The organism is Pseudomonas sp. A-RE-19 (assembly GCF_019956555.1).
Taxonomy (GTDB): Bacteria; Pseudomonadota; Gammaproteobacteria; order Pseudomonadales; family Pseudomonadaceae; genus Aquipseudomonas.
Genome location: NZ_JAHBDQ010000044.1, coordinates 1 through 57202, shown reverse-complemented (window position 1 = coordinate 57202; position 57202 = coordinate 1). Strand labels below are relative to the sequence as shown.

The 57202-nt window shown below is 54.8% G+C and carries 54 protein-coding genes and 6 pseudogenes; 31 read left to right on the top strand and 29 right to left on the bottom strand.

Annotated elements, in window-relative coordinates; genetic code table 11:
* Positions 1–95 precede the first annotated feature (95 nt).
* Positions 96–989, top strand: a complete 894-nt coding sequence (locus KGB14_RS21965) for a LysR family transcriptional regulator (RefSeq protein ID WP_223488786.1) — start codon at positions 96–98, stop codon at positions 987–989.
* 80 nt (positions 990–1069) lie between these two features.
* On the opposite strand, the gene KGB14_RS21960 is transcribed toward KGB14_RS21965, so the two are convergent.
* Positions 1070–1252 (bottom strand): DUF1289 domain-containing protein, encoded by a 183-nt coding sequence (locus KGB14_RS21960; protein WP_223488785.1) that lies wholly within the window; start codon positions 1250–1252, stop codon positions 1070–1072.
* 3 nt (positions 1253–1255) lie between these two features.
* Positions 1256–1627 carry a hypothetical protein gene (locus tag KGB14_RS21955; RefSeq protein WP_223488784.1) on the bottom strand — a complete coding sequence of 124 codons (372 nt, stop codon included), beginning with the start codon at positions 1625–1627 and terminating at the stop codon, positions 1256–1258.
* Positions 1628–2165: 538 nt separating this feature from the next.
* On the opposite strand from KGB14_RS21955, the gene katG reads away from it, so the two are divergent.
* Positions 2166–4412, top strand: a complete 2247-nt coding sequence (gene katG / locus KGB14_RS21950; protein ID WP_223488783.1) for a catalase/peroxidase HPI — start codon at positions 2166–2168, stop codon at positions 4410–4412.
* Between the two features lie 102 nt (positions 4413–4514).
* On the opposite strand, the gene KGB14_RS21945 is transcribed toward katG, so the two are convergent.
* Together KGB14_RS21945 and KGB14_RS21940 are read right to left on the bottom strand one after the other, a co-directional pair.
* Complete coding sequence (locus KGB14_RS21945; protein WP_223488782.1) at positions 4515–5051, bottom strand: dihydrofolate reductase family protein; 537 nt, start codon at positions 5049–5051, stop codon at positions 4515–4517.
* Between the two features lie 65 nt (positions 5052–5116).
* A pseudogene (locus KGB14_RS21940) lies at positions 5117–5449 on the bottom strand (metallophosphoesterase family protein); the annotation flags it as partial.
* A gap of 262 nt (positions 5450–5711) precedes the next feature.
* Here KGB14_RS21940 and KGB14_RS21935 point away from each other — a divergent pair.
* Entirely contained in the window at positions 5712–6272 is a 561-nt protein-coding gene (locus KGB14_RS21935) for a YSC84-related protein (RefSeq protein WP_223488781.1), read from the top strand.
* A gap of 537 nt (positions 6273–6809) precedes the next feature.
* Here the strand turns inward: KGB14_RS21935 and KGB14_RS21930 are convergent.
* Complete coding sequence (locus KGB14_RS21930) at positions 6810–7184, bottom strand: tautomerase family protein (RefSeq protein ID WP_223488780.1); 375 nt, start codon at positions 7182–7184, stop codon at positions 6810–6812.
* Between the two features lie 109 nt (positions 7185–7293).
* On the opposite strand from KGB14_RS21930, the gene KGB14_RS21925 reads away from it, so the two are divergent.
* Positions 7294–8187, top strand: a complete 894-nt coding sequence (locus tag KGB14_RS21925) for a LysR substrate-binding domain-containing protein (RefSeq protein ID WP_223488779.1) — start codon at positions 7294–7296, stop codon at positions 8185–8187.
* Between the two features lie 6 nt (positions 8188–8193).
* Here the strand turns inward: KGB14_RS21925 and KGB14_RS21920 are convergent, their stop codons facing one another.
* Positions 8194–9087 (bottom strand): tyrosinase family protein, encoded by an 894-nt coding sequence (locus KGB14_RS21920; RefSeq protein ID WP_223488778.1) that lies wholly within the window; start codon positions 9085–9087, stop codon positions 8194–8196.
* Positions 9074–9532 (bottom strand): hypothetical protein, encoded by a 459-nt coding sequence (locus KGB14_RS21915; RefSeq protein ID WP_223488777.1) that lies wholly within the window; start codon positions 9530–9532, stop codon positions 9074–9076. The genes KGB14_RS21920 and KGB14_RS21915 overlap by 14 nt, the downstream gene beginning before the upstream one ends.
* A 363-nt stretch (positions 9533–9895) precedes the next feature.
* Between KGB14_RS21915 and KGB14_RS21910 the strand changes: the two genes are divergently transcribed.
* Together KGB14_RS21910 and KGB14_RS21905 are read left to right on the top strand one after the other, a co-directional pair.
* Positions 9896–10342 (top strand): c-type cytochrome, encoded by a 447-nt coding sequence (locus tag KGB14_RS21910; RefSeq protein ID WP_223488776.1) that lies wholly within the window; start codon positions 9896–9898, stop codon positions 10340–10342.
* A 203-nt stretch (positions 10343–10545) separates the two neighbouring features.
* Positions 10546–11019: a hypothetical protein gene (locus KGB14_RS21905; protein WP_223488775.1), complete on the top strand. Its 474-nt coding sequence runs from the start codon at positions 10546–10548 to the stop codon at positions 11017–11019.
* A gap of 335 nt (positions 11020–11354) precedes the next feature.
* Here the strand turns inward: KGB14_RS21905 and KGB14_RS21900 are convergent, their stop codons facing one another.
* Positions 11355–12089 (bottom strand): SDR family NAD(P)-dependent oxidoreductase, encoded by a 735-nt coding sequence (locus KGB14_RS21900; RefSeq protein WP_223488774.1) that lies wholly within the window; start codon positions 12087–12089, stop codon positions 11355–11357.
* Positions 12090–12246: 157 nt separating this feature from the next.
* Between KGB14_RS21900 and KGB14_RS21895 the strand changes: the two genes are divergently transcribed.
* The 5 genes from KGB14_RS21895 to KGB14_RS21875 all read left to right on the top strand — a co-directional run bounded on the left by KGB14_RS21895 (position 12247) and on the right by KGB14_RS21875 (position 16375).
* Positions 12247–12609, top strand: a complete 363-nt coding sequence (locus tag KGB14_RS21895; RefSeq protein ID WP_223488773.1) for a winged helix-turn-helix transcriptional regulator — start codon at positions 12247–12249, stop codon at positions 12607–12609.
* A 352-nt stretch (positions 12610–12961) separates the two neighbouring features.
* On the top strand, positions 12962–13234 hold the full coding sequence (locus tag KGB14_RS21890; RefSeq protein ID WP_223488772.1) for a hypothetical protein: 273 nt from the start codon (positions 12962–12964) through the stop codon (positions 13232–13234).
* Between the two features lie 321 nt (positions 13235–13555).
* Positions 13556–14074 (top strand): isochorismatase family protein, encoded by a 519-nt coding sequence (locus KGB14_RS21885; protein ID WP_223488771.1) that lies wholly within the window; start codon positions 13556–13558, stop codon positions 14072–14074.
* A 677-nt stretch (positions 14075–14751) separates the two neighbouring features.
* Entirely contained in the window at positions 14752–15675 is a 924-nt protein-coding gene (locus tag KGB14_RS21880; RefSeq protein ID WP_223488770.1) for a hypothetical protein, read from the top strand.
* Between the two features lie 49 nt (positions 15676–15724).
* On the top strand, positions 15725–16375 hold the full coding sequence (locus tag KGB14_RS21875; protein WP_223488769.1) for a LysE family translocator: 651 nt from the start codon (positions 15725–15727) through the stop codon (positions 16373–16375).
* Between the two features lie 543 nt (positions 16376–16918).
* Here KGB14_RS21875 and KGB14_RS21870 read toward each other — a convergent pair.
* A pseudogene (locus KGB14_RS21870) lies at positions 16919–17398 on the bottom strand (GNAT family N-acetyltransferase); the annotation flags it as partial.
* A gap of 268 nt (positions 17399–17666) precedes the next feature.
* Between KGB14_RS21870 and KGB14_RS21865 the strand changes: the two are divergent.
* The gene (locus KGB14_RS21865; RefSeq protein ID WP_223488768.1) at positions 17667–17960 is read left to right on the top strand and encodes a hypothetical protein; all 294 of its coding nucleotides are present in this window, start codon (positions 17667–17669) and stop codon (positions 17958–17960) included.
* Between the two features lie 123 nt (positions 17961–18083).
* On the opposite strand, the gene KGB14_RS21860 is transcribed toward KGB14_RS21865, so the two are convergent.
* Positions 18084–18518: an MAPEG family protein gene (locus KGB14_RS21860; protein ID WP_223488767.1), complete on the bottom strand. Its 435-nt coding sequence runs from the start codon at positions 18516–18518 to the stop codon at positions 18084–18086.
* 78 nt (positions 18519–18596) lie between these two features.
* On the bottom strand, positions 18597–19550 hold the full coding sequence (locus tag KGB14_RS21855) for a diiron oxygenase (RefSeq protein ID WP_223488766.1): 954 nt from the start codon (positions 19548–19550) through the stop codon (positions 18597–18599).
* Positions 19551–19750: 200 nt separating this feature from the next.
* Between KGB14_RS21855 and KGB14_RS21850 the strand changes: the two genes are divergently transcribed.
* Complete coding sequence (locus KGB14_RS21850) at positions 19751–20707, top strand: AraC family transcriptional regulator (RefSeq protein WP_223488765.1); 957 nt, start codon at positions 19751–19753, stop codon at positions 20705–20707.
* 549 nt (positions 20708–21256) lie between these two features.
* Here KGB14_RS21850 and KGB14_RS21845 read toward each other — a convergent pair.
* From KGB14_RS21845 to KGB14_RS21835, 3 genes and pseudogenes are all read right to left on the bottom strand, one after another.
* Positions 21257–21373 (bottom strand): annotated as a pseudogene (locus tag KGB14_RS21845) (transposase domain-containing protein); the annotation flags it as partial.
* Between the two features lie 6 nt (positions 21374–21379).
* Positions 21380–21862 (bottom strand): annotated as a pseudogene (locus tag KGB14_RS21840) (GNAT family N-acetyltransferase).
* A 380-nt stretch (positions 21863–22242) separates the two neighbouring features.
* Positions 22243–22545: a hypothetical protein gene (locus KGB14_RS21835; protein ID WP_223488764.1), complete on the bottom strand. Its 303-nt coding sequence runs from the start codon at positions 22543–22545 to the stop codon at positions 22243–22245.
* 603 nt (positions 22546–23148) lie between these two features.
* Between KGB14_RS21835 and KGB14_RS21830 the strand changes: the two genes are divergently transcribed.
* Entirely contained in the window at positions 23149–23577 is a 429-nt protein-coding gene (locus KGB14_RS21830) for an SPOR domain-containing protein (protein ID WP_223488763.1), read from the top strand.
* A 277-nt stretch (positions 23578–23854) separates the two neighbouring features.
* Positions 23855–24721, top strand: coding sequence for a DUF6216 family protein (locus tag KGB14_RS21825; protein WP_223488762.1), 867 nt, complete (start codon positions 23855–23857; stop codon positions 24719–24721).
* 333 nt (positions 24722–25054) lie between these two features.
* Here KGB14_RS21825 and KGB14_RS21820 read toward each other — a convergent pair whose 3' ends face one another.
* Positions 25055–25264 (bottom strand): hypothetical protein, encoded by a 210-nt coding sequence (locus KGB14_RS21820; protein ID WP_223488761.1) that lies wholly within the window; start codon positions 25262–25264, stop codon positions 25055–25057.
* A 373-nt stretch (positions 25265–25637) separates the two neighbouring features.
* Between KGB14_RS21820 and KGB14_RS21815 the strand changes: the two genes are divergently transcribed.
* Both KGB14_RS21815 and KGB14_RS21810 read left to right on the top strand, forming a co-directional pair.
* Complete coding sequence (locus tag KGB14_RS21815) at positions 25638–25910, top strand: ECs_2282 family putative zinc-binding protein (protein ID WP_223488760.1); 273 nt, start codon at positions 25638–25640, stop codon at positions 25908–25910.
* Positions 25907–26383, top strand: a complete 477-nt coding sequence (locus KGB14_RS21810) for a hypothetical protein (RefSeq protein WP_223488759.1) — start codon at positions 25907–25909, stop codon at positions 26381–26383. The genes KGB14_RS21815 and KGB14_RS21810 overlap by 4 nt, the downstream gene beginning before the upstream one ends.
* Before the next feature lie 107 nt (positions 26384–26490).
* Here the strand turns inward: KGB14_RS21810 and KGB14_RS21805 are convergent, their stop codons facing one another.
* Positions 26491–26883, bottom strand: a complete 393-nt coding sequence (locus KGB14_RS21805) for a hypothetical protein (protein ID WP_223488758.1) — start codon at positions 26881–26883, stop codon at positions 26491–26493.
* Positions 26864–27997, bottom strand: coding sequence for a polymorphic toxin type 44 domain-containing protein (locus tag KGB14_RS21800; RefSeq protein ID WP_223488757.1), 1134 nt, complete (start codon positions 27995–27997; stop codon positions 26864–26866). The genes KGB14_RS21805 and KGB14_RS21800 overlap by 20 nt, the downstream gene beginning before the upstream one ends.
* 814 nt (positions 27998–28811) lie before the next feature.
* Here KGB14_RS21800 and KGB14_RS21795 point away from each other — a divergent pair.
* The 3 genes from KGB14_RS21795 to KGB14_RS21785 all read left to right on the top strand — a co-directional run bounded on the left by KGB14_RS21795 (position 28812) and on the right by KGB14_RS21785 (position 32163).
* Positions 28812–29174, top strand: coding sequence for a DUF6463 family protein (locus KGB14_RS21795; RefSeq protein WP_223488756.1), 363 nt, complete (start codon positions 28812–28814; stop codon positions 29172–29174).
* Between the two features lie 392 nt (positions 29175–29566).
* Entirely contained in the window at positions 29567–31102 is a 1536-nt protein-coding gene (locus KGB14_RS21790) for a diguanylate cyclase (protein WP_223488755.1), read from the top strand.
* Between the two features lie 344 nt (positions 31103–31446).
* Entirely contained in the window at positions 31447–32163 is a 717-nt protein-coding gene (locus tag KGB14_RS21785; RefSeq protein WP_223488754.1) for a class I SAM-dependent methyltransferase, read from the top strand.
* A gap of 114 nt (positions 32164–32277) precedes the next feature.
* Here the strand turns inward: KGB14_RS21785 and KGB14_RS21780 are convergent.
* Positions 32278–33170, bottom strand: a pseudogene (locus KGB14_RS21780) (LysR family transcriptional regulator).
* Positions 33171–33262: 92 nt separating this feature from the next.
* On the opposite strand from KGB14_RS21780, the gene KGB14_RS21775 reads away from it, so the two are divergent.
* Positions 33263–34273 (top strand): aldo/keto reductase, encoded by a 1011-nt coding sequence (locus tag KGB14_RS21775; RefSeq protein ID WP_223488753.1) that lies wholly within the window; start codon positions 33263–33265, stop codon positions 34271–34273.
* Between the two features lie 56 nt (positions 34274–34329).
* On the opposite strand, the gene KGB14_RS21770 is transcribed toward KGB14_RS21775, so the two are convergent.
* The 4 genes from KGB14_RS21770 to KGB14_RS21755 all read right to left on the bottom strand — a co-directional run bounded on the left by KGB14_RS21770 (position 34330) and on the right by KGB14_RS21755 (position 38374).
* On the bottom strand, positions 34330–35925 hold the full coding sequence (locus KGB14_RS21770; RefSeq protein ID WP_223488752.1) for a DHA2 family efflux MFS transporter permease subunit: 1596 nt from the start codon (positions 35923–35925) through the stop codon (positions 34330–34332).
* Positions 35922–37019, bottom strand: coding sequence for an HlyD family secretion protein (locus KGB14_RS21765; RefSeq protein WP_223488751.1), 1098 nt, complete (start codon positions 37017–37019; stop codon positions 35922–35924). The genes KGB14_RS21770 and KGB14_RS21765 overlap by 4 nt, the downstream gene beginning before the upstream one ends.
* A gap of 97 nt (positions 37020–37116) precedes the next feature.
* Positions 37117–37530, bottom strand: coding sequence for a cupin domain-containing protein (locus tag KGB14_RS21760; protein WP_223488750.1), 414 nt, complete (start codon positions 37528–37530; stop codon positions 37117–37119).
* Positions 37531–37612: 82 nt separating this feature from the next.
* On the bottom strand, positions 37613–38374 hold the full coding sequence (locus KGB14_RS21755; protein WP_223488749.1) for an SDR family oxidoreductase: 762 nt from the start codon (positions 38372–38374) through the stop codon (positions 37613–37615).
* 255 nt (positions 38375–38629) lie between these two features.
* Between KGB14_RS21755 and KGB14_RS21750 the strand changes: the two genes are divergently transcribed.
* The gene (locus KGB14_RS21750; RefSeq protein WP_223488748.1) at positions 38630–40219 is read left to right on the top strand and encodes a winged helix-turn-helix domain-containing tetratricopeptide repeat protein; all 1590 of its coding nucleotides are present in this window, start codon (positions 38630–38632) and stop codon (positions 40217–40219) included.
* Between the two features lie 209 nt (positions 40220–40428).
* Here the strand turns inward: KGB14_RS21750 and KGB14_RS21745 are convergent, their stop codons facing one another.
* Complete coding sequence (locus tag KGB14_RS21745; RefSeq protein WP_223488747.1) at positions 40429–40998, bottom strand: DJ-1/PfpI family protein; 570 nt, start codon at positions 40996–40998, stop codon at positions 40429–40431.
* A gap of 260 nt (positions 40999–41258) precedes the next feature.
* Between KGB14_RS21745 and KGB14_RS21740 the strand changes: the two genes are divergently transcribed.
* The 7 genes from KGB14_RS21740 (at position 41259) to KGB14_RS21710 (ending at position 49331) form a co-directional block, all read left to right on the top strand.
* The gene (locus KGB14_RS21740; protein ID WP_223488746.1) at positions 41259–43667 is read left to right on the top strand and encodes an AAA family ATPase; all 2409 of its coding nucleotides are present in this window, start codon (positions 41259–41261) and stop codon (positions 43665–43667) included.
* A gap of 336 nt (positions 43668–44003) precedes the next feature.
* Positions 44004–44852, top strand: a complete 849-nt coding sequence (locus tag KGB14_RS21735) for a hypothetical protein (protein ID WP_223488745.1) — start codon at positions 44004–44006, stop codon at positions 44850–44852.
* 131 nt (positions 44853–44983) lie between these two features.
* Positions 44984–45967, top strand: a complete 984-nt coding sequence (locus KGB14_RS21730; protein ID WP_223488744.1) for a restriction endonuclease — start codon at positions 44984–44986, stop codon at positions 45965–45967.
* A 716-nt stretch (positions 45968–46683) separates the two neighbouring features.
* Positions 46684–47052, top strand: a complete 369-nt coding sequence (locus KGB14_RS21725) for a DUF6124 family protein (RefSeq protein WP_223488743.1) — start codon at positions 46684–46686, stop codon at positions 47050–47052.
* A gap of 226 nt (positions 47053–47278) precedes the next feature.
* On the top strand, positions 47279–47809 hold the full coding sequence (locus tag KGB14_RS21720) for a PAAR domain-containing protein (RefSeq protein WP_223488952.1): 531 nt from the start codon (positions 47279–47281) through the stop codon (positions 47807–47809).
* A complete protein-coding gene (locus KGB14_RS21715) occupies positions 47806–48699 on the top strand; it encodes a glycine zipper family protein (RefSeq protein ID WP_223488742.1) in 894 nt (297 codons plus the stop codon). The genes KGB14_RS21720 and KGB14_RS21715 overlap by 4 nt, the downstream gene beginning before the upstream one ends.
* 8 nt (positions 48700–48707) lie before the next feature.
* Entirely contained in the window at positions 48708–49331 is a 624-nt protein-coding gene (locus KGB14_RS21710; RefSeq protein WP_223488741.1) for a hypothetical protein, read from the top strand.
* Between the two features lie 165 nt (positions 49332–49496).
* Here KGB14_RS21710 and mqo read toward each other — a convergent pair whose 3' ends face one another.
* The 4 genes from mqo to KGB14_RS21690 form a co-directional block, all read right to left on the bottom strand.
* A complete protein-coding gene (gene mqo / locus KGB14_RS21705) occupies positions 49497–51143 on the bottom strand; it encodes a malate dehydrogenase (quinone) (protein ID WP_223488740.1) in 1647 nt (548 codons plus the stop codon).
* A gap of 337 nt (positions 51144–51480) precedes the next feature.
* A complete protein-coding gene (locus KGB14_RS21700) occupies positions 51481–52170 on the bottom strand; it encodes a GNAT family N-acetyltransferase (RefSeq protein WP_223488739.1) in 690 nt (229 codons plus the stop codon).
* Positions 52171–52230: 60 nt separating this feature from the next.
* Positions 52231–52800 (bottom strand): YceI family protein, encoded by a 570-nt coding sequence (locus tag KGB14_RS21695; protein WP_223488738.1) that lies wholly within the window; start codon positions 52798–52800, stop codon positions 52231–52233.
* Between the two features lie 248 nt (positions 52801–53048).
* Positions 53049–54380: a PLP-dependent aminotransferase family protein gene (locus KGB14_RS21690; protein ID WP_223488737.1), complete on the bottom strand. Its 1332-nt coding sequence runs from the start codon at positions 54378–54380 to the stop codon at positions 53049–53051.
* A gap of 87 nt (positions 54381–54467) precedes the next feature.
* On the opposite strand from KGB14_RS21690, the gene KGB14_RS21685 reads away from it, so the two are divergent.
* Positions 54468–55364, top strand: a complete 897-nt coding sequence (locus KGB14_RS21685) for a DMT family transporter (RefSeq protein WP_223488736.1) — start codon at positions 54468–54470, stop codon at positions 55362–55364.
* Here the strand turns inward: KGB14_RS21685 and KGB14_RS21680 are convergent.
* Positions 55364–55540, bottom strand: a pseudogene (locus KGB14_RS21680) (Hsp20/alpha crystallin family protein); the annotation flags it as partial. The gene KGB14_RS21685 and the pseudogene KGB14_RS21680 sit on opposite strands and share 1 nt — an antisense overlap.
* 112 nt (positions 55541–55652) lie before the next feature.
* Positions 55653–56570 (bottom strand): universal stress protein, encoded by a 918-nt coding sequence (locus KGB14_RS21675; protein ID WP_223488735.1) that lies wholly within the window; start codon positions 56568–56570, stop codon positions 55653–55655.
* 244 nt (positions 56571–56814) lie between these two features.
* Here KGB14_RS21675 and KGB14_RS21670 point away from each other — a divergent pair.
* Positions 56815–57202 (top strand): ATP-dependent metallopeptidase FtsH/Yme1/Tma family protein (locus KGB14_RS21670; protein WP_223488734.1); only part of this gene is annotated, 388 nt, incomplete at its 3' end.

Below are 57202 nucleotides of genomic sequence, written 5' to 3'. Positions count from 1 at the left end.
GTATGCCTGGGCGTGACAAGGCGGAAGACGCACGACTTGCACTTGATAGATGCGTTTGACGCCATGTCAGTCCCACGCCGTGCTAACGTTGAGGCATGACGACTCCCGACTTGAATTTGCTGATTACCCTGGATGTGCTGCTCGCCGAAGGCAGCGTCGCACGCGCCGCCCAACGACTGCGCCTGAGCCCTTCGGCCATGAGCCGGGCGCTGGCGCGATTGCGTGAAACGACGGGCGACCCGCTGCTGGTCCGGGCCGGGCGCGGGCTGGTGCCGACGCCCCGGGCACTGGAACTGCGCGAACAGGTCAGCCAATTGGTGCAAGGCGCCGAAGCCGTTTTACGCCCCGCCGAACAGCTCGACCTCAAGCAACTGGTGCGAACGTTCACGCTGCGCACCAGCGACGGCTTTGTCGAAAACTTCGGACCGGCGCTGATCGCCCGCGTCAGTGAGGAGGCACCCGGCGTGCGCTTGCACTTTGTGCAGAAGCCGAGCAAGGACAGCGCTGCGCTTCGTGACGGTTCCGTGGACCTGGAAACCGGCGTGGTTGGCGGCACGACAAGCCCGGAAGTGCGCACCCGTGCGTTATTCGAAGATCGCTTCATCGGCGTCGTGCGCATGGGGCATTCGCTGAGCCTGGGCGAGGTTAGCGCCTCCCGTTACGCCGCTGGCGGGCACATCCTGGTCTCACGGCGTGGGCTCGATAAGGGGCCGATGGATGAAGCCTTGAAAGTGCTGGGGCTGGAGCGCCAGATCATCACCGTCGTCGGCGGATTCTCGTCCGCGCTGGCGCTGGCTCGCACCACCGATTTGATCGCCACCGTGCCCGCGCAACATACCCGAAACCTGCGCGCTGGCCTGCACAGTTTTGCCCTTCCGTTCGATCTGCCGCCGATCACCATTTCAATGCTCTGGCACCCACGGATGGATGCCGACTCCGCGCATCGGTGGTTGCGTGAATGTGTTCGGGCGGTATGTGTGCTGCCCTAGGGTTTCCAGGACGGTGCTCAGCTTCGCATGCCGCAGGCTGCGATCTTTTGGCGCAGCCTTCGAACTGATGGGCATTACCCTCAAACCTTCCTTTTCTGAAGCCCCTTCAACCGCAAACTCGCCCGTTGCGCCGCCGCCATTTTTTCCGGACGCTTCATGCGCTTCCATTTTCTGATGTCGTCCTTGGTGCGGCCACAACTGACACACAGCTCACCACTGAGCTGGCAAACGGCAATACACGGATTTTCGATATCCTTGGCCACGTTTCAACCCCGTGTCGAGCGCTTGGGCGCCAGGCGTTGCTGCCAGTTGCCGGCATTGGCGCGCTGACATTGTTCTTCAGAATCAAACTGCGCATGGGCCGCTACCGGGCTGACGAGAACGTCCGCTTCACTTAACGCCACACCCGTCAGTTCGACCATGCGCTCGCCCTGCCCGCTCGCCAGCGCCTGATCCTTGTTGGCCTGCGTATCAAAGACCCAGATCACCCGCAGGCTGGAAGGAAAGACCGCGTAATCGACTTCGTGGGTCAGCCAACAGAACCCGACTATTTCCGCTTTGGCGGTTTCACACGCCTCGGTCAGGGTGGCGACCAGGCGACGTTCGATGTGTGCCCGATCGCGTTTGCTTAAAGACATCGGGGAAGGGTCCTTGGGTGGCTGTCGACGGAGGGGGCTCATCATACGATACCGTTCAGTGAAAAACGGTGGCGCGGACCTGAATTTCGGGCTGATCCGAGAGCGGCTGCGTCTGTGCGGCCATTATCGCGGGCAAGCCACGCTCCCACAGGTTTTGTGTTGGAACACAATCATGTAAACGACACAAAACTTGTGGGAGCGTGGCTTGCCCGCGAAGAAGCCAGTCGCCCTACCCAAGACTCAGCTAAAAGATTGTCCCTATCACCCCCCAATACTCCACCTATTAGCTGACTGCTTTATAGGCGTCTAACCTTAATGCAGCGTTGGCGTAAGCCGGCCGGTTGATACCTGATAAGAGATACGAATGAGTCAGAAGCGTACTAGGCTTGCCGTGGGCCACCGTGCTGGCAACTCGATTGCTGCTCTCCAGACTTCCCGCGTGACCACGACGATCCATTGATCGAACTGCTGGCCCTGCAGCCTATGTCATTGATTTCGCTCGTCGCTATTGCGCGCCCACCCCGGGCCGGATAGCCGGATGAATACGACCAAAGGTAGCGCACACATGGCAAATGAATCGAAATGCCCGTTCAATCACGCCGCCGCAGGCGGTGGCACGACGAACCGCGATTGGTGGCCGAACCAGTTGAACCTGAAGATCCTGCACCAGAATTCGCGGCTGTCCGACCCCACGGACGAGGGTTACAAATACGCCGAAGCGTTCAAAAACCTGGACTTTCAGGCACTCAAGCAAGACCTGCATGCACTGATGACCGACTCGCAAGACTGGTGGCCGGCAGACTTCGGTCACTATGGGCCGCTGTTTATTCGCATGTCCTGGCACGCCGCCGGCACGTACCGCGTTGGTGACGGTCGTGGCGGTGCCGGCTCCGGTCAGCAGCGTTTCGCACCGCTCAACAGTTGGCCGGACAACGTCAGCCTCGACAAGGCGCGCCGGCTGCTCTGGCCGATCAAGCAAAAGTATGGTCGCAACATCTCCTGGGCCGACCTGATCGTGCTCACCGGCAACGTTGCGCTGGAATCCATGGGCTTCAAGACCTTCGGCTTTTCCGGTGGTCGGCCTGACGTCTGGGAACCGGATGAGGCCGTCTACTGGGGGTCCGAAAATAAGTGGCTGGGCGGCGACACCCGCTACGAAAAAGACAAAAAAGCCCCCATGCAAGCACCCGACAAAGAACGCAACCTGGAAAACCCGCTCGCCGCGGTGCAAATGGGCCTGATCTACGTCAACCCGGAAGGCCCGGAAGGCAACCCGGACCCGGTCGCTGCTGCGGTGGACATCCGCGAAACCTTCGGGCGCATGGCCATGAATGACGAAGAAACCGTGGCATTGATCGCCGGCGGCCACGCCTTCGGCAAGACCCACGGCGCGGGGCCTGCCGACAACGTTGGCGCCGAGCCCGAAGCTGCAGGCCTGGAAGCACAAGGCCTGGGCTGGAAAAGCACGTTCGGCACCGGCAAGGGCGGCGACACCATCACCAGCGGCCTGGAAGTAACGTGGACCACCACGCCCACCAAATGGAGCAACAACTACCTGGAAAACCTGTTCGGCTTCGAATGGGAACTGACCAAGAGCCCGGCGGGTGCCAACCAATGGACGGCGAAAGGCGGTGCTGGCGCGGGGATCATTCCGGATGCTCACGACCCGTCGAAGCGGCGTAATCCGACCATGCTGACCACGGACCTGTCGCTGCGATTCGACCCGATCTATGAGCCGATTTCACGGCGTTTCCTGGCGAACCCGGACCAACTGGCCGACGCATTCGCCCGCGCCTGGTTCAAGCTGCTCCACCGCGACATGGGCCCCCTCTCCCGCTACCTCGGCCCGGAAATGCCCAACGAAGAACTCCTGTGGCAAGACCCCATTCCGGAGGTCGACCATGCCCTGGTCAACGACAGCGACATCACCGCACTCAAAGGCAAACTCCAGTCCTGCGGCCTGTCCGTCTCACAACTGGTGTCGACTGCCTGGGCGGCGGCCTCCACCTTCCGCGGCTCCGACAAACGCGGCGGCGCCAACGGTGGGCGTCTGCGTCTGGCCCCACAGAAGTTCTGGCAGGCCAACCAGCCTGAGCAACTGGCGAGCGTACTGGCGAAACTCGAGAGCATCCAGAACGAGTTCAACAGCGCGCAAGCTGGCGGCAAGAAAATCTCGCTGGCAGACCTGATCGTGCTGGCCGGTTGTGCCGGCGTCGAACAGGCTGCGAAAAATGCCGGCCAGACCGTGACGGTGCCTTTCACACCGGGCCGGATGGACGCCTCGCAAGGACAAACGGATGTCGAATCCTTCGGGTTCCTCGAGCCCGCCGCCGATGGCTTCCGTAACTACCTCAAAACCCGCTACAGCGTACCGGCCGAGGCCTTGCTGCTCGACAAGGCGCAACTGCTGACACTCACCGCGCCAGAAATGACCGTGCTCATTGGCGGACTGCGCGTGCTCAATACCAACGTCGGAAAAACCCAGCACGGCGTGTTCACGAAGCAGCCGGAGGCGCTGACCAACGACTTCTTCAAAAACCTGCTGGATATGAGCGTGGAATGGAAACCCGTGTCGGATGCCAATGAAGAGTTTGAGGGGCGAGATCGCAAAACCGGCGACCTTAAATGGACGGGGACGCGTGTCGATCTGGTCTTTGGCTCGAATGCGCAATTGAGGGCATTGGCTGAGGTCTATGCCTGCAACGATTCGAAGGAGAAGTTTGTGAAAGACTTCGTTGCGGCTTGGGTCAAGGTGATGAATCTGGATCGCTTCGATCTTAAGTAACACGAGCGGTACTGCTGAAAACCGGCAACGCCTCCCTGTGTGGAGGCGTTGTGCTTTTTACTGATTGCAGGAAGAGACTGGACGGGAGAGATCATGGAGGGGTCATGGGGCCAGTCGATAGGTGGACTGCACCAACCCCGAAGGAAAGCAGCGGCTGGATACCAGTTTCAAGTCAACATCCTGCTGAAGGCCCCCGAACAATGGCCTTCCCGACCCGATCAACACGGGAACGGTGGTAATCACCATATCGGCGACTAACCCATCGCGCAGGAATGATTGCACCAACTGCCCGCCATCGACATAGACCCGATGCACGCCTTGCCTCGCCAATTCCTCCATCACTTCCTTGGGGGCGAGGTTGGAAAAACGCAGCTTGCCCTTCAGCGCCTCGGGCACCGGCGAATCGGCCAACTGTTCAGACAGCACCACTACGGGCCGGTCGTAGAACCATGTGCCGAAGGTCAGCACCTTCTCATAGCTTCCCCGCCCCATCACGATCACATCCTTGTCGGCGATGAAGGCTGAGTAGCCATGATCTTCGCTCTGATCATCGCGCTGCAAAAGCCAGTCGATGTCACCATCGGATCGGGCGATGAAGCCATCCAGACTGGTGGCGATGAAAACATGTGCAGTGGCCATCAGGTTCCCCTTATTTATACGGCGTGTGGATGACCTCACCCTCACCAGGATCATTCAGGAAACAATCATTCCAACAGCGAAACCAGACGCGGCTCAATCGAATGCGTATCTACCTCCAGCAACGCCAGGGTCACCGGCAGTTTGAAGCGCCTTGGGCCCGCGCTGCCGGGCTTGAGGAATAGCTGGTCGCCGCGCCACTCCATGCCTGGCTTATGGGAATGGCCGGTGATCACCAGCCTTGTGCCCGCCTCCAGCACCGTCGGCACATCGCCCCTGTCATGGACCAGCAAGGTCTGCCATCCGTTGAGGTCGAAACACAGGTGGTCGGGGAGATATTTGGCCCAAAGGGCATCCAGGTCGTTATTCCCGCGTACGACGTGCAGCGCAGCTATCGATGCCCGATGCCGACATTTCATAGAACTAAATGTACCTACTTTCAACCTTTACAGTCGCTGACGACGAACCCGGCTGATACACAGAGGTCAAAGCAGGTGATGACATCGCCAATGATCAGAGGCCTCTGGCCTGCTTTATTCAAAGGCGAAGTCAGTAGCTCACACACTTTAGGGTGCGCCGGATAATTTCAGTACGCTCGGATTCTGCCGGGGGGCAGGTGCTGACTGCTGCTCACATCCAATGCTCCCGTATCGGAGTACTAACATGACTCAGTCAATGCGGTTCTTCCTATCGATGGTTCTTGCGACAGCCTCACTGGCATCGGCGAGCTTCCTGAACACTGCAGGTGCGGCAACCGCCGAGGATCTTAATGTCGACTCTCGGGAAGCGTTGGAAAGGCTCTATAAGTCCACGCCATCTGCCGTAACCATTTCGCACAGCGCCAAAGCAATTCTTGTCTTCCCGAAAATCATCAAGGCGGGCCTTGTGTTTGGCGGCAGCTATGGCGAAGGCGAATTGTTGAATGGTAAGAAAGTTGAGGATTATTACAACTCCGTCACCGGGTCATGGGGGCTGCAGGCAGGCGCCCAGTCTTATGGCTATGTGGTTTTCCTGATGAACGATAAAGCCGTGAAGTATTTACGTGAAACCAAGGGTTGGGAAATCGGCGTAGGCCCCACTGTTGTTGTGGTTGATGCAGGGGTGGCGAAGAATCTGTCCAGCTCGACGCTGAAGGACGATGCCTATGCGTTCATTTTCGACCAGCAGGGATTAATGGCCGGGGTCAGCATCGAAGGAACCAAGATTTCCCGGATCAAGCGCTAAAACCGGTCGTTTGGCGTACGGATGCGCCATCTTTTGATCTTCAAAACGTAAAAGCCCATCCCATCTAAAAATGGGACGGGCTTTTTGCTGCGCAACTCGCTGGAAAATGAGTAACTCACCTTCTCCTTACACCGGAGAAATCGTGGCAAGCGCACCAATCAAAATGGTCAACACCAGAAATCCACCCAGGAAAAATGCCATCTTGCCCATGGGGCCTCCTACGTTATGAGTTTGCGGTGCAACGGCTATCTCAACTGCCGACCGTGCCGTTATTGTGAGCCGGCGGTTGAATGCATTACAGATGCAGATAGCAAAGGAAAAACCGTATCAGCCCTCCCCCGAACGTCGCAGACACCACGAACATGTAGGAGCTGCCGCAGGCTGCGATCTTTTGATCTTTGGCATTTGCGAAACCGCTGAAAATCAAAAGATCGCAGGCTTCGCCAGCTCCTACGCCGGTCGCATGCATCCCGGAGGTACGCCATCTCCGAGCTGCCGCAGGCCTGCCCTCAGCGCTGGTGCCCACCTGACAGAAAACTAGTTGCCCCGTCCGCCACCAAACGACCATTCATCTGCTGCGGTAGTGGTAATCACCACCATGATGTCCTCGGAGTCGATGCCTGGTGCGAGACTCAGTTTTTCGACCAGGCTTCGATAAAAACGCTGTTTCGTCTCGATGTCTCGAGGGCGGCCGGCAGTAATCGCGATCAGCACAAAGTCATGGCTGCGTGGACCGCCCAGATAGCCGGGATCAAATACCAGTTCACCGACTTCATGTTGGTGAATGACCTGGAACCGGTCGGCCATCGGCACTTCAAAGCTTTCTACTAACGCGTCGTGCAGCCCCTGTGAAAGGGTCTGTAAATACTCGGAAGACTTTCCCCGGTGCAGTGAAATACGTGCAAATGGCATAACGGTCTACTCCTGAAAAACCAGCTGACAGGGGGAAAACTACCAAGTCGCGATAATTCCGAATATCAGATTTAATAGCGACCATAGTCCTGAATCAGTGGATGATTCGATGCGCCGTCCGACCTTCGATCTTGATGTGCTGCGTACTTTCGTGACCGGTGTGGAGTTCAACAGCTTTGCCAAAGCGGCGGATCGGCTCAATCGCTCGACGTCTGCCGTGAGCGCACAACTCAAGAAGCTCGAGGAACAGATAGGCACGCCAGTGCTGTCCAAATCCGGTCGAGGGCTGGTGCTGACGCCTATGGGTGAATCCCTGCTCAGCCACGCCCGCCGACTGCTTGAACTGAACGACAGCATTTTCCAGACCCTGCACGAGAGCCAGACCACCGCAACGGTCCGCCTGGGGCTTCAGGAAGACTTTGGCGAACACTTTCTCAGCGACATTCTGCGACGCTACGTCAAGATGTACCCGAGGGTGAGCCTCGAAGTCAGGATCGCGCGTAATACTGAATTGCTTGCATTGATCGACAGCGGCGGCCTGGACCTGGCCCTGACTTGGGACACAGGGCACAAGTCCCCTTATGCCACACGCCTGGGTGAAACACAGATGCAGTGGATCGGGCCTCGTGACACGCCACCGCTCAACGGCTCTGAAGACTCCCCTCTGCCATTGATCATGTTCGACGCCCCTTGCGTGTTGCGCAGCGCGGCAATCCAGGCACTGGATGAGGCGCGGATTCCCTGGCGAATCGCGCTGACCAGCCCCAGCGTTGGTGGAATCTGGGCGGCCGTTGCTGCCGGTTTGGGCCTCACGTTGCGAACCCGCATTGGACTGCCAGGACACCTCGTCGTCATTGCCGGTCTACCCACGCTGCCGACCCTCGGCTATGTGCTTTATCGTGGAGCAGAACACCTGGCGCCTGCCACCCGACAATTGGCTGCGTTGATACAAACCAGTCTGGAAGAGCAGGCGTTCAGTATCCCTGGAGGCGCCTCCGTTTGATGCTGTCTAAAACAAATCACCCAAGGTGTCGTACTTGTAGTACTGGCTGTAATTCAGGACATCTCGGGGTGTCACCTTTTCCGGGAAAGGGCTGTACATCGGGTCATCAATCCGATGGAACTTGAAAGTGTCAGGAGCCGTTCCGTCAGGGACGTAAGCGGCGGTGGGATGCTTCGCTTGCCATGCAGCCCAGAGCCGGTCGATATTGCAATGATGTAGAAAGAACACCGGGTCGTTCGGCGAGGACGATAACCCCATGTCACCACCGACCCACACATGAACGTTGTTATGAATTCGTTCGTCGCCAGTCCATCCCTCGATGTAGTTGCGCGCACCACCGGTGGTCTGAGCCGCGTCGTAGGGTGCTTTGTCATACACCGTGTTTTCATGGATGACCTTGCGCACATTGGCTCGACTGGGAAGTGACCCACCTCCTCCCAAATTACGCACCAAGGGGCGGTTTACCCGGTTCAGTTCCATGGTGCGACCGTCACCCGTCACTCGTACGGGCCACGTCCCATCCACGAACTGCCCCAGGTACTCATCCGACCAGATGAGTGAAGCCCTCGGGTCGTGAAGTTCCGCGTCAGTGTTCCAATCCCAGTACGGGACTCGAAAGTGCGGGTCGTTTACCGCCTTGCGAAGTAAGGTTTCCAGCCGCACGAGGAAGTAGCGATGCCACGGCAAGAATGATGGCCCGCCATGCGCAGCGTTCCTGGCCATCTGCCCCATAGGCGTTGAAATCATCATGGCCCGGTGGTGCCAGGCTACGAAGGAGTCATAAATCGAGAGGTTGGCCTGCCCAGGCCAGGGATGCTGCGCGGGGTCCTTGAGCCGCTTAACCCCTTCGACGTATTTCTTAAGCGCTGGGAGATCCTTGACCGCATTAGACCTGATCATGATGTGCTCCATGGGCATGGTGGTCGGGCTGGCCGGGGTGCTCTCCCCCGCCTCCATCGCTGGCGAAGGATTCTGGGTAGGCATCGATCACGGCGGTCATCAAATCGAGCGCCGATCCGTAAGAAACGAAAGGAGTTGCGTGCGTATGGACCTGACCAGCATCGTCCACAAACAGATGCGCCTGGACCGGGACTCCATCGACCTCCACCTGGTAGGTGGTCAAGATTCTGACAACATGCCCTTTGTGGTTGATCTCGCGAACAGACCTGGCTTCATGTCCTGCGTGCAGGTCCACGTACTCAGGAAACTGCTCCTTGATCCATGCTGGGTGCGTTTTGTCAGGATCGGTGATGGATATCTCTGCGAGAGCACCGATGTCAGGCGGGCTCAACAGCACGTTGGGTTTACTTGCTGGTTCAAGGTTGGAGACATTTTTCCTTGTCATGATTCCTCCTGGAGTGTGCCCCCGGGCGATTGCCCAGACTGGCTGGAGAAAGTGTAGTTGGTGGCGGGTGGACATGCCGCTGAACCCATCCGCCGGGCGGACTTATTGTGGATTCACCCTGCGCGGCTAGAATCAAAACGACATTGTGCAAAGTGGATGCTTGCAAGAGAGGGCAGTCCTCCGTTCACCTCTTTCGCTCCCAGCCCGAAGCCAGGGCTGCAAGGCTGTTGCGTCCTGATTCTGCGCCATGCCTCGATTCGAAAGACGGAAACCGACTCGTCGCCCTTCCCTTGCAACAGGCGTGGGCCGAAAAGTTTCTCCAGTCCACATGGATGGCGACTAACTCACGACCCGGAGCTACCAATGAAAAGTTCATATCTTGCACTTGTAGCGCTCTTCACCTCACCGTTTTGCCTGGCAGCCCAACTCGATGGGGCGGCCCTGTACCACGACAACTGCAGCCAATGCCACGGGGAACGTGGAATGGGTGGAACGGTTGGCATGGGCGCTATGATGCCTGGCGCGAGCGGCTCTGGTGGACAAGGCATGATGAATGGAAAGGGCGGAATGTCCGGCAAAGGCGGCCCGGGAATGATGGGGCTCAAAGCGCCGAAGCTTGTAGGCGATGCCAGCGCCTGGGAGCCCGAATTTTTCGAGCGAGCGGTGCTTCAAGGTATCGATGACGAAGGCGAACCACTGAACATGTCCATGCCCCACTGGGGCTCGTCGAGCTTCAGCACCGACCATGGAAAACCACCCAGCAAGGAGGAAATAGACGCCATTCAGCAGTATCTGCAAGCTCAGAAGTAGGAGAGGCCCATCTGAGCAAAGGTATAAATCCTGCAATAGGTGCTGGTCGTCAACCATTTGCTGACGGTCAACCGCGAAGCCTGGACGCTTTCCAAGAATCGCATTTGGCACGCCTTGATCTATACTCGCTCGTTAGTTGAGTCCTTCATGCCTAGAATTTTGCCGTTGGGCGAATGGATCTCTTCCTATAAGGAGAGTTTCATATGGCAGATGACGCCAATTTTGAAGTCCCCGTCGCCCCCGATGTAAGCAGTGCAACGGACTTGCCCCCGGAAATGATTCAACAGTTGAAGGTGCGGTTAATAGGCGCGGCCAAGCTACATGATGTTTTGGCCGATCCCCTCATGTTTAATGGCGGCACGATCCTGGTGCTGCTGTTGACGACGCTGGCAACGCTCTTACCTTCCACAAACTTTACCTGGGTGGCGCCCTTGTGCTCTGCCCTCGCCGGGTTGTTCGTCGCAATGGAACGAGCCCTCGGATTCGGTGCCCGCTGGCGTTATCACCGTGAAATGCGTTTTGCCTATGAATCAATTATCGACATGCTGGATTTTTTTCCGGTAATCCCCGCCCCTGAACGCCCGAAATACATCCGCGATATCTTCGCGGCATTGTATGCGGTTCGATCACGGGAGTCGGCTATTCCAAATGCGGGGACTAATTCGGCGCCTACTTAAGTACGGTTAATGTTCTTTGCTATCGGTTCGTCACTGAGTCGCTCCCTCATTGCATAGACGTAGCGCCCGCCCTCGCTTCAATCAGACTGTGGCTGCCCTTTGTCCACGAGGCAGGATCGCATCAAAATTTGCGTTCACGATTCATCAGTCGAACTTGACCAAGTCCTTGAAGATCAGTTGACCCCAGCTATTTCCGCGCGCCTGCACAAGCAGTCCACCTTCCGAAAGCCCGCCCAGTTTGATCGGCGAGAAACCGAGATTTATATATTCTCCTTGGGTTTACCACGCCCTGCGGGTTCCAAATATCGATGGAGTGACCGCCCGGGCGTGGCGAGTCAGATTTGCGCCAGGCCGCCGTCGACGGCGACCTCGCTGGCGGTCATGAAGCTGCTGTCCTGCGACGCGAGAAACGCGGCCACCGCTCCGATCTCCACCGGATCGGCCAGGCGCTGGAGCGGATTCATCGAGGCGAAAACCTTCATGCCTTCCTCGCCCAGCGCTTCCTTCGCAAGTTCGGTCGCCGTCGGCCCGGGCGACAGCACGTTTACCCGGATGCCGGTACCCTTCAGGTCCTCCGCCCAGGTCCGCGCGAGGTTGCGCACTGCCGCCTTGCTTGCGCTGTAGACGCTGAATGCCGGGGCGCCCGTGGTGCCGGCGCTCGATCCGGTCAGGATGATCGAACCACCCTGGCCCATCAGAGGTAGCGCCTTCTGGACCGTGAAGATCAAGCCCTTCACGTTGGTGTCGAAGATTTCGTCAATGTGCTCGGCGGTGATCTTGCCGAGCGCAAGCTGGCTTCCCGCCCCGGCATTGGCGAAGACGATGTCGAGGGTTCCGCGCTCGGCCTTCACCGCCGCGTAGAGTCGGTCGAGATCGGCCAGATCGGAGACCGAGCCCTTCACCGCGCGGGCATTGGGTCCGAGGTCGGCCACAGCGGCGTCGAGCGCTTCCTGCCGGCGGCCGAAGATGAAGACGAAGGCGCCCTCCTCGATGAAGCGCTTTGCCGCGGCGCGGCCGATGCCGGTAGCGCCGCCGGTGATCACGGCGGTCTTTCCATTCAGTCTGGTCATGTCGTGCATCCTTCGTTGGAGTTGTACCCAAGCAGGAAATTGCTTGCTTGCTTGCTTGCTTGCTTGCTTGCTTGCTTGCTTGCTTGCTTGCTTGAGGACGAGGATGCGGCTCTAATAACCTAAGGACAAGTATGCACCTTTTGGTAAGTATCAAAAAATGACGACGACTTCTGAAATCTGCGGTACCGGTTGCGGGCTCAACGCCACGCTACGCATCATCTCGGGCAAGTGGAAACCGCTGGTCTTGTTTTTCCTGCGCGACGGCCCGAAGCGCTATGGCGAGCTCAAGCGTTTGATCCCGGGCGTCAGCGACAAGGTGCTGATCCAGCAATTGAAGGATCTCGAAGCCGATCACGTGCTGGCGCGGACCGACTACAAGGAGGTGCCCCCGCGCGTGGACTACGCGCTGACCCCGCTCGGTCGCAGCTTGGCCGAGGCGATCGTCCCGCTGTGCACCTGGGGAACCGAGAACGCGGCTGAAATGGCAAGCATCTTCGCCAAACGCGATACTTTTCCCTAGCAGGATGCCGAGAACTGCCGAGTCGGACGACCCTGCGCATTCGTGGGAGGGCGACAGGTCGAACTCTTCCGATCAGACTGTCAGGACGCGGTTTGGGCGCTCTGGCCCATGGTTGTTTTAGACGATAGCCGAAGGTCCGCTTTTGGCTGTGGATTTCAGCCCTTCGCGACAGGCAGCAATCGGCCAATTTCGGTAGCTCAACAGGCTCGCCCTCGCTTAAGGATTAGCCGAGTGATATACCGCTGGTTGAGTCTTTGCATGGCAATCCATAGGCAGTCTCATGACGCGATTCTCAATTTATAGCGGGTTGGTTTTGGTGGGCTACTCGGCGCTCGATTACGGAGATCCCCCCATGGGCGTTGCTTCAGGCCAATTCGAGCCTGCCGATGGGTACGCAGCTATCCAGAACGAGTGTTCCACGAACCACCACGATCAGACCGGCCTGGATCTTTCTGTTCAAACCGAAGCGGGTCTGGTTATTCCCTGTGCGGGCCTGGGCATCTTGGATTACTCCAAAGAGCTCTCGCTGCCCTGCATCGAAGTGAACATTTTCGGTATTCCATATCCTCTCTATGGTGAGTTGTTTCCTCAGCAGGTCACTCTGTATGAGCGTCAATTTAGCTAAGTTGCATCGACCGGTTGAATCCGCAGTCGAAAACGGCCCTTGGCGACAGGCAAAAATCGGCCAAAAGCGGACCTCAATGATCGATACTTGAATCAGTCTTCAAGCTCGTAGCGCTCACTTGCCAACCAGGTACCCATGCAGATACTGTCAGCTCTATGAATCAGCCACGCACTGCCTCAACCACCACTACCACGACCGCCCGAGGCGGGTCGTGAGAGGTGTCGTGAGCCAATAACGCACGAACTTCAAAGGCCCGCCAGCGATGGATAGGGCCTTTTCTTTTGCCCTTGTGTCGCTGGTCCAAACGCAAGGAAAAGCACTATGTATGCACTGTTGATTCTCGATATGCAGGTTGGATTGTTTCATGGCCCGGATAAACCATGGGCTGGCGAAGCGCTGCTAAACACTTTGAATAGCCTGTTGAGCGATGCCCGCAGGGCAGGCGCGCCAATTTTTCTTGCTCGCCACGTAGGTCCGCCTGGCTCGCCTATCGAACCTGGAAGCCCGTTGACGCAATTGGTGCAGGAACTGCTGCTACAAGGCGACGAAATGATCTTCGAAAAAAGCCGACCCAACGCTTTCGCCATGACTGACTTGGCCGATCGGCTAAAAGCTTGTGGATCTCAAGGCGTGGTTATTGCTGGAATGAAGACCCAGTATTGTGTCGACAGCACTTGCCGCGCCGCACGAGATCTTGGGTTCGATGCAGTACTGATCGCCGATGGTCATACATGCACCGACACCCCTGCTTTGAAGGCCGAAAATATCGTTGCTCATCACAATGCGACCCTGGCGGGCCCATTCTGTCGTGTCGTTCACGCTGAGAACTGGTGTTTCTAATCGGCATCGAGAGATCGGCCCGAGATCGGCCCGAGATTGGGTCGATCTGTCCGCTGTGGGTCAAATCGAGCCCTTCGCGACAGACTGCAATCGGCCAAGAGCGGCCAATCACTTCGCTTTGGCAGCACCCTTACGCAACGTCCACGGCATCGGTCATGGCGATGCCCTTCGGCGTTACGATCACTTCCCGCACACGACAGTCTTTATCCCCCTTTTTTGACGCTGAACCAGAAGCCTGATTTTGCGAGGATCGCTTTCACCGCAGGGTTGCTCACGCTTGCTTGATCTCGATGTCCAAATCGGGTGGTGGGGAACCGTCGGGGCGGTGAACACTTGTTTTAGCTAGTACGCAGATTACGTTTGCGAGTCTCTGGTGAATCTTGTACTCAGAAAATGTTTTACAAAACGTTTTTAGCATATTAGGCTCTCCCTTAATGAGAAGAGGATCTTCTCATTAAGGGAGCTGTATTAGTGAAAGGAATGACATCTCATATGCTAATTGCCGCTATTCAGACACCCTAGAATTCGGGCAACAAAATCTCCTACCTGATTTTTATATCCCGCACCCACAACGGGCACTTTATAGTGCGCTGCGCTTGGGGTATGGAAAACGAGTCGGATTTAATAGCACACGAAAATGTCCTGCACCACATCAGTCAATAAAACATGGAGTTGTAATGATCAACGAAAAGTTTCAAGTAACCGAAGATCAGGTGATGAAGTTTCGCAGGCAGGGCTTTCTTTTTCTCAAAGGCTTTTACAACAGAGATATAACCGGTTATTTGACGTCAACCATTGGAGACCGTATCTCCACGCCTACTGATAAGTATCAGAGCGGCTTTAGCCGTTTGGCATTTGATATGTATGATGGCGATCCGATGATTGCCAGCGTTATTCAAGATGACCACTTCAAACACGTCATGAAAACGTTGACGGGTAAAACCATGTTTTTTGCCCAAGCTCTTTCCTTCGAGCTTGAAAAGATGAAAAACAAGGGCTTCCCTTGGCATATCGGCACGCAAAGTTTCGGCTATCACCAAGCGGAAGATTATGGCTGCACAATCTGGGCTCCTTTGGTAAATATCGACCCCAAAGGGCAACGAGGCGGTATGGCGTACGTCCCAAAAGACGCCGTATCGGGTGCGTTCATGTATGAACACGTCGATCCTTCGATTTTCCAACTCCTATCGGAACGTATTGAGCGAGGTGAAGAGACCACCATCGATGAGTTCGTGCACCTTCGTGATGGTCCTTTGAATGACCCAGCGATTAAAAAGCTACTGGATCACTTTGCCGTCGAGGACGAATTCGAGGTGGGTGATGCGCTCATTTTCGACAAGAATGTCATTCACCGAAGCATCATGCTGGAGGAAGGCCCCGTAAGCTCGCGCGCAGCGTTTGTCATGCGCTTCTTCTGCGACACCAGTACCTATGACTATCGTCGCGCTCATGACCTTGAAATTCCCCGCGAACATTTCAAATACTCGGGGCCGACGCGCTTTCACTTAGAAGTCGCAAAGGAACATGGCGATCTTCTTGTTGACAGTCCGTTCTTTGAAGGTCAAGAGTACCGTTCGTTAAAAATTTCAGAAACAAGTTGAATAACCAGAAGGGCTTATGCCCTTCTTTTGCTTTGCGTGGAGATAAACAGTGGAAGAATATCTTTTTTACGTGACAATATCATGCTTGACGATCGCCAGTCCGGGTCCTGGGGTGTTACTGACATTAACAAACTCACTCACCTATGGACTGAAGAATGCTTTGCCTGGAATCCTTGGAGTGACCCTCGGCATGGGGGGGATCTCTATCATTGCGGCAAGCAGTGTGGGAGCGATTATTTCCAGCTCTGCCTGGATGATGAACGTCGTTAAACTAATGGGTGCGGCTTACCTAATCTACCTTGGATTAAAGCTCCTGCGATCCAAGCCGAAACTTCAAAATAACCTCAATGAAATAACACACTCTGAATACACCCCCAGTGTGATAGCCCGATTCAGGCAGGGTTTTTTCATTTCGATGTTTAACCCCAAGCCAATCGTTTTCTTCATGGCTCTTTTTCCGCAATTCATAAAGGCAGACCAACCGTTCGTTCCTCAATTCACATTGTTGGCGTCCACGTTTTGCACGCTGGTGTTCTTGATTCACTTCACCTATGGCTATATCGCCACCTCCGCACGACAAAAAGTTTCTCTTGGCAGGGGCTTTTTGATCGTCAATAGAATTGGGGGTGTTGTGTTTATCTGCTTCTCGGCAGCCCTTATTTTCTCCATCAACTTTAGCTTAATGGTCGACAGCGTGTGAAATCCTCGGTTTTTGTCTGCTCCGACATATAAACCTCTGATCTCATTTAGGTGACTTTTTTATCTCGCAACAGAGAGAAACGGATCAGAACAATACACGCTTTATATCACCTGGTTACGGCATTCACTGCGTACCAGGTTTTTCTGTATTTTTCAGGCGGATAGGCACACCAAAAAAACCGCCAAACGACCGCTATGGGTCCGAAAGTAGCCGGTGACAGCTTCATCAGTTGACCATATTCCAATCAACCTATTGCAGGTTCCAATTGGGGGTACTGTCGCTGCTATGCTTGGGCTTTCTCGAAAGGAATCGACACCATGCCAAGCGATTATTCACTGTCGGATGTACTGTAAAGGCTGTTCGAAAACCAGCAGGCTCTGGAGGCGGCCATTATGGAGTTGACCCTGCTGATCGAGGAGCAAGGGGCACAGAAAGTGGCAACGCTTTCGTCGCAGCAACTGGCTGAGATCTCATCAACACTCGATAAAGGTTTCTGGCCGATAACTGCCTGTCACGAATGATCGTGCAGAAGTCGCACTTTAACAGACGCATTCCCATCTCGAACGCACGAGTCTCAAACCCGAACTCGTTGTACATGCGAGCAGCGCGCGCATTGAACGGCCAGACAGACAACCTCAAGTCCTGCGCGTCATTTTCGATTGCCCAGTTTTTAACGAGTTGAATAAGCCTGCGGCCAATGCCTTTTCCCCAAAATTGCTCGGCTACACACACTGAGCCGATACGAACAACATTCAGCGGTTGCATCAGCGGCCCGGAGCTTGCTGACAGACTGGCGGTAATGAAAGCCGCGGCCTGGTGACCGACATTTGCGATGAATACAACATGGCCCGGTTTCTCGAAAAGGCCTGACCAGTGAGGAAAGTCGCGCGCAAAATCCTGGGTGGCGGCCGCATAAATATCGGGACGGGCAGCGTGGTGCACCGCGTTAAGCAATTGTCCCAACTCACACATGCTCAATGCGTCTTCTACCGTTGCGGTTCGGTAAGTAATGGCTTCGTCCATGATGTGCAACTCTCCTTGATTGTGCGGATGATTCGCAGGGCTTCGGCCTTTGTCTCATGGCCGAGGGGAAACTCCAATGGCTGCTTCAGTCGATTGCAACCCTTGTCGACAAAACGCTTTCGGCCAAAAGTAGCCGGTGGTCGTTGCATTTCGCTTGTCGCTGGCGTTTGGCTAAGCTGAATACATCGGGGCGAACCGAAACCTGTGTGACAGCGACCATCAACGGATATGGATTGGCATCAAGACGGCACTCCCAAAGGAGACGACTATGTATGCGGTGATAAGAACCTACTTGGGTGCTGGAGCAAAGCAGCTTTTCGAGCTTTTGGAAGAGCGCAACGCCGACGTCGAAGCGACCCTGCGGACAGTGCCTGGCCTCGTAAGCTACACACTGCTGAATACGGGTGATGGCGGTACTGCGGTGACTGTTTGCACGGACAAGGCCGGCACCGATGCTAGCCTGAAAGTTGCACGCGACTGGATTCAGAAAAATGCTTCGAATATCCACGCGAACCCGCCGATCGTAACGGAAGGTCCGGTTATCGTGCAGATCAACGAGTGACGGCTCAGGGTCGTTTTCTGCCGATCGCGCCGAAGACTTGTCTGGATCGACTCACCACGGACTCGCCAAGGGCGCGTCCGTGCGAAGGTTTTGATTTGCAGGACCTGGCCTGTATTCAACCCTCTATTTGAGTACTCCTGCGCCGTAACAAGCGGCTATAACGATGAGCGCGAGAAAACAGACCAACTGCATGCAAAAGAAGGTAAACCGAACCGCCACGAACGTATCGGTTTGGACATGGGATACGTGAACCAGAGACTGGCACACGCGAGCGATCAGGACGATTATGGACAAGTAGCTCACTGCAGGTCCGTCGACGCCAAGGGCTGAAATCACCAACACGATGGCGCCAAAGACAGGCAGATTTTCCACACAGTTCGCGTGCGCTCTTGTCCCGCGCCGATACCAATCCTCGCCTTCGAGCTGATCGCTTCGGAAAGAGGCAATCGGAACACTCGAGAACAAGATTCCGACCCAGCGATACACCCCGACGGTTGCCATCAGCAGCAGTAAAGTCCAGGCCGCAAATCCAAGCAGCATCCACATCGGTATCGTCATGGCGCCCTCCTCAATCAATCATTTTCAGCACGTCATCCACAGTCGCTCGACCGACGCGCGGTCGGTCGCCCCCGTCGATCAGTTGCTCATGATGGGTGCCAGTGCGGCCTGAATCCTGGACATCTGTGCGGGTATTGTCATGCGCGTAAGCAGGCGGCCAAAGTGTGGATGCTGCACGCCCGAGATAATGTATTGCCAGCGGTAGGCGCTCAGCACGCAGGCGTTGATTTGCGCTGTCTCATCGACACTGAATGGTCGTGAAACATTTCTAATAAAGTAGTCGGCATCGGATGCCGATTGTGCCTGCAGGATTGCGTCGACGGCCGCCACCAGCGCAATCAGATCGCTCACTGCCTGGTCGCGCTCGGCGGGCGAGAGTTTCGCGTGTTCCGCCTTCCACTCCAGTTCATCGAGTACGACGTGCCGGCTTTCATCCTTCCAGTGAAATTTGAAAACATCCTTGAATAGCGGGCACAACTCCTCACGCGGGGCGATGCTTTGCACGTAGTGCGCCTGAACAAACAGCTCGATATGACAGGTCAGCGCCAGCACCGACCAGGTGCTGGCCGCAAGTACCGCACGCGCTACATCGTTTGGATCGGCAACTTGACGATATCCCGCCGGCAATTGCGAACCCATCATCGTCTCCATGCGCCGGAACAGCTCCTGGTGCTTGATCTCGTCGTTGGAAAAGCGCACCAGCGCTTCGAGTGCGAGCTGATCGTCAAATACATGGGCCCGACCTTGATCAAGCATTTTGGCGCTGATAAAACGCTCGACCAAGCCAAAGATATACGCATAGGTTCGGCCCTGAATCTGGCTGAGCAGGCGCGCCTCGTCCTCGGTGAGAAAGGTCAGGCGGTCGATCCGTGACAGTCCGTCGGGCAAGAACTTGCGCGAGAAATCGAAACTCCGGTCCTGTAGCAAATCACGATCGATCTGCCATTCGGCTTTCTTCGATGATCTGACAAGTTGAGCATAACGGGCGGCGTTGTCCGAATCTGAGCGGGGCATGGTAGCAACGGTGTTCATATCGATCTCCTGCTTGCCTGGTCGAGTTGGAATGGGGCCAATTACGGTTAACGTCGGAGCCAATGACCATCGATAAAGCCTTTGGGGAGTGTCGCGATCACTGAGTCCGCGTTGGTGCTAATCTAGGCCTCGCCGTTCAGGCGATGAATGACCAGGCCGCCTGATTACATGCTCCGGACTCCGGAAAGGAGGGCTGGCAATTGTTGGATGCGTTTTCTGATGTGTTGCGTGTGATTCGGCTGTCTGGAGGGGTCTTCCTCGAGTCGGAATTCACTGCGCCCTGGTGCATCAAGGGAAGAATTTCTGCGGACGATTGCAAACCGTTCCTGGAGGCACCCAGACATATCATTGCGTCGCATTTTGTCGCCGCGGGGCATATGCAATTACAAGTCGACGGTGGTGCGACCATCGACGTGCGGGCAGGCGAACTCGTTCTGCTTCCTCACAATGACGCTCATTCTTTTGGCAGCGACCTGAGCATCGCGCCCATGCCGGCGGGCGAAGTGATTCGGCCGCCAGAAGTCGGCGCTATTTCACGAATCAAGTACGGCGGGGGTGGCGAGGTCACGCAGCTATTGTGCGGATTCCTCGGCTCTGAAACACCCTTCAGTCCATTGCTTTCGTCGCTGCCATCCTTATTGAAATTAGACTTGCGCGCGACGGCATCGGGAGCCTGGATTGAAAGCTCATTCCGTTTTGCTGTCAGTGAGATTGCGGCGGGACGCCTCGGCTCGACAACGGTCATTGCCAAGCTCTCCGAATTGCTATTCGTCGAAGCCGTCAGCCAGTATGTCGCGAGCCTTCCCGCTGAGCGGCGCGGGTGGCTGGCGGGTTTGCGAGATCCGCATATCGGGCGCGCACTGGCGCTGCTCCATGCTCGTCCAACCGAGGGCTGGAGTGCAGAAGCCCTGGCGCTTGAAGTGGGCATGTCACGCTCGGTATTCGCGGAGCGATTCACGGCATTGGTCGGACAGCCACCGATGCAATACCTGACGCTCTGGCGCATGCACGTGGCGGCTCAACACCTGCGCGAAGGTCGCGGTAATGTGGCGCAAATCGGCTTTGCCGTTGGCTACGAATCCGAAGCCGCGTTCAGTCGCGCATTCAAACGCCAGTTCGGCACATCACCCGGCACTTGGCGCAGACAATCGGCATGAGAAGGTTCGGTGCCGATTGGCACGCTGATCAAGCCAAGCAGTAAATGTCTCATCATGGCTGAAAGCTGACACGTCGGACGAGATGAATTTCCCCTTGCAGAAAACCAATCCCCACAAAAAAGCCCACTGACCGTCACCGGTTCAGTGGGTTTTCCGATGGAGCAGCCGGGGCTACCACCTGACCAATCGCCGGCGGCGGAGTCAACTCCAGCACCTTTGCGGTGTAAGCCCACTCTTGAGCCACTTTTCTCAGGGCTGCGCGCAATAATGGGATTTATTTTCTCCCGGGTCCGCAGACATTCAGGGCAAGACATCGGCACGTTGAAGTGCTTCGTCGAACACTAGAAATCTGGCTATGCGCCACCACTAGACGCCCTGCTCCCAGCGGTTATGCTCCATGCCCGCGAATGTTCACAAAATCAAATGGATCATCAGATTCGGAGCATTCCTGCAGTCTTGATCTTCCAAGACTGGCAGCGTCGCGTTACCTCAGCCACCGCGCTGGGATTTTTACGGATGAAAAACGATTCAGGTATCAGGAATGAGTGGCTACGTCCCCAACCCGCCGAAAACTATCGTTTGTGTCGGCAGGCGCGTGAGGATGTCCTTTGAGTAGGCATACGGATCATGTCCATTGAGCTTTGCTGATTGGATCAGGCTCATGATTCACTTTTACAGACGCATTCCCATCTCGAAGGCACGAGTCTCAAACCCGAACTCTGTGTACATACGCGCGGCACGTTCATTGAACGGCCAGACAGACAACCTCAAATCCTGGGCGTCATTTTCGATTGCCCAGTTTTTAACGAGTTGAATAAGCCTGCGTCCAATGCCATTTCCCCAAAATTGCTCGGCTACACACACTGAGCCGATACGAACAACATTCAGCGGTTGCATCAGCGGCCCGGAGCTTGCCGAAAGGCTGGCGGTAATGAAAGCCGCGGCCTAGTGGCCGACATTAGCGATGAATACAACATGACCCGGTTTCTCGAAAAGGCCCGACCAGTGAGGAAAATCGCGCGAAAAATCCTGGGTGGCAGCCGCATAAATATCGGGACGGGCAGCGTGGTGCACCGCGTTAAGCAATTGTCCCAACTCACACAGACTCAATGCGTCTTCTACCGTTGCGGTTCGGTAAGTAATGGCTTCGTCCATGATGTGCAACTCTCCTTGATTGTGCGGATGACTCGAAGGGCTTCGGCCTTTGTCTCATGGCCGAGAGGATATTCCAATGGCTGCTTCTGGCCGTTTTTTGCCTGTCGCGAAGGACGGCAACCGGCCGATTCTGTTGAAAAAGTCGGCTTCGGTTTCCACGGCAGAAAAGTACGCGTCTGAGATTGAAATCCGTGTTTTGCGCAGAAGGCTCAGGGCTCAGATTTGACGTAGCAGCGTGAAAAAATGGCGTTTTCACCGCTCAATGCATGGGTAACCAGGCCGGGTCGACTTTTTCAACACAACCGGCCAAGAACGGACATTGCGAGGACTGGCTTCTCGCCAGTCATGCATCATCGAAGGATGGACGAAAGCCAGTGCGCTTAGTGCGAACTAAACAACGCAAATATACCCACCACTGCCCACAGCACTGACACATACTGCATGGGCACATAAAACAACGTGTGTTTCTTGCGAAAGACGACTTCTCCACCGCTGTCTTTGTCAATGTAGGTTTTGCCCGGCTGGCTATTCAGCCGGTGGCCAATATAGGCGTTGGCGGCCGCTCCAACCAATAGACCGACACCTAACCCGAGCCCATTAGGGAGCCCCGCGAAAGGCACCATGCAGAGCACCGGGATAAGAATCGAAAGAAGGCCCCATCCTTGCCAGACAATAAAAAACATAAAACGTCCCTGGTTAATTTTTGAGGCGCGCAATCTAACAAAGAAAAAGGGATTACGGTAATAATTTGAAATATATTTCTTTAATAAACAGAGACTGCTTCACAATATTTGAGCAGCCAAGTCACTGCTGGGGATTCCGAGGGATCACAGGCGATGAGGCAACCTTGAGTTACAGGGCTAACGTATAACAAGCCGTTCGCTTCGCTCTCTGGGACCGCGTACCGCGGCTCCTTAACCTAAACGTCAGGCAGTCATGAATATTGTAAGCGTCCGGTAGCACGCCTTCTTGAGGCCATCGCTTAATGATCAATTGCATTGACTTGACCACCCGTTCGCATTTAACTAACCCAGCGTTTGCATCGAACTTCAACGCTCAGTAAACAGCACCGGCAGAGGACGGCCAGAAGCAGACCATGGACACGCTGCTAATGCGCCAGTAATGTGTGCCCAAGTCATGTCGCTTTACCTCCTCACCTCATGTTGCGTTTCCGGCGCGACACTCAAGCCGAACAAGGGGTTACGCATGGACAATGAACGTTATCAGACACAAACGGCGGAAAAAATTATGCCACTTGTGTCGTCTACTTATAGTTAGGCATAGCCATGAACACCTTCGAAACGCATGAAAAATTAATTGCCGAAGGTTGCAGCACTCAAAACTTCGCAATCAACAGCAATGGCAGTGACGTGTATTGCCTATGCAATACAAATGGTATTTGGTCAGTTTTTTATACGGAACGCGGGATAGATCACCCTCCAATATTCAGTTCGATATCCGAAGAAGAAGCTTGTAAATTCTTCTATGATCACATTGTTAAAATGGAGCATTGGCACATCGTAGGCTTTTACAAAGACAAAAACTTGGCAGAAGCCATGGAATCTAAGCTTTCTAACCTTGGAATCCGATTTGTGCGCAATGACATACCTGCATATCAAGCACAAAATGATCCAAGATTTCGGATATTTATAGTGGGTAAAGATATTTTTAGATTCAAGGATGTATTCGGTGAGCCGTATATCAGCTACGCCTAACAAGGCGCTGAAATCGCTCGTTTCATTCGCTGGGACGGCGCGCCGCCGCCCCTTAGCTTAATCGTTGGTCAGCATCCGCAATGGGTCGACTGCTGCCCATATCCAGAGGCAGAAATCGGCCAAAAGCAGACGGTTACGCAGGGTTAATAGCCGTTTCTTGAGGCTTGGAAGTGTCTACGGAAGGAGGGGCGATTCAAACCTTACGGTTCTGGCCAAACCACTAGCTCTTTAGACGCAATCTAGACTGTATGTTTTTGAACTTCAATAGGGAAAAGTAATGGACCCACAATTCTTTGGCTATATTTCTGTCTCTGTGGACAAATGGCAGAAAGTCGCGCCTCTATTTGTGGCTGGGATGGGTGCATTATATATAATTTATATTTGCACAATTACGGAGTCCCTATCCATAATCAGAAACAGGATATCTGATCTTATCGGGATGAAGCACTCATTCAATCACGAAAAACTAAAAAAACATCAACAACAAGAGCTAGACCTAGATTATTTTAATTTCAAGTTCAAGTTAAATGTCAAAACACCTTATGCAATGGATAAATTAATCGCTTGGGCAGACAGATCCGGCGTACGACTGAACGAGATCAAACGAGCGCGCCCCTATTTCAATGCAACTGAGCAAACTTTCAAAATCCCTCAGCCAAAATTTGTAAAAACATTCACTGTAATAGTCCTGCTTTTTGCCGCGTTGGTATTTTTCGCAATTTACACTCCCAATGCCGCATTATTTAAAGTCAATAAAACCGGTCAATGGTTTTGGGTTACTGATAGCCATGCTTTCTCATTCACCTCCTACCTTCCGCAATCACTGCATGTTTCTGGCTCTTGGAAAATGAGCACAGGAAATTGTTTGCTGGATAATACGTCAGCTCCACTATCCAACGAATGGGATAAAAAAGTTATATGTTATCTTTTACTGGAAAACCAGAAAGGGCAAGTAGCCAAAACCATCAGAGAGCAGAAAATTTTGGCATGGACTTTTTCGCTCCCTTGGCTCCTTGTGCCTCTTGCTGTACTGCAAGGAAGTAACAGGCGACGATACGCAATAGAGTTTCAAAAACGCAGCCAGAAAAAGCTCCGCTTCGGGGACAGCCCTCTTCCAGAATATGCAAGGTACTATTATGACTAAGTCAAATGGTGACGAGTAAGGCATAGAGGATTTAAATCTGCCTTGAACGGCAGAAATCGGCCAGTAGCAGTCAGTGCCTAACGATTAGGTAAAGGGGCGGGCTTTAGCCAGTCCCTGTGAGCAGGGCATACGGTTTGAGCCGTTTGTTAGGCTTCATTCCGCACATTTCTTAGAAAGAGCCGACAATGACGCTTTGAAGACTTCTATTTCTTGTAAGATATCTTGTCGAACCCGACTTGCACTTTCCTTATACCGTTCTTGATAAGACTGAATGTTTTTCGCAGATGAAGACTGCTCTTCGTAGAATGCCAAGGACTGTCGCAAATCTTCTATTCAAGCGTTGTGTCCTTTAGCTAATTCTTCTGATCCCTGAAGATTGCAGGTGCTGGTCGCAGCGGCCACTGGTGCTGGTGCTGGTGCTGGTGCTGGTGCCGCAGCTGCAGGTAGATAACCACGAAAAGCAAAGCCTACACTAAAGCCGAGAATAATTAGACTAAACCCAAATACCACCGGGTGAGATTCAAAACTGGACTTAAAACTCATCGTTTTCCTGAAACCTAACTACCTTAGGGTGGCACTACAGTCGTCGTCCTTAAGCCCTTGTCTTGCTAGAAGGCATTCGCGTCAAACGCGACATTGCCCAGCGAGAAGAACGACATGTATGGCGGTAAACTCAACTGCGATCAAGATTCAGCGCAGAATCTCAACGCTATCAATTTGCCACTGGTCTGTCCACCGGCGGCTAATGGCCGAAAGCAGATGTGAGCCCTGAGACAGTTTTGGCCGCTGCCCCTTTTTGGCGTGAATGAGACGGATAGCTAATGCAGTGAGCGCTTGTTTTTGAGCTTGGACTATACTCTATCCTAGTCTGTACGCATTTCAGCCAAACCCCTATCTCAAGCAGCTGAGGTTGATTATGAATCTTGATAAGCACTCCCGTACTATTGCATTACAGTGCCCGACTTGTGGAGGGTCATCTTTTGAATCTGAAACGAGTGAAAGCCCTGAGGTCAAATGCGTTCAGTGCGAGAGAGTAATCCAGCGCGATGAGCTTTTGCGCGAGAATAGTGAAAATATTCAGGAGAATTTAAATGAAGTAAAGTCAAACGTTGCAAAAGACATTGCCGACCAGATGAGAAAGACTTTGAAAGATGCTTTCAAGGGCAACAAGAATATTAAATTCAAATGATTAGCTTTGTGGTCGATTCCGGGGACATAATCGCAGGATTTGCATTATTTTTTTCAATCTACGCGACCTTCAAAACTATTAAGTTTAACAATCGCCAGCAAAAACTGATTCTTACACAAGAGAAACTTAATCAGTTATTGCTTGAGAAAGAAACCACGGTAATTGAGGTCGAAAAGCAAGCTGAGCTCGGCGCGTCCTTTCTAAAGCTGGGAAGCAATAAATATCGCCTGAAGATTTGGAATAAAGGTAAGGCTCTCGCACAGAATGTCTCAATAGAGTTTCCTGAAGGAAATGAAGTTGTTTCAGAGCGCGAGATCAATGAAAAATTTCCGCTGCAGTTTCTTGATGTTCATCAGGCTGTTGAACTCATTGCATCCGTGGGCCTCAGCACCAAGTCAAAGCACCTTGTGAAACTTGAGTGGTCGGACGGAAGAATACAGAGAGTTGAAAAGCTCATATGGATAACGATCTAACAATTGCAATTTTATGAAGCCTGCGAACGACAGCTTTTGGCCCCTGAAGCAGTCTCCCCTAGCCCTGTGCCATCACGTCAAACAAAGGGCCAGGTTCTCGGAGTATTCTATTTTGGTAGTGCCCCACACGCTTCAATAAGTCTGCCATCAGTGCGGCTATCGATAGCACCATCTGCCCCGATGTACACATCAGTGTTCGGCCACTTCGGTTTAACCCGGATGCAGTGCGATTTTCCACCGTTGTTCCAATCAAACTCCATAAAAAAGTGGCTGTTCGGGAAGATGTGCCCAGCCCCACCAGTGGCTTCACCGGGGTAGATTTCACCCTTTGAGATGTCGTGCTGAACATTCAAAATGTAACCGAGACGCCCCTGCCCCTTGTCAGAGAAATGGAAGCTCACTTGAGGTGTGGCGACATACCAAAAGACGATGGGGGCGAGTAGCAGCGCCACCGCCCAGCGCCAGAAATGCCGTCTCGGTTTATTTGCAGACGTGGTCACGTGTGCCATCTCCCCAGCTTGAACGTGGTAGTGCTAAAACTTCGTCCATGAGCATTTTTGCCGTAATCCCGCCGTTTGGGTGCTGCTTGTACAGTTTGACTCCAATGCTGATAGAGACTCGGTCGCCTATGTCGTCCCAGGCCCGCATTCCGTTGATATCTGCTGAGCGGTGAGGCCCTTTTCGTTCGTCCCACTTCTGAACTTTCCGAATGGAGTCTGATGCAATCTGCTCAAGCCCAGCGCCGTCCAGAAGAACGCCTTCAGAAAGGCCACCAACGCGCCCTACATAGCCATAGTGGATGTTCGACCAGATGTCGTAGTAGTAGTCCATCTGACCTTGCTTCTGCCAAGGCCCGCCGAACTGTTGCCCAATCGTCACCTTGTGATCCCATGGCCGATTTTGACCAACCCGCTCAGCCCAAAGGGCCATCGCAGCAGCAGTGTTACCAAGCTCCATTGCTTGGAAATTAGGGGGTGAAAGGCGTGCATACCAAGGGAGTTTTTGAAACTTTGCATTTTCCGCTGCTGCGTCAAAGCTGGCTAGCTTCTTCATTTTCAAGACGGATGGGTGTGTGATGTTGCGGTTCATTTCCCCGGCGATATAGCTGGCCACCTGTTCCATCATGTCAGGGTCTTTGCACGTGACGGGTGCTTCTGGTTCAGGCTTTGCCTCTGGCTTTTTCGGGGCGGCTTTGGGGTCTACCAGAGCGTTTGCGGCAACCGCTTTCTCTTTCAACTTTGGGTCAGCGAGCAGTGTGGCCATTTTCTCATCATCCACAGTGCCATCTGGACGGAACGCTCCGAGTGCCATGAAGTTGATGATGGTTGCACCACCAGCATCGCCCATGACAAAACCGCCACCAACATCACCTGACCCGGTAATGATCGTTCCGCCGTGGCTGGTTGGGCTGCCTAAGTGGGCCATAGGACGCCCGTTCACTTGAATAGATGGGAACCCTGTGGTGATTACGGCTCCACAGCCGCAGGTATCGCCAACACGAGCAGATCCCATGAAGTTGATGTTTACGTCGCCACTGGCGGAAGCAATCGGGGTAGTGCCATGACCGGGCATTGGGCAGACATGCTTGTCACCCAATCGAGCAGAGGGAGTCATTCGTCATCCTTGTCGTGCAATAAAAAACCCCCGTGCGGAGGTCAAAAGCGTTCTGTAGTCTCCGAGAGACTAGCGCACCGGGTGGGAGCGAGTCTGTAGAAAAAGTCTGAGTTTAGACCCTCCACCGGCCTGTTTTGTTCAACAGTGGACCTTAAACTCTCGTTACACCGTTCCGCGGTGTTACACCAAACACAAGGGAAGCTCTCAGCTGGTGTTACTCAATTTTTATTATTTAAAATCAATCGCTTATATGTAAGCGCAACACCTGTAACACCTGTAACACCTGTAACACGACATTTGAAAGGTATTCGTCCCCACTCCCCATTAGCAATGAGCGCCACCAGCGATGAGATCCCAGCAGGTGCCGGGGCCCCTGAGGCATTGAGACACATACGGGGTCGGAAACCCGCGGGACTGTGTTAGCGAAAAGGTACCCATCTTAGTGAACAGGTGAACCGGGTGAACTCACAGTTCACCAGTGCAATTGGGTAATTGCACAGACTTGCCCACCCATTTGCATTCGACCTGACCAGTCATTTGCATCGGATTTGACCAGTACGAGCCGTCGACATGACCGGCAGAGAACGACCCATTGCTGCCGGTCACCAAGGGCAGAAATCGGCCGACTTCTGCCCTTCGCGACAGGGCGTCAATCGGCCAAAAGTGGGCGGTGGACACGCTGATGGCAAATGGGTAGCTTCATTAGCCGGCAGCAGTCCTTGCCGTCACCCATGCTGCGTTTCTCCCTGAGCAATGTCGCATTTGCCGTGACCACACTTCTCAGACAACCTTACCGCTACGGAGCATATAAGACATGTCAAACATCGTCGCATGGACCCTGTTCGCCCTAGGGGTTTTCCATATTCCATTCGGTATTATCAAGTTCAAAACAGCATTCGCCGCCGCTGTAGACTCTGGCTTCGTTGACCAATTCAAAGCGCATGAAGATCGGCGGACTGCCCTCTGGTTTACCATGCTGGGGCCGCTTTTTATGCTCGCAGGGCAGACATCGATTCACGCCGTAGCTGTTGGCGATCTCGCGCTACTTAAAATTGTTGGCATCTATGTGCTTATGATCTCGATCATTTGCGTCATTGCTGTTCCAAAATCGGGGTTCTGGGCAACGCTGCTGGTTTCTCCGCTGATCATCGCGGCAGGGTACGGCTTGTATGTCTGACAAACGGTTCATCCTTGACGATAGGCAACAATCAATTCCGATCGGTCGCCACCAGCAGCCATCGGCCAAAAGCAGCCGGTCGAGCGAGATGCAGAAAAGCGGGTTGCGCGACTTTGCCATTCGCCAGCTTGGACTCGCCTGAGCGCTGCCAGACTGGCTGACGTATGCGCCTATCGGCCGAAGCCTGCGGAGGGTCGGCGAACGTGTCTATAGCTGTTCGTAGACCCATTTGCCACGACAGCTCGAGATTTGAACCGTTAACCGGTTGGAATCCTTCATATGAGCCCCTTGCTCTAACGCCTGATTTATAAAGATAATGACAAGCGTGCCGATACTCCAAAAGTACTCCAGGTCACTGCACACTGTTTTTGGCGATGAGCAAGGAACACAAAATGATGTCTACTCGTCAGAACGCACTCAAAGCGTCAGACGTGACCCTTTGCGGTCTGGTGTGCCTAGCTGGTGTGGCCGTCACGTTCTTGGTGCTGATTCTGTTCGTAGGGTCAGAGCAGCGTACCGTTAGCGTTGCTTTTCAACTGGAGGTCGACGAAAGATTCAGTCGCCTGCAACGACGCTTTAATACTCAGGTCTTGAAACTAGACGTTGTGAGGCGTTTCTTTATCAACGCCGACGATGTCACTGAAAAGGAGTTTCTGGGATTCGTTACGCCTCTAGTAGGAGAGGACGAAGCCTATAGCTGGGTACCCAGGATTCTCGAGAAGGATCTCCAAGCGTTTCGCGCTAAGGCGCTTCTCAACGGCACCAGTGATTTTTCATATCATGAAATTAATCCCGTCACCGGCGAAAGAGTCCCCCTCACCAGCCGGCCGGAACACTGGATATTGCTCTACTTATTGAAGCGCGATGACGTAAAGATCATACCCGGCATGGATGTTCTGGCTCGCCCGGGTCGCCAGGCCTTGATGAGCAAGGCACGAGAAAGACGTCAAATAGTTGTGTCGGAACCGTTGAAAATGACCAATGGGCAGTCGGGGATTTTCTTTGTCGCACCTGTATTCCAGGAGTCCCCTGAGGTTCCATTGAACGATGACAATTTGCAGGGGTTCGTTGTCTCCACCGTACGCTTGGCTTCTTTAATGGAACAAGGCATTCCATTACCAAGTCTGCAACGACTGAACGTGACGCTTTCATTGATCGACACGCAGCATCAAGGGGAAAACATTTATCAGAGCTCGGCCCCTGCTGCCCCTTCAGCGCTGTACGCGCAGCGGCTGCTGAAAGTAGCCGACCAAAATTACTTGATCCAGTTTAGACCCAGCTCAACATTTCTGGTCGCCAACAGCTACGCACTGTCCATAAGCCTAATTATCGTGTTCGGAGCAGGGTTGACGCTGCTGCTGACCTTGATGGTGTACTTGCTAATTACGCAGCGCGCCCGCGCCCTCTCGCTGGTTGATGAACGCACGCAAGACTTGCGTTTGTTGAACATTACCGATCACCTGACCGGAGTCTATAACCGCCGATACTTCGAAGAGTTGATGGAACGCCTGCTCATCGAGGCTAACGTGCAATACCGCCCTCTGTCGCTGATCATGTTTGACGTCGATCACTTCAAACACATCAACGACCGCTGGGGCCATCAGTGTGGTGATAACGTTCTGAAGTCGTTGTGCACACGAATACGTTCGGCAACACGCAAAACCGATCTGCTGTGCAGAACAGGCGGAGAAGAGTTTGCATTGATCTGTCCGGATACCGAACTGAACGATACAAGGCTGCTGGCAGAAAAGCTTCGAGCTCTAATAAGCACCCTACCATTTGATGATATTGGACAGGCGACTTGTAGCTTCGGCGTTGCGACGTGGATTCCATCAGAGTCGTTTGACGCCTTCATTCGGCGTGCCGATACCGCGATGTACAGTGCTAAATCAAGTGGTAGAGATCAAGTCCAACTTGCCGATATGTAGCAGATCGGCTACCCGGATGTCACTGCGCAAAAGCCAAGCTCGACAGCTTCGGAGCCGCGTTCTGCCTTCAGGTCATCATCCCATTGTCCAGCACGCCTCCCTGGTAATGAGCGGCAGAAGATGGCCCAAATCTGCCCTTCGGGGAAAGGCTGAAATCAGCCGATTGCTGGCCATCATCAAGGGCTGCAATCGACCCAAACTATCGCTACAAAGCGCAATCAGTCCGAACAGACGAGAGATTGTTTGAACCACACATTCCTTGCGGGAATGCAGTATATAAAATTAATGAATTTTTATTATGACTGTGCATGACGTAGCGTGATGTGAGGACATGGAGAACCGCCTTGAATTCATCCCCTCTCAACGCTGCTGAAAAATTTGATACCGCTCGAGCCAATGAGTACGGACGACAGAGCCGTATCGCACTAGCCGGATATGACGCCTGCCACGACCTGACTGCATGCATGCTGGCGGCAAGCATCGGCAATTCAAGCTCGACAAAAATACTGGTGGTTGGCGCTGGCGGTACTGCACAGGAAATTATCGCTATGGCCAAACTTGAGCCGGGTTGGCGCTTCACTGCTGTTGATCCATCCGAGCCGATGCTGGAGGCAGCGAAGCAGCAGTTAGAGGTAAACAATTTGCTTGAAAGGACGGCCCTGCATCTTGGGCATGTTGAAGACCTGGCTGCAGACGCCTCATATGATGCAGCCACTTTGCTCGGGGTACTCCATCATCTCGATGGTGATGATACCAAGCGGGAAATTTTACGATCCATTCGAGCTCATCTAAAGCCAGGGGCGCCGCTGATTGTCGCGGGGAATCAATATGCTTATGCCAGCCAGCCGTTATTGCTTGCTGCCTGGGGGCAACGGTGGCGACAGCATGGAGCCACCCCGGATGAAGTAAAGGTCAAGCTTGGGAAAATCCTTCAAGGCGCTGACCCACCACATTCCGAGGCGGCGGTTCAAAAACTTTTGCATGACGCCGGATTCGGAGGCGCTACTCGTTTCTTCAGCAGCCTGTTCTGGAGTGCCTGGTTGACGTGTAAAACGGGTTGAACCTGGAAGCGGGTGGCTGTGTCTGGACGATTGCTGTTCGACCCGAAGGACTGTTTTCGTCTGTGAATTCGACCCGGAGCAGTCATCGAGACTGCCGGTCGCGATGGTTATGAATCAGGTTCGCAAGTCACCCGCTCTGATGAATTCGATGAGGGCATTCAAGGCCGGCGGCACATGGCGCCGGCTGGGGTAATAAAGAAAGAATCGGCTTGGCGGTGCTTTCCATTCCTGGAGTATTTCTCTGAGATGCCCGTTGCGGATTTCGTCGCGCGCCAGCTCCTCGTAGACATAGGCAATACCAGCGCCATCTTTCGCCGCCTGGATCATCAGCGCATCGTCTTCCAGAATGAGCGGGCCTGTGACGGATAACCGTATCGGTTGACCTCCTGCTTGATACTCCCAGGCGTAAAGTTTGCCACTGGGAAAACGCCTGGCAATGCACGCATGCTCGAGCAAATCGCGGGGGGCGTGTGCGATCCCCTTCTCGGCCAGATAGGCATCCGCAGCAACGGTCACGAACGATTGAGGGGCGCCGACAGGGACTGCGATCATGTCGCCGGCCAGGCTTTCACCAAAGCGGACGCCAGCGTCAAATCCGCCGTTCACGATATCGGTCAATCCATCGTCGGTGATCAGGTCCAACTGTATACGTGGATACCTGGCTACGAAGGGCGCGAGCACTTTCGCAAACACGATACGAGCCGCCGGGCGCGCCACGTTGAGGCGGAGTTTGCCTGCGGGCACTTCCTGCATCGAGGTCAATTGCGCCAATACATCGGCAACTTGGTGCAGGGTCGGGACCAGCGTCGCCAATAGCTGTTGGCCGGCCTCGGTCGGGGTCACGCTGCGAGTGGTTCGGTTCAGCAGCCTGATGCCCAGGCGTGCTTCCAACGCTCGCAACGCGTGACTCAACGCGGAAGCCGAAACACCACGCTCGTCGGCGGCCTTGCGGAAACTGCGATGGCGGCAAAGGCATCGAGTTCAGAGAGATCGGGGTGATTACTCATGAATGTTGTTCAGTAGTTCAAATACGATTACCCATCTTATCGTCATCAGATCTCTCCCGGATACTTCTCACATCATTTGTGGAGAGATCGCTATGCAACAGAATCGTCTTGGATCATCGGATTTTCTGATTTCGCCTATTGGCCTGGGGACGTGGGCAATCGCCGGCACCGGCTGGGAGTACAGTTGGGGAGCGCAGGATGACAAGGACAGCCTGGGCGCACTTGAATATGCCATCGAACGCGGCATGAACTGGATTGATACCGCTGCGGTTTATGGCTTGGGCCATGCGGAGCAATTAGTGGGGCAATTGCTGCATCGGGTGCCGGTCTCGCGGCGTCCTTTGGTGTTCACCAAAGGCAGCTTGGTCTGGGATCCGCTCACGAAGGAGATTTCGCACTCCCTGGCCCCCCAATCCTTGCTCGCCGAGATCGACGCAAGCTTGCGCAGGCTTCAAGTCGAGACGATCGATCTGTATCAGATCCACTGGCCTGCCTTTCCTGCCGACGCAAGCAGTGAAGGTATTGAAATGGCGCTTTCGGCTTTGGCAGCTGCGCGCGATCAAGGAAAAATTCGCGCTATCGGTGTATCGAATTTCGATGTCGCTCAACTCAAGCGGGCACAGGCGGTGACAGAGATCGTATCGCTCCAGCCGCCGTACTCCGCCTTGATGCGGGACATCGAGAAAGACGTCCTGCCATTCTGTGAGCAGGCCGGGTTGGGTGTCCTTGCCTATTCCACACTTCAATCGGGGCTACTGTCCGGCAGCATGACGCGTGAACGCATCTCGCAACTGCCCGAAGACGATTGGCGCAAGGCCCGAAGTGCTGATTTCCAAGAGCCCCGTTTGAGTGCGAACCTGACATTGGTTGACGTCATGGCACGCATTGGAGAAAGGCACGGGGTGAGTGCTGCGGCGGTCGCTATCGCCTGGGTACTTCGCCAACCGGTAGTGACGGGCGCCATTGTCGGAGCCCGCCGCCCAGCACAAGTAGACGGGCTGATTGCAGCCTCGGCGTTGCGCCTTAGCGCTGCGGAAATCGACGAAATTCGACCGTTCCTGCCGTCGGGCACGGGAACAAATGTTCCTGGCGCCGCCGCCTGACACCCGGAGGGGGCCGAGTACTCTCCTCCATCGCCATCGCTTGCAGGTGAGCTGTCTCACGCTACGGGTCGCGAAGCGCGCGCTTTCTCGTATCGCGAGAAACCAACCTTGATGCCGACCAGCACGGGCGCGGCGATTACAAAAAGCAGGGCCACGGCGATAAACGCTGTGTCGAAAGCAATCACCGTGGACTGAGTGGTCACTAGCCGGCCCAGAAGGCTCGTCGCTGCCCGGCCAGCGGCCACTGCATCCATTCCTTTCGCGCTCAGCATGGCTGTCGTGGTCGCAATCCGTTCGATGACCGCGGCCCCTCCCGGGGTGACGTTGGCGCCGAGGACCACGGTATTGGTGACGACGTTATGGTCGATCAGTGTCTGGAGCCCTGCGACCCCAATTAGGCCCCCTAGCTGGCGACCCGTATTGAAAAGGCCTATTCCGCACGCGAGGTTCCGGCTGTTGAGGTGGCTGAAAGCAATCAGCGTGATCGATAGAAACAGGAAGCCAAGCCCCAGACCGCGCAACAGGATGGCTGCCATCATGTCGTCCGCGCCGCTTTCGCTGGTCGAACCGGACAGCATCCACATCGCCACCATGATCATCAGGATTCCAACGGGCACGGTGGCGAACGGCGCAACGCGGCGGGCCTGCATGAGCCAAGCAGATATGAGCAGCGCGCCGACAAAAAAAGCTCCACTGGGCAACAGCAGCTGACCGGCATCGGTCGGCGTGAACCCGAGGACCGACAGAGCGAACGCCGGAATCAGGAACGCGCTGCCGAACAAGGCGGCGCCGGCGACAAAACTGACGATAAAAGCGAAGCAAAAATCGCTCGATTTGAACAGAGTGAAGTCGAGCATCCCCTGCCCTTTGGCCAACACTTGTTGGCCGAAAAAAGCCAGCAAAGCAGCTGCACCGATCACGGTTAGCCACAGGATGCGAGGCTCCTCGAACCAGTCCCATCGACTGCCCTGGCTGAGAACGTAGGTGAAACAGAACAGGCTGGTAGAGATCAGCGAGAAGCCGATCCAGTCAAACGGACGGTGCCGGACCTTGGCGGGCATTGGGCCGTCTGCGATCAGCATAAGTCCGGAAGCTGCCAAGGCAATCGGGACAACGCTGAAGAAGATCCATGTCCAGGATTGGCTATCGATCAACCACCCTTGAAGCGCGGGGGCGAGTGTCGCGGGCGCGACAACGGAGCCCATGGCAAACAGGGCCTGGAGGATTGGCTGACGGGACCGCGGATAAGCGCGAAATATGATCGCCTGCCCCCCGACCAACAGGGTGCCACCGGCGAAGCCCTGAATAACCCGAAGTGCAACCAGCAGATCCAGCCGAGCGGTGACGGCGGCAATGCCGCACGCCAGGCCCATGATCAGGGTTGAGCTGATGATCACATGACGCGCAGCGAAACGGTTCATCAGCCAAGGGGCGGTCATGAACCCGATCAGCTTGAGCGCGATGTAGCCGATATCCAACCAGGCAAACTCATCAGGCGTTGCGTAGGTATCGCCAATGATGTCGCTGCGTCCGAGCGACAGAACGGTGCTGGCGATCGCTTCCGTCAGCGTGGCAAGCACGATGCCCGCCATGAGCAGGACACCGGTCGTAGCGCCGGCATTGCTGCGCGTGGCGCTGGCAACCGGGTTCATGAGCCGCCCCCTTGCGCAACCTCGACACGCGCGGACAGGCCCGGCACGATGCGGCCCGGCAGAGGGTTGTGGGCAAGCCGGATCTTTACCGGAACCCGCTGCACGACACGCACAAAGTTCCCTGTTGCGTTGTCGGTGGGGAGCAAGCTGAACGCCGATCCACTCCCCGGTGCAAAGCTGTCGACCACGCCTTCAAGTGTCCTGTTGGGGTAGCCGTCGACCGTGATGCGCGCCCGCTGACCGGGCCGGATATTCTCGAGCTGGGTTTCCTTGAAATTCGCCACGACCCACACATCATTGACCGGCACGATATCGAGCAACGCGCCCCCCGGCGTAACGAACCGGCCGACGCGGACCTGACGGTTACCGATCACGCCATCAACAGGCGCGTGTACCACGGTGCTGTCGAGATCGATCTGGGCGAGATCGCGCGCGGCCTGTGCCTGCGCCACAGCAGCAACGGCAGCTTCTCGCTGGGCCACAAGGACGGCGATGCCTTGCTGTTGAGCCTCGACCGTTGCCGCAGCGGCCGATACCGTCGCTTCGGCTCTGGAGCGGGCCGTGCCGGTTTCATCGACGAGGGCCTGGCTGACTGCATTGCTGACGATAAGCTTGCGGCTGCGGTCATCGGTCTTGGTCGCCAGATTCATCTGCGCGGCGGCCGAGCGTCGCTGGGCTTCGGCCTGTCGAATCAGGGCATGCTGAAGCTGGGTTTCGGCATCGACATGGGTCAGGCGAGCCTCGGCAGCGCTGACATTGGCCACTGCCTGCGCAAGCCGTGCGCGATAGTCACGATCGTCAATCCGGAACAGCACGTCACCCGCCCGGACGCTCTGGTTGTCCTCCACTTCTACCGCCGTGACATAGCCAGAAACCTTGGCGGCGAGCGAGGTGAGGTCGCCACGCACATAAGCGTTATCGGTGGAGGTCACACCGCTCGAAAACGCCACGAACCATCCGCCAGCCAAGACCACCCCGGCACCGATGCACAGCAGGATACCGATCATCTTTCTCTTGCTTTGCCGCGCCACCACGACAGGGATCTCGACGCTTGCGCCGGTGGCAATGGCGGCCTTGTCCTGAAGCGCGTTCATGTTCTCATTTCCTGTTCAATGCCTGGGACTACAGCAGCCACGGGCGGTAGTTGGCCTGCCGCCGGGCTGTCGAGCATTCATGAGCGCGTTGATCGGCTCACTTTTTGATGGGTGTAACGAGCACCTTTTCGTCGGTGTCGAGGACAAACACGGCCAACAGGCGTGCGGGTTGTGTGTCGCTGGCGTTGGCGCTGACTTCGTGCACGGAGCCCGGCTCCTCTACGAAGTTTTCGCCGACGTTGTAGACCTTTTCCGGCTGGCCTTTGACTTTGATGCGAAACGAGCCCTCCAGGACCGTTGCATAAATGAAGGCCGTTTTCGGATGGGTGTGAGCCGGCGACGCGGCGCCCGGCCCGTACTCGACCACCACGCCCTTCATGCTCTTGCCAGGGATGTTGGGAATTGGGCGGTCGAATACGACCGTCACCTTGCCTGCGGGCGGCTCGGCGGCCGACGCTGCGCTGATCGACAGCACGGCAAAGGCGGCGGCCAAGAGATATCGGGTAAACATGGCAATGCTCCTTAGTGTGTAGGTGTTGTGAGCGCGCGGCCCGTTACCAGGCCGACGCTTTCCTGATGTGTCTTGGGTAGCCTCAGCGCCCGGCCTGGGCCGTCGACCGACCGAGCCAGTCCTCGAAGCGGATTGCGCCCAGGCGCGGGTTCTTGCCGGGCGTCAGCGATTGATCGTCGAGCTCCGAACCGAAGTAGCGCGCGTGCACATCCGGCACGACCTTGCGCGTGTCCTGAGTGGCCCGCAGGAAGCGCCTGACCAGTTCGTCGAGTGGCATGGCCTCGGGACCGGCGACTTCCACCGTGCCATTGACCGGCGCGGCCAACGTGACATCGGTGAGCGCCGCCGCCACGTCGTCGGACGCCATCGGCTGGATCAGCGCCGGCGACACGCAAATCTCCTCGCCGACGGTGGCCGCCTGCGCAATGCCGCCGACAAACTCGAAGAACTGTGTGGCACGCAGGATGGTGTAAGGAATGCCGGACGCTTTGATGAGGTTTTCCTGCGCGACCTTGGCCCGGAAATAGCCATTCTCGGGCAGCCGTTCACTGCCGACGATCGACAGGGCAACGTGATGGCGAACGCCCGCGGCCGCTTCGGCAGCCAGCAGGTTACGGCTCGACGTTTCGAAGAAATCGAGAACGGCCTGGTCTTCCCACGAAGGCGCGTTCGCCACGTCGACGACAATATCGGTGCCGTCCATCGCCTGGGCCAGGCCCTCGCGGGTGATGCTGTTCACGCCCGTGCTGGGGGCGGCTGCGAGCACGTCATGGCCGCGCTCGCGGAGGTTATTCACAAGTTTCGATCCGATGAGGCCGGTGCCTCCAATGACGACGATCTTCATGGTTTCTCTCCGCTTCTGGACGGCAACCATTGCCGTCGATGTAGATCGAGAGTGCCAGCGCGCGTCAGGGAAGTCCTTGTACCGGCCTTGGATTTGCCTTGAGGGAAGCTTGGTTTTTCGTCCAAAGAAACCGTGTGCGACTGGCATCCCTTTTGGACGGTGCAGCGGGTTACACGCTGTCGTATTATTCGATACCACTTATCAATTGCCAGCTCGGACACGGAGTCGGGGGCGCTCGACCAGGGGACTCTCACCTTGCCATTCGTGTTTGAAGACTACGTGCTCGATCAGCAGCGCCGGGAACTGACCTTGCGCGGGCAAGTCGTGACGGTCGGGCCGCAGGTCTTCGATCTATTGCTGCAACTCGTCAGCAACCGCGATCGCGTCATGAGCAAGGACGACCTGCTCAAGGCCGTGTGGAGCGGTCGGATCGTCTCGGAATCGACGATCACCAGCCACATCAATGCGGTGCGCAAGGCCATCGGCGATACCGGCGAGGAGCAGCGCCTGGTGCGCACGATCCCCCGTAAGGGCTACCGCTTCGTCGGCGAGATCACGATGGATGAGGACGGGGAAACGCGACAGCCTGACATCGCAGAACCCACGCCCGTGGACCTGAAGCAAACGCCTCCGCCCCCCCTCGTCCTCCCGGACAAACCCTCCATTACCGTCCTGCCTTTCCACAACCTGAGCGGCGATCCAGAGCAGGAATATTTCGCCGACGGCATGGTCGAGGACATCATCACCGCCCTGTCGCGTATCCGCTGGCTGTTCGTCATCGCACACAACTCAAGCTTCACCTACAAGGGTCGGGACGTGGACGTCCAGGGCGTCGGCCAGACACTCGGCGTGCGCTACGTGCTGGAAGGTAGCGTGCGCAAGTCCGGGAACAAGGTACGCATCACCGGGCAGCTGATCGACGCGACGACCGGGATGCATATCTGGGCCGAGCGCTTCGAAGGCATGCTCCACGACATCTTCGAGCTGCAGGATCAAATCGCCGAAAGCGTCGTCGGCGCCATAGCGCCGCAGCTGGAACGGGCCGAAATCGAGCGCGCCAAGCGCAAACCAACGGAAAGCCTGGACGCTTACGACTACTACCTGCGCGGAATGCCGAAACTGCACAACGGCACCCGCGACGCCATCGAGGAAGCGCTGCCATTGTTCTACAAGGCCATCGAGCTCGATCCGGAATTTGCATCGGCCTACGGCATGGCAGCCTGGTGCCACTTCTGGCGCAAGTTGAATGGCTGGATGACCGATCGGCCTCGAGAAATCGCCGAGGGCGCACGACTCGCGCGTCTGGCGGTAGAGCTCGGCCGGGATGATGCCGTGGCGCTGACCCGAGGCGGACATGCACTTGCCCATCTCGCCGGCGATGTCGATGGCGGCATTGCCCTGCTCGACAGGGCACGCCTGCTCAACCCCAACCTCGCCCCCGCCTGGTTCCTGGGCGGCATCCTGCGCGCACTGCGCGGTGAAACAGACGCCGCCATCGAGCATCTGACCCATGCCGTTCGCTTGAGCCCGCTGGATCCGGAAATGTTCAGGATGCAGGTCGGAATGGCGCTCGCGCACTTCGTCGCCGGGCGCTTCGACGCCGCTGCTGACTGGGCGGAAAAAGCGCTGGGTAACCTGCCCTGCCTCCTGGCATCGGTTGCCCTGATCGCGGCCAGTCATGCACTCAGCGGACGCATGGACAAAGCAAAGCAGGCGATGCAGCGTTTGCATGAGCTGGATCCGTCTTTGCGCGTTTCTAACCTGAAGGACTGGCTGCCAATCCAACGCCCTGAGGATCTTGCGCGGTTCGCCGATGGACTACGGCTGGCTGGGTTGCCTGAGTGACTGCGGCTCGGTGAACTGCGGATTGCTTGCTAAAACCAATGCAGGAATTCCCTACCGTAGGAGCTGCCGAAGGCTGCGATCTTTTGATCTTTCGATCTGAAAACAAAAAAGCCCCGCCCCACCTGAATGGGACAGAGCTTCTTACTACACATCACGCTGAAACAACGCCCTCACCTACTCCTGCGGATCGACCTGATCCAATACCCGATTCACCCGTGTTCCGCTGCCAACATTGACCTGAATTGAGAAATGATCTCTGAAGATAGCCCGGCAGCTTCGAACACTGCGCAGGTGAAGCTAACAGGCGCAGGGCCTGGGGCGGTTATGATGCGGTCTGCAATCACAGCTACTGGACTGTTTCGATAAAGCGTGCGCCCTTCATAACCTACGACATTCTGTTGTAAGAAATCAGCACTGTTCGAGGTATGAGGAACCGTGTCGAGAAGCCCGGCCCTCGCAAGTGCCAGCGTTCCCCCACAGATACCAGCAATTGTCGCTCCACTTGAACGACTAGCATGAAGAAAGTCTCGAATATCCGGTGCTTCTGCACGTTCCCAGACCATTCCTCCAATGACGACAACAACGTCCGGTTTCCAGTCCAGACATTGTTGCAAGTTGCTATCCACAGTTACAGCCAGTCCCCCCTGCGAGCGGAACTGCCCCGTAGCAGAAGCGAAAAATCTGACGTCGATCCCGTAAAACGGGGACCCAGTTCCAGCAATGAAAGCATATTCCCAGTCCGCAAAACCGGGTGTCAGTATCAAACCCACGCGTGCCATCAGTCAGAATCCTCCATGAATTGCCAATAACATATGGCGACAACAAACAGACATCAAGGGCTGCTTTGGGTCGCTTTCTGACGGTCGTCGTGACAGGCAGCTATCAACCCAAAGCTATCTGTCAGCACAGGGAGAAATCGGTCAGAAGCAACCACCCTTTCGGCGACAAAGACCTGTTCGATTTATACCATCGCAGCCAGAACCTCGAAACGTTAGTCGATATACGAGCTATGCTCAAAAAAAAACATGGACGACATCCGATGCGTACTGACGAAGCTTATCTAGCATTTGAGATAATCAAAGAGTTTGCTGTTCAAAACAAAGAACTAATCGAATCCGAGCAGGATGCACGTTTTCAGTTGATAGATCGAGTTTTAACAGAGGTTCTGTTTTGGCCAAGGGTTGGTATTGCAACTGAATTGCATGCAGGCGAAGGCAGAATGGATTATCTCTTGTCAGTAGCGGGCAAGAATAAGATGGTCGTAGAAGCGAAACGATATAGCGAAACTCTTCTAGATACTATCTCTGACAAGCATAATTATTATAAATATGACGGCCCTGTTGCTAAAACTGCCACCTCCGCTCTGAAACAAACAGAAGGTTATTGCCTTGACGTGGGTGTACAGTTCTGTGCAATCACAAATGGTCACGAATGGATCGGTCATTGGTGCATAAGGGGAGATGGACGGAGAAAAACCGAATATAAAATTGTTGCATTCCCATCACTGAATGCAGTTAAAAATGATTTCTCAAAATTTTATGAGGTATTTTCTTATGAAGGCGTTTTAAAAGAACTCTACAAAATATACTTGAATGATAGCGAGGGTATTTCCGTTCATAGGTCCGAGAGCCTATATAGTATTAGGGATTCATCGCAACCAACAATGATGAGCAAATCTCCACTGTCGAGAGACATTGATAAAATATTCACCAGCTTTTTTAGTTCTATGTCTGGCGATGATGACCCTGAAATGCTGATTAATTGTTTCGTAGAAAGCAAGGAAAGTAAGGAGACGGATCTTAGCTTGCAAAAAATTGCCAAGAATATTATTGACCAAATTGATTACATTGAAGCCAGTCATACACATGGATTGATCGCAGACATTAGAGATGCAGTTGCACGTGAAAAAGGTGAGTTCGCGCTAATTATCGGAAACAAAGGTGCAGGCAAGTCAACTTACATAGATAGGTTTTTTCGATCTACGTTGGACCCAGAAACAAGAAGCCGATGCTTAGTACTGCGAATCGACTTGCGCTCTTCTTCGGGAAACATAACAGGAATAGTTGAATGGCTCGACAGTCAGCTCTCTAAACTGGCCGAAAAGGCTCTATTTGATAATGAATTAACGTACGAGGATCTTCAGGGAGTTTTTTTTAGAGAGTACAGAAGATGGTATTTGGGGGAAATGAAGTTTTTGTACGACTCCGACAAAACTGCTTTTAAAATAGAGTTCGGTAAATTTATACAAAATCAAAGACTTAATGAGCATGATAAGTATTTGTCAGCGTTGTTGTGGCATGCTGTTGGCGGCAGGCAAAAGATGCCTTGTTTGATTTTTGATAATGCAGATCATTACTCAAAAGAGTTTCAAGAGTCGGTCTTTCAATACGCCCAGTCACTTTTTAGAGAAATAAAACCGTGCTTTGTTATTTGCCCTGTTACTGATAGGACTATCTGGCAACTTTCTAAAAGCGGACCATTTCAATCCTATCACTATAAAGCTTTTTATTTGCCGACACCTGTAACAAAGGAGATATTACAGAAGCGCCTAACGTTTCTTCAGGAGAAAATTAACGTCGCGCTTGAAAATCCTCAAGAGCAGTATTTTTTGTCGAAAGGAATTCGAGTAAGTGTGCAGGATATAAACGCGTTTGCTGCATGTATAGAAACTATTTTTGTAGAGACGGATTATATTTCTAGGCTAATTGGGTCGTTGTGCAATCACGACATTCGTCGCACTCTTGAACTTACAAGACGCACGTTAACTTCTCCACACATTGTGATTGATGACTTAGTTAAGACGTATCTCTCTCAGTCTAGTCGCATTAGAATCCCATCCTCCAAGGTAAAAAAGGCTATTTTTCTAGCTGACTACACCTACTTCTCTCAGCCAGAAAATTCGTTCGTTTTAAATATTTATACTATCGAGCCTGAGCAGGTCAGCACTCCGCTAGCAAAGCTTTCAATTTTACAAGCATTGAAACAAAAATCTTCACATACTGACGACTCGGAGGCAAAATATATTGATGCGTTTTCCTTGAGCTCTTTCTTAGAGCCTATCGGAATATCAAAAAAAACCACAATGGCACAATTGGAACAATTGTTTAAGTATCGCTTGATAGAGGCCTATGATCCGACTAGCGACGAATTGAATGAATCAACGAGGATACGAATCACTCCTTCCGGTCTGATGCATATCGAATTGGGCACAGATGATGCTACCTATTTTGAATATGTTGGATTATCCACTCCTATGAGAATCGGAGAGACCTATAACACCATGAGAACTATTATCAACGGCAAGTTCTATCAGAATGCTTGGCTCGATCTTATAAATCATTTCTTGTCTTATTTACTGGATCAAGATGAAATTTTTTGTCCTTCTGCGGAAAAACTTGGAGGTCAAGAAATTGTTAGATCTACGTTGCGTAAAAATATACAAAAGTAATTTGTGTTTGATTACGCTTCACTTCAACGGTAGTGGCCTACCGAGAGCGAGTCTGTCCCACACAGATTCAGGTTTTCAAGCAGTCAAGAGTGACTGCCATTAGCCGAATGCAACTGGGCGAGCGTCCGCCAAAAGCAGTCGGCGGACAAACTAATGGCAAATTAGTAGCTAAACTTGGTCTGCTGCCGAATGGAGAGCAGCCTAGGCTTGTCGTCCATGTCGTATTTCTCCTCGAACGGTCGCGTTCCAAGTGAACACCGTGTGGAATAACAAGGATTTATAGGATGAAAAGGAGCGTTATCCGACATACCGCCGCGATAGGAAATAGGAGGAAAAATGCGTAAGGATGAACTGATTTTGACCGCTCTCATCCTTGCGGGATGCTCTGCGGCTGGCCCTACGAACACAGGCGGAACCTCAAGCGCTAACACGCAAGAGCATTTTGAAACTGGCAAGATTCGCCTGGAATGCGAAACCATGTGTTCAGGCCGCTGGGGTGCGAATCTAAAAGAAGCCGCTGCTTTCTATGAGCTGAAAAGCTGGAAAATGTTAGCTGACAAAGTGATGGAAATTGGCTATGGCTCTGACCTTACCTATTACTATCTCGCTCAGTCAGCAGAAAAGCTTGGCTATCCAGATGCAGCAAAAACCTATTACACACTAGCAGCAGCCAGTACTTACAAATGCGATGCGCTGTTCAACAATTGCAATGGCCTAAAACCTACACAGGTTTCCAACGCAAAATTGACTACGCCGAATGATATTGCGACTGTGCCAACCGCACCAGTTGCAGCGAAAGCCGCAGTAGTAATACAGGCTGCTCCCGCACCAGTAGCACCACCTGCACCTGCCATGAATGGTATCTCCCTTCCCCAAAAGGAAGCAAAGGTTGCGCTTGAAGAGTTTTTAGATGGTGCGGTGCGCGGCGGTGCATTGAGTGTGAATTTCTGCAAAGCCAGCAGGGTTCTCGCTACTGATCTTTTCGCAGTGAGAAGTTACGAAATTCTACCGGCATGGGATTTGAAGCCACGGGTCGTAAAAGGGGTTCCATCAGCCTCATACAAGGTCAGGGTCAATTCTAGCAACCGAGCAGGAATGCCAATTAGCAAAGACTGGCTATTCATGATGGACGCCGAGATGCAGCAAGGCGAATCACAATGGTGCCTAGGATGGATTACAGGTTGATCAAGAATTCATCTGAGACAACTGCGCGGTGTATCCCCCTAGGTTTGCTAGACGCACCACCGTCCGCTGTGGGTCGCTTCCTGCCCGTGGATAACCCAATAGAAAATTAGTAGCTAAGCCTAGGAACGAAGATGAAATGGAAGAGCAGGAATCTCAGAGAACTGGCCCATATCGTATGTGGCGACGCTGAGCACTTTCGGTATCGTTCAAGCAGTTACATCACTGAGTTCTTTCAAGACTGTGACCTAGATTACGCCCACGACGGGTCGACCCGTTGGTCATGGGTTGCGAACAGGCTTGAGGAGGTGTTGGCTCTACCGCATCCCAGCCCTTCGGTTCCGCCCGATGCTTTCATTCGGATCATCCGTGCAACCCTCGACAAGAGCGAAGAGCAAGAAGGTGATCCGGACAGGAGCAAAGCACTTGCTGTGCTTAATGCCGTGCTGGTGCGCGAAGGTTGGGAAGCATTCTACGACGAGCGCGGTATCGGCCAGTTGCGCCACAATGCCACGAACACCATTGCGCAGATGGCGAACCCGCATCGTCCGCTGACTCCTGCGGAGGTTGAGCGTCGAGAGCAACTCACCACCTATCTTGACAAGTGCTCCGAAGATGAACTGATCGAGGAGGTGCTGCTGCCGCTTTTCCGTCAGCTTGGCTTTCATCGCATCACGGCAACAGGTCATAGAGACAAGGCGTTGGAGTACGGCAAGGACGTGTGGATGAAATACACCTTGCCAACCCTCCATGTTCTCTACTTCGGTATCCAAGCTAAAAAGGGCAAGCTGGACTCAGCAGGTGCCGGCAAGCCTGGTTCAGCAAACGTCGCCGAAATTCACAATCAAGTGAACATGATGCTCGGACATGAAATTTTCGACTCGGAACTGAATCGGCGAGTGCTGGTTGACCACGCATTCATCGTTGCAGGCGGCGAAATAACAAAGCAGGCAAGAAACTGGCTAGGCAACAAGCTGGATGCCACGAAGCGCTCTCAAATCATGTTTATGGACAGGCATGACATCCTCGACCTGTTCATTGTTACGAATCTGCCGTTACCAAAGAATGCGCTGCCTCTTCGGACGGTAGTAACTCCATTCGACGACATACCGTTCTAGTAAATGGCCGTATCATGGGTTGAGTAGCCTCTGACCACCGACTGACTGCAAATTGGCCGAAAGCAGACAGGAAAAAAGGGGACGGATTTATTTTCTTATTTTGTATAGTCCTGAAAGAGGTTTACACCTGTTTCAACCCTGCACGGTTCCATTCCAAAGGACCGACGTAGCGTTCAGAGTCATACCCATTCGCCGGTGACCGATCCGACATCGCCTACCAAAACCTCAATTCAAAAACACCACGTCACCGCTTGCACACCCGGCAGGATTTCAAGCGGGCGGCAGAATGCGGCTGCGCCGCAACACAACCCTAAAAATGTCAGACGTTTCCTCGTTTTTTTGAAAGTGTTCACACGTTTAACGATGCGTGTTTAAAGACACCCACTGTTACGTCCTAACGGCTACAACGCCTTGCGTCGTTGCCTACGCGTGCGCCAGAATCCGCTGGCTTGTGCGGCTGTGGGGCGGGCTATATCGTTTCCCTGTCACTGAAAAACAGTGATCGGGTTTGGTAGCCCGCCTTTAAGTAGTCGCATGACGACACCTTATGCAGTCCCTTTTTTGGGGCTCAGCTTTATATGGTGGTCATGCGTGGGGCTCCATTGTGAGCGCCGGGTTTCCTACTTAGACCGGTCTACCAACCCGCGTATGGCCACCACCCTTCGTTTGGTAGCGAGGGTGATGGCTCTTATTTATTCTAAGTGGGAGTTTCATCTATGTTCAAAGTGACACCCAATCCACCGGAACCGGACACCGATCCGGCATCCCCGTACGAATCTGACGATTCAAAAAAATTCCACGAAGCCGCCGAGCGCGCCCTCGATTTCTATCTCAATCCGGCAGCGATCATGAACAACACCCCACGCAAACCCAGCACCATGTACATGGTTGCCCCGGATGTCGACCAAGAAGCCTTGCTGGTTCAAACGTGTGAGAACCTGGCCTCGGCCAGTGTCATGGCCAGCGACATTGCTGCATTGGTGGAGGGCCCCCAGCGCAATACCCTGCTGGCGCTTCAGCAGGTCATTATGCTGGGGGAACTGGCGGTGAATCGAATGCTGGATAACTTCGTTCCACCTAAGTAATCACTCAGCCCTTTACCGAGAGGCTTGCCCTCGGTAAAGGGCTTTGATAGTTGCAACGCGAAGGGTCGTATCACTTGGTGCTGAAGGTCGCGAACGGGCCAAACCGGATGACGCGCTTGCCGCCTAGTGCACTGGGGTTCTAGAGCAAGAGCGGTTATTCGCCATGGCTGTCAGCAGATTCTTTGTGCAACAATCGTCGGCTATTCGTTTTACAAGGATGTTCAAAATGGCTGGCAAACCTGCTGCCCGAATCACGGACCCAACTAGCTGTCCGCTTCCCGGCCACGGGGTTAACCCCATCGCCGCTGGCTCCCCCGATGTTTTCTTCGACGGCTTGGCTGCCGCTCGCCAAGACGACAAAAGTGCGTGTGGCAGTCCCATTGTCGGAGAGGTCGCCTCTACCGTTCTTATCAACGGCAAACCCGCCGCAACGGTGGGCAGCATCGGGGCCCATGGCAATAACGTGGTGAGCGGCTCCGGTACGGTGATCATCGGCAACACCCACACCCCCGCAGAATTCACTCCGCCTTCACCGATGCCGCTATGGCTGCAGCCATTCAATGAGCAGTTCCGTATTCTCGGAAGCGACGGCCAACCACTCGCCCATGTTCCCTATCACATCAAAGATGAAGCCGGTCAGGTTTACACCGGTTTTTCTGACGAGTCAGGACATACGCTACGAATCACTACCAAAAAACAGGAGACACTGGAAATCACAACAGGCGTTGCAGCACTTGAAAAATGGAGTGAGGCATGACCGAGTTCTCTTGTAAGGTTCCGACGAATCAGCAAGCCGGCTCGGTAAGCAATGTGTCTGGCTATCCAATGCCTGCCAACATCCATATGTTTGTTGTGGTCGAGGAAATTGGTAAAGATGGTTTTCTGGTCAGAAAAATTTATGCATCTCCGGACAACCCCCACCTGATTGCAAAGAATCTCCCAGATTTTCAAATCAAACATGAAATCTGGCCAGAAAAATTCGGCATGATCCCTGTTGACCCGAAATCAAACGCCACCGTAGCCGAACATGTTTTTAGCAGCAGGAAATATCCATCCAGCTACGTATCAACCAGTTCTATCTTCCCTGATGGCTCGCCACGTTTTGAAGGAAAGGCCGTTTACATCGATGTTGCGAAAGCCAAGGCTGCAGGGGCAAAACTGGTTAGCACCGAAGAAATCTTAAAGTCCTTGGAAGAATATAAAAAAGTCGCGCCTAAAAACGTGGCCAAGATCGATCAAATTGCGGAATGGGTAAAAAACATCGATAAAGAGGTATTGGTTCAAGCAGACAAAATACCTCCTAAAGCAATTTTTACACCTGGCTCGTACAAAGCCACAAACGTACTCATCAAAGGTGCGAGAGTGGTCAGAGTATTTGCCATTGGCTTCACCGCATATGATTTAAAATTGGCTGCAGACGAGTCAATCAAGCAAAAGAGCATCAAACCTATTTCTATTGAGGTGGTCAAGCAGGCTGGTGGTTGGGGCGCTGCTATTGCTGGAGCAAGGATAGGTGTCGTCGCGGGTGCTGCGGTTGGCATTGAAACGGGTCCCGGAGCAATCGTTAGTGGAGCTATCGGAGGGATTATTTTCGGCACCGCAGGTTATTTGGGGGCCAGTTGGCTCACCGAATACCTACAGGACTGAGACAGATCATGAGCATTTTTAGTCGTATCAAAGCCTTCATAAAGCAGGAACCGAAAGAACAAATCGTCGGATATTCCATACCAGAACTGAAGTCGATCTTTACTAAGTCTTTATTAAGCATTGATCCCCCCCTACCCGCCTATCCGCAAAACACGTCTTTGGAGGACATAGGCATTCCAGCCTACTACTCTCCATTTTTAATCGGCCACGAAGATACTCGTAAATTTTTGACGCTCGTCGAAGACAACTTCACGTATGCGACTGAAAAAACGTTCAACGAATTACCCGTAAAACAGTATGTAAACACTCAAAAAACTGAGCACTTGGTGTTTTTCATATCTACCAGAGAATTCAATTCTGTGACTGTACGACTGGTCACTAATAGCGTTGATTTCTTGGCCATTATTGCTCGCGAAAAATTCTCCGTGCCTCCTCCATGGATTGTTTTCGAGGGATACAACCCTTCTTGGTGGTCAGGCGATATGCAAGGCGCTCAGGGCTATTACAACGACAATTACTTCGCCCCGTTTTTTACTAATTTAAGCGGAGCAGAAAGGGACGTTTATTACGCAAAATTCAACGCGACGAATGAATGGATAAAAAGCTTGGAATTGATGTACGACGTTGAGTGATCCGTTACCTTTCTGGGGCTGCTTCGCAGCCCAACGGGAGCAAGCTCCCTCGCCACAAAAGCATCTCCTTTTGGCGACTTTCGCGAATCATCTGCACTGAATCCCGCCCACAAAAAAGCCCACTGACCGTCACCGGTCCAGTGGGCTTTCCAATTACGCTTCTACTTACAAAGCCATATCCGTCGCAGCATTAGCCTTCGGCGCCTTAGCCGGAGCAGCCGGAGCAGCAGCCGGAGCCGCCACCTGACCAATCACCGGCGGCGGAGTCAGCTCCAGCACCTTGGCGGTGTAAGCCCACTCTTCAGCCACTTTCGCAGGATCGCTGTTCAGCTGAGTGCCATAGCTCGGCACGATCTGGTGCAGCTTTTCCTGCCAGGCAGGCGTTGCAACCTTGTCCTTGAACACTTTCTGCAGCACGGTCAGCATGATCGGCGCAGCGGTCGAAGCACCTGGCGATGCGCCCAGCAGACCAGCAATAGTGCCGTCTTGCGAAGCAACGATCTCGGTACCCAGTTTCAGCACGCCACCGGCCGCTTCATCACGCTTGATGATTTGCACGCGTTGGCCGGCTTGCCACAGGCGCCAGTCTTCGGCTTTGGCGTTCGGGAAGTATTCTTTCAGGGCGTTCATGCGGTCTTCGTCAGACAGCATCAGTTGGCCTGCAAGGTACTCGACCAGCGGGTATTCCTTGATGCCGACCTTGGTCATTGGCCACACGTTGTGCGTGGTCGTGGTGGTCAGCAGGTCCAGGTACGAGCCTTCTTTCAGGAACTTGGTGCTGAAGGTCGCGAATGGGCCAAACAGGATGACGCGCTTGCCGTCCAGCACGCGGGTGTCCAGGTGAGGAACCGACATCGGCGGTGCGCCAACGGAGGCTTTGCCGTAGGCCTTGGCCAGGTGTTGCTCGGCAATGGTCGGGTTATCGGTTACCAGGAACGAGCCGCCCACCGGGAAGCCTGCGTATTCCTTGGCTTCAGGAATGCCGGACTTCTGCAGCAGGTGCAGCGCACCGCCGCCCGCGCCGATGAAGACGAACTTGGCGTCGGTTTCGGTTTTGGTGCCGTCTTTCAGGTTTTTGTAGCTTACGCGCCAGCTGCCGTCTGCGTTCTTGGTGATGTCTTGCACTTCGCTAGACAGTTTCAAGTCGAACTTCGGCGTGGTTTGCAGGTGCGCGACGAACTGGCGGGTGATCTCGCCAAAGTTCATATCGTTGCCGAGCTGGCTCCAGGTGGCCGCGACTTTCTGGTTCGGGTCACGCCCTTCCATCATCAGCGGAACCCACTTCTTGATCACAGCCGGGTCTTCAGAGTACTGCATGCCGGCGAACAGCGGGCTTGCTTGCAGGGCTTCGTAGCGCTTCTTCAGGAACTTGATGTTGTCATCGCCCCACACAAAGCTCATGTGCGGAGTGGAGTTGATGAACGAACGCGGGTTCTTCAGCACGCCTTGCTGAACTTGCCAGGCCCAGAACTGACGGGAGATCTGGAAGGCTTCGTTGATTTCAACGGCTTTGGCGATCTGGACGTTGCCCTTATCGTCTTCCGGGGTGTAGTTCAACTCGGCCAGGGCGGAGTGACCGGTACCGGCGTTGTTCCAGCCGTTGGAGCTTTCCAGGGCGACGCCGTCGAGGCGCTCGACCATTTCCATCGACAAGTCGGGTTCCAGCTCATTGAGCCACACACCAAGTGTTGCACTCATGATGCCGCCGCCAACGAGCAGCACATCGACTTTCTTTGTCTCTTCCGCGTAGGCGGACGTGATCCCCATCGACAAAGCCAGCCCCAGCAGGGCTGTGTTCAGTTTCTTAAACATCTGTTGCACCTATGATAAACGCCATCCGCCCCCAATCCTCAATCATGAGCAACCCAAGTGTACGGGTACGCAGGCAGCGTGCCGTGGGTTCCTGCATTTACGAGAATTTGAAGGTGGGCACACAAGGCCGACGTGTCTCCATCGACCTCAGTTATATGTCCCTCGTGCACTGACTTCTTATCATTATTGGCTCAGCTACTTTGAGCGACATTGATTCTGTCGGTACGTCTGTGGACGTACAAACTGAATAAGTCAAACCAAGTTGGCGCGCAGAATATCACGCCTCGACCAGCCTGCCTGCCCGAAATGACTCAACAGTCTGGACGGGACGAGGCCCTCACGGCGTCTTGCTCAAACGTTCCAGCACAAACGCCTTGGCGTTGCGCGTCATCTGGTCGAGATGCCGGTCGCGTTGCTTCTCTGCATCGATCATTGCCCGCTTGCCGTGTTTTTGCAGCAGATAGGTATGTATCTGCCGCACCTCCAAAGAACTGTAGATCGATGCGACGTCCAGCAAGCCCATCAAGCCTTCGGTGCCGTGGTCACGGGTGTTCATCAGCACTTGAGTGCCGCGCACGCCCAACACTTGAAAGCCCATCGATTCGAACCACGGCACCTTGGCGACGGTGCAGGTCAGTTCGGCATGTGGATAGCGACCGAGCATGTCTTGCAGCATCGCACGGGCGACGCCCCGCCGCCGGTGGCTGGCGTGCACCGCCATATACGCCACGCCGCACGCCTGGGGATCGTCCTTGACCGGCAGGTACAGCAGAAAGCCGATGACCGTCTCGGGGTCCTCGTCATCCGTTGCAACGATCAGTTCGACAGCAATGCCTTTGGTGCCGCCGAGCGCTTCGAGGTAGAGATGAACCTCGTAGCCCACCGTGTATTGATAGACGTTGTACAACGGGTTGCTCGGCGCGATGCCCACCATGCTGATGTCGGTTAAATTGTCGACGACCATCTGCAGGATCTGGCTATTGATGGGCTCCGGGCACGGGGTGGCAAAGTGGGTGAGCTGGGGCATTGAGTTTCTGACTCCGGGTTAAGCCCGCTATTGTCACAGATCGAGCCCCTAACAGGAAAATCACCGCTCGGGCGCGACGATGCGGAAGCGGATGTTGATGTCGTTGGAGACAACCGTGTCACCCCACTCCCCTTCTCCGATCTTGAAGTCACTGCGTTTAACAATGATGTCGCCATCGAAAATCCCGATGGCGCGCTCCGGCTTCAACTGCACCTTCACCTGCAACTCCCGAGTCATCCCCCTGAGCGTGAGTTTGCCGGTGATCAAGTAACGGCGGTTGCCCAGTGCTTTGACCCCGGTCGATTCAAAGGTCGCCACCGGATAGTCCGCCGTGTTGAACCAGGCTGGCTTTTGCAGCTCGGTGTTGGCGTCGCTGCCCCCGGCGTCGATGCTGACGAGGTCGATGGTCAGCTTGGCGTGGGCCGCGGTGGGGTTGGCTGTGTCGAAATCGAGCGTGGCGTCGAACTTGCCGAACGTGCCGTACGCCCGGGAGCCGAACTGGTTATAGGTGAACGAGATCTTGCTGGCGGTGGTGTTCACCTGGTTGTATTCGACGGCGTGGGCGCAGGGCAAGGTGCCGACCATGAGGATGGTGAGCCATGCGGCGAAACGCGGGAATCGAGGGGTCATGGAGATTCTCCGCTCAGGGGCACGAATGATAGCTGGACTTAAGCAAAGAACGGCTATTTATTCCAGCGCGTTTCGACAGCTTCGCCGGGAACGTCACCCGGTTTATTGCGTGGTGGTCCCAAAAGATCGCAGCCTGCGGCAGCGCCTACAGATTTGCGTACGACCTGGACTCCACGGGTGTACCCGATCGGCGTAGGAGCTGCCGCAGGCTGCGATCTTTTGGGGGCAGCCCACGCTTAACTGTCTGGCTACGAATAAGCCCCAATCATCCACTTCACTTTTTCCAGCGCCTCCCTCAGTGCGCCCATCTCCACCGAGCCCAGCGCCAGGCGAAACGCATGCGGGACGTTGGCCGAGGTGGCAAACGGTTCAGCGGTGGAAACCGACACGTTTTCGCGCATCAGCGCCAGGGCGATCTGGTCGGCCCTTGCGTCTTCAGACAAGGGCAGCCAAAGAAAGTACGACGATGGATGGCGAATGCAGCGCAGCCCCGCCAGTGCCTCAGCGGCCACGGCTTGCCTGGCCTGCGCGTCCCGGCGCTTTTGCGCTTCCAGTTGCATGACGGTGCCGTCGTCGAGCCATGTGCTGGCGATCGCCGTCATCACGCCCGGGGTGTTCCAGGTGGTTGCTCTGATGGTGCGCGCAAGCGCAGGCACGTTTTGCAGGGGGGCGACGACGAAGCCTACGCGCAATCCGGTGGCCACACTCTTGGAGAGCCCTGACACGTAAACCGTCCTCTCGGGGGCGAGTACCGCCAGCGGCGCGGGGGGATTTTCCGCCAGGAAGGCGTAAGCGGCGTCCTCAATGATCAGCAGCCCATGCCGGCGCGCAATCGTCACCAGATGCTCGCGTTGATCGGCACTCATCACCCATCCCAGCGGATTGTGCAGGGTCGGCATCGTGTACACGGCCCGCACGCGTCTATGCCGACACAGGCTTTCCAGCGCCTCCAGATCAGGCCCGTGATCGAACACGGGGATGGGCACTATTTCAAGGTGCAGCGAGTCGGCCAGGACCTTGAACCCTGAATAGGTCAGCGCATCCGCTGCAATCACGTCACCGGGTTGCAACAGCGCCATCATCGTCACGGCCAGCCCTTGCTGGGCACCGTTGACGATCAGCACTTGCGCAGCCTCAACCGTCAGCCCCCGCACACGCAGATGGCGCGCCACAGCCGCGCGTTCATGCAAGCGCCCCGCGTGTGGCTGATAGCGCAGCAGCGATTCCAGATCGCCGGCCGATGCGAGCTGGCGCAATGCATTTCGCAACAGTTCTGCCTGCCCTGGAAGCGCTGGATAGTTGAAGTTCAGGTCTGTCATGCCAGCGGCAACGTCATGCTGGTCGATACCCTGATCTGGCGACCACGAAGTCTCCCTGACGAACGTCCCCCGCCCGGTCTCCCCGCTGACCAGGCCCATGGCTTCGAGCTCCGCATAGACCCGGCTTGCCGTCACCAGGGCCAGGCCGTTCGTTGCCGCCAACTGGCGATGAGTCGGCAAGCGCGTGCCCGGCAACAGTCGTCCTGAGCGGATATCCGCCGCAAATTCATCCACCAGTGATTTGTACCGAGAACGAGGCATGCGCAAGTGTATCCATGACAATATTTTGATTGTATTGAGTTTCGTCCATACGATGCCTCCCATGCAACCTGCACAAGGGGATCCTCAATGGAACGCGCATCGAACCTGCAACACCACACCACGGAAAAGACCGCGAGCGGCTGGCTCAACGGGTTCATCGGCGTACTCATTTTCAGTGGCTCGCTGCCCGCGACACGGGTGGCCGTTCTGGAATTTGACCCGGTCTTCCTGACGGTTGCCCGGGCCAGCATCGCCGCCATTCTGGCGCTGTGCATACTGGTGCTGTTCAACGAAAAACGGCCAGCCAGGCATCAGCTTCCCTCGCTGGCCATCGTGGCCATGGGCGTTGTATTAGGGTTTCCGCTGCTGACGGCCCTGGCGCTGCAATACGTGACGTCGGCGCATTCCATCGTCTTCGTTGGCCTGTTGCCACTCGCCACGGCGGTGTTCGGGGTCTGGCGTGGGGGCGAGCGTCCGCGGCCGGTTTTCTGGTTTTTCTCGGTGTTGGGGAGCCTGCTGGTGGTGGGGTTTGCCATCTCCCAGGGCCTGACCGCGTCTCCTGCGGGGGACATTCTGATGTTGCTGGCCATCCTCGCCTGCGGACTGGGTTATGCAGAAGGCGCGAAGCTTTCACGAACACTGGGAGGTTGGCAGGTGATTTCCTGGGCCTTGGTGCTGTCATTGCCCGTCATGGTCCCGCTGACCTGGTTCCTGGCCCCGCCTTCGCTCTCGGGGATCACCCCGCCCGCGTGGTTCAGCCTGGCTTACGTCTCGCTGTTCAGCATGCTGATCGGCTTCGTGTTCTGGTACCGAGGGCTTGCTCAGGGCGGGATTGCCGCCGTCGGCCAGCTTCAGCTGCTGCAGCCGTTTTTTGGCCTGGCGCTGGCGGCCACGTTGCTGCACGAGCAGGTCAGCCTTGGCATGCTGGGCGTGACCGTCGCAGTGATTTTTTGTGTGGTCGGAGCCAGAAAATTCTCGAAATAGACCTTTTTGTCCGCATTCATGGCTTCGGGCTTCTTCGGCAGCGAGATACTCAGCACACCTTTGCTGAAGCTCGCTTCGATCTTGTCGGCGTCGACGCCTTTGGGCAGGCTGAATGCCCGCTGGAAGGAGCCATAGTGCCGCTCTGACAGGTGATAGCCCTTTCTTTTTTCTTCTTTGGGCAAATCAAATCCAGTTGAATCGCCGAGACAGTCCTTCGAAAAACAAAATGCCCCTGGCCGGGAAGCCGGCCAGGGGCTTTTTATTGTCGCGAGGGCACCCGGCAGAAGGTCAGTTAGCCCGCGGCAATGGCTTGATGATCGTCAAACTGCACGGCGCGCGGTTCAACACACTTTCGGCCGTACTGCCGATGAAAATACCGACCCCGTGATGGTACGTGGTCCCCAGTACCACCATGTCGAAGGCCTGTTTTTGTGCAAAACGCGCGATCACCTCAGGGGGGATGCCAGGTAGCAGATGTCGCTGTTGTTTCTCGATCCCGTAGCGGTCGGCAAGCACCTCAAATGCCTCCAATTGAGCATCGCTGACCGCGTCTCTCAAACTGCGCTTCAGTGTCGCGGTGGGTACGTTCACTGCGGTTTCTCCCAACTCCGACCAGCCGTCGACGTTGAGCAGGTGCAACATGGCGCCACAGGATTCAGCCAGCGTCGAGGCCAGGTCGAGAATCCGGTCATTGAGCCCTTCGGTCAGCGCCTCCAGATGAGACAGATCGATGGCGGCGAGGATGTTCAACGGTGTGGGGTTTGCGGCATCGGTGACCAGGTGCAAGGGGGCCGGACAATCACGCAGCAACAACCAGTCCAGGGGCCGATGGAACGCTCGGTCGAGTGCCGGCACGCGGTGTGTGTCCTTGATCACCAGGTCCGCATGGAAGTCATTCACGTACTCAAGCAGATTGGCCAGGCTCGGTCTGGCCCAGACCACTTCAGTGGTCACCTGCAACCCCTCGCATCGTTGAAGCCGGGCTTGCTGCTCCAGCCAGTGACGATGCACCTGCAAGTAACCTTCCCGCGCCTGGGCCATTGCGTCGTGATCAAACAGACCGGCCATGGCCAGTGCCTGAACATAATCGAAAGCGACGATGTGCAGCATTGCACCGGTTGCACGGGCCAGGGCCCGCGCCCGATCGAAAGCCGGCGTGTGGGTCATCTCGGTCGGGGCAATCAATAGTAAACGTTGAATTTTCACCCTCACCCTCCTCGTCCCGAAAACACTTCATCTGCCGACTGGTATGTCCATTGCGCAAGTATCTGGCGTTATTCAGCGGTCGCTCTGATCTTTATCAACTAAAAGGCAGGCTATCTTTATTGAAGGGGTCGGCCGCTGGCCCACCGAAACATTGTTGATATCACTCAATGATTTTTCATCGCCCGGGCGTAGAACAACGCGGCCCGTTGTAAACGACCCCGCGTTCCCACTCTGAGCCAAGGCCATGAAAAAGAACGACCAGTGGAACCTGTCTTACTTCGCGATCGCTTTTATCGTGCTGAGTCTGGTACAGCTGTTCTTTGTCGATCGCCATGCCGTGCAGCCCCTCCCCTACAGCCAATTCCTGCAATTGCTGAACGAGCAAAAGGTCAGTGATTTGCGGGTCGAAAAGGACCAGATCAGCGGCAAGTTGCAAGCGCCCATCGACGGACGCGACCGGTTTTCCACGGTGCGGGTCGATCCGGCGCTGGCGACCGAACTCTCGCAATCGGGCGTCGGGTTTACCGGAATCAACGAAAACACTTTTATGAACAGCCTGCTGGGCTGGCTGCTGCCGTTTATCCTGATCATGGTGTTCTGGCATTTCCTGTTTCGCGGGATGACGGACAAAC

Bases quoted from the DNA above. Each gene is read 5' to 3' on its own strand.
- KGB14_RS21965 (WP_223488786.1), top strand. From the start codon at position 96: ATGACGACTCCCGACTTGAATTTGCTGATTACCCTGGATGTGCTGCTC.
- KGB14_RS21955 (WP_223488784.1), bottom strand. From the start codon at position 1,627: ATGTCTTTAAGCAAACGCGATCGGGCACACATCGAACGTCGCCTGGTC.
- katG (WP_223488783.1), top strand. From the start codon at position 2,166: ATGAATACGACCAAAGGTAGCGCACACATGGCAAATGAATCGAAATGC.
- KGB14_RS21945 (WP_223488782.1), bottom strand. From the start codon at position 5,051: ATGGCCACTGCACATGTTTTCATCGCCACCAGTCTGGATGGCTTCATC.
- KGB14_RS21935 (WP_223488781.1), top strand. From the start codon at position 5,712: ATGACTCAGTCAATGCGGTTCTTCCTATCGATGGTTCTTGCGACAGCC.
- KGB14_RS21930 (WP_223488780.1), bottom strand. From the start codon at position 7,184: ATGCCATTTGCACGTATTTCACTGCACCGGGGAAAGTCTTCCGAGTAT.
- KGB14_RS21925 (WP_223488779.1), top strand. From the start codon at position 7,294: ATGCGCCGTCCGACCTTCGATCTTGATGTGCTGCGTACTTTCGTGACC.
- KGB14_RS21920 (WP_223488778.1), bottom strand. From the start codon at position 9,087: ATGATCAGGTCTAATGCGGTCAAGGATCTCCCAGCGCTTAAGAAATAC.
- KGB14_RS21915 (WP_223488777.1), bottom strand. From the start codon at position 9,532: ATGACAAGGAAAAATGTCTCCAACCTTGAACCAGCAAGTAAACCCAAC.
- KGB14_RS21910 (WP_223488776.1), top strand. From the start codon at position 9,896: ATGAAAAGTTCATATCTTGCACTTGTAGCGCTCTTCACCTCACCGTTT.
- KGB14_RS21905 (WP_223488775.1), top strand. From the start codon at position 10,546: ATGGCAGATGACGCCAATTTTGAAGTCCCCGTCGCCCCCGATGTAAGC.
- KGB14_RS21900 (WP_223488774.1), bottom strand. From the start codon at position 12,089: ATGACCAGACTGAATGGAAAGACCGCCGTGATCACCGGCGGCGCTACC.
- KGB14_RS21895 (WP_223488773.1), top strand. From the start codon at position 12,247: ATGACGACGACTTCTGAAATCTGCGGTACCGGTTGCGGGCTCAACGCC.
- KGB14_RS21890 (WP_223488772.1), top strand. From the start codon at position 12,962: ATGGGCGTTGCTTCAGGCCAATTCGAGCCTGCCGATGGGTACGCAGCT.
- KGB14_RS21885 (WP_223488771.1), top strand. From the start codon at position 13,556: ATGTATGCACTGTTGATTCTCGATATGCAGGTTGGATTGTTTCATGGC.
- KGB14_RS21880 (WP_223488770.1), top strand. From the start codon at position 14,752: ATGATCAACGAAAAGTTTCAAGTAACCGAAGATCAGGTGATGAAGTTT.
- KGB14_RS21865 (WP_223488768.1), top strand. From the start codon at position 17,667: ATGTATGCGGTGATAAGAACCTACTTGGGTGCTGGAGCAAAGCAGCTT.
- KGB14_RS21860 (WP_223488767.1), bottom strand. From the start codon at position 18,518: ATGACGATACCGATGTGGATGCTGCTTGGATTTGCGGCCTGGACTTTA.
- KGB14_RS21855 (WP_223488766.1), bottom strand. From the start codon at position 19,550: ATGAACACCGTTGCTACCATGCCCCGCTCAGATTCGGACAACGCCGCC.
- KGB14_RS21835 (WP_223488764.1), bottom strand. From the start codon at position 22,545: ATGTTTTTTATTGTCTGGCAAGGATGGGGCCTTCTTTCGATTCTTATC.
- KGB14_RS21830 (WP_223488763.1), top strand. From the start codon at position 23,149: ATGAACACCTTCGAAACGCATGAAAAATTAATTGCCGAAGGTTGCAGC.
- KGB14_RS21825 (WP_223488762.1), top strand. From the start codon at position 23,855: ATGGACCCACAATTCTTTGGCTATATTTCTGTCTCTGTGGACAAATGG.
- KGB14_RS21820 (WP_223488761.1), bottom strand. From the start codon at position 25,264: ATGAGTTTTAAGTCCAGTTTTGAATCTCACCCGGTGGTATTTGGGTTT.
- KGB14_RS21815 (WP_223488760.1), top strand. From the start codon at position 25,638: ATGAATCTTGATAAGCACTCCCGTACTATTGCATTACAGTGCCCGACT.
- KGB14_RS21810 (WP_223488759.1), top strand. From the start codon at position 25,907: ATGATTAGCTTTGTGGTCGATTCCGGGGACATAATCGCAGGATTTGCA.
- KGB14_RS21800 (WP_223488757.1), bottom strand. From the start codon at position 27,997: ATGACTCCCTCTGCTCGATTGGGTGACAAGCATGTCTGCCCAATGCCC.
- KGB14_RS21795 (WP_223488756.1), top strand. From the start codon at position 28,812: ATGTCAAACATCGTCGCATGGACCCTGTTCGCCCTAGGGGTTTTCCAT.
- KGB14_RS21790 (WP_223488755.1), top strand. From the start codon at position 29,567: ATGATGTCTACTCGTCAGAACGCACTCAAAGCGTCAGACGTGACCCTT.
- KGB14_RS21775 (WP_223488753.1), top strand. From the start codon at position 33,263: ATGCAACAGAATCGTCTTGGATCATCGGATTTTCTGATTTCGCCTATT.
- KGB14_RS21770 (WP_223488752.1), bottom strand. From the start codon at position 35,925: ATGAACCCGGTTGCCAGCGCCACGCGCAGCAATGCCGGCGCTACGACC.
- KGB14_RS21765 (WP_223488751.1), bottom strand. From the start codon at position 37,019: ATGAACGCGCTTCAGGACAAGGCCGCCATTGCCACCGGCGCAAGCGTC.
- KGB14_RS21760 (WP_223488750.1), bottom strand. From the start codon at position 37,530: ATGTTTACCCGATATCTCTTGGCCGCCGCCTTTGCCGTGCTGTCGATC.
- KGB14_RS21755 (WP_223488749.1), bottom strand. From the start codon at position 38,374: ATGAAGATCGTCGTCATTGGAGGCACCGGCCTCATCGGATCGAAACTT.
- KGB14_RS21745 (WP_223488747.1), bottom strand. From the start codon at position 40,998: ATGGCACGCGTGGGTTTGATACTGACACCCGGTTTTGCGGACTGGGAA.
- KGB14_RS21740 (WP_223488746.1), top strand. From the start codon at position 41,259: ATGCGTACTGACGAAGCTTATCTAGCATTTGAGATAATCAAAGAGTTT.
- KGB14_RS21735 (WP_223488745.1), top strand. From the start codon at position 44,004: ATGCGTAAGGATGAACTGATTTTGACCGCTCTCATCCTTGCGGGATGC.
- KGB14_RS21730 (WP_223488744.1), top strand. From the start codon at position 44,984: ATGAAATGGAAGAGCAGGAATCTCAGAGAACTGGCCCATATCGTATGT.
- KGB14_RS21725 (WP_223488743.1), top strand. From the start codon at position 46,684: ATGTTCAAAGTGACACCCAATCCACCGGAACCGGACACCGATCCGGCA.
- KGB14_RS21720 (WP_223488952.1), top strand. From the start codon at position 47,279: ATGGCTGGCAAACCTGCTGCCCGAATCACGGACCCAACTAGCTGTCCG.
- KGB14_RS21715 (WP_223488742.1), top strand. From the start codon at position 47,806: ATGACCGAGTTCTCTTGTAAGGTTCCGACGAATCAGCAAGCCGGCTCG.
- KGB14_RS21710 (WP_223488741.1), top strand. From the start codon at position 48,708: ATGAGCATTTTTAGTCGTATCAAAGCCTTCATAAAGCAGGAACCGAAA.
- mqo (WP_223488740.1), bottom strand. From the start codon at position 51,143: ATGTTTAAGAAACTGAACACAGCCCTGCTGGGGCTGGCTTTGTCGATG.
- KGB14_RS21700 (WP_223488739.1), bottom strand. From the start codon at position 52,170: ATGCCCCAGCTCACCCACTTTGCCACCCCGTGCCCGGAGCCCATCAAT.
- KGB14_RS21695 (WP_223488738.1), bottom strand. From the start codon at position 52,800: ATGACCCCTCGATTCCCGCGTTTCGCCGCATGGCTCACCATCCTCATG.
- KGB14_RS21690 (WP_223488737.1), bottom strand. From the start codon at position 54,380: ATGCCTCGTTCTCGGTACAAATCACTGGTGGATGAATTTGCGGCGGAT.
- KGB14_RS21685 (WP_223488736.1), top strand. From the start codon at position 54,468: ATGGAACGCGCATCGAACCTGCAACACCACACCACGGAAAAGACCGCG.